General features: G+C 45.0%; 44 protein-coding genes and 2 pseudogenes. 23 read left to right on the top strand and 23 right to left on the bottom strand.

Translation table 11 applies throughout. The annotated features are described in order from the left end of the window. The first annotated feature begins 375 nt into the window (after positions 1–375). The 3 genes from QUB52_RS19085 to QUB52_RS19095 all read left to right on the top strand — a co-directional run bounded on the left by QUB52_RS19085 (position 376) and on the right by QUB52_RS19095 (position 2796). The gene (locus tag QUB52_RS19085) at positions 376–930 is read left to right on the top strand and encodes a hypothetical protein (RefSeq protein ID WP_332975564.1); all 555 of its coding nucleotides are present in this window, start codon (positions 376–378) and stop codon (positions 928–930) included. Positions 931–1083: 153 nt separating this feature from the next. Next, positions 1084–1680, top strand: coding sequence for a lipase family protein (locus QUB52_RS19090; protein WP_332975565.1), 597 nt, complete (start codon positions 1084–1086; stop codon positions 1678–1680). Between the two features lie 186 nt (positions 1681–1866). Beyond that, entirely contained in the window at positions 1867–2796 is a 930-nt protein-coding gene (locus QUB52_RS19095; protein ID WP_332975566.1) for a calcium-binding protein, read from the top strand. 226 nt (positions 2797–3022) lie between these two features. Here the strand turns inward: QUB52_RS19095 and QUB52_RS19100 are convergent, their stop codons facing one another. Further along, entirely contained in the window at positions 3023–3211 is a 189-nt protein-coding gene (locus QUB52_RS19100; protein ID WP_332975567.1) for a hypothetical protein, read from the bottom strand. A 181-nt stretch (positions 3212–3392) separates the two neighbouring features. Between QUB52_RS19100 and QUB52_RS19105 the strand changes: the two genes are divergently transcribed. The 3 genes from QUB52_RS19105 to QUB52_RS19115 all read left to right on the top strand — a co-directional run bounded on the left by QUB52_RS19105 (position 3393) and on the right by QUB52_RS19115 (position 7450). Beyond that, complete coding sequence (locus QUB52_RS19105) at positions 3393–5870, top strand: ATP-dependent Clp protease ATP-binding subunit (protein ID WP_265237439.1); 2478 nt, start codon at positions 3393–3395, stop codon at positions 5868–5870. Between the two features lie 331 nt (positions 5871–6201). Further along, positions 6202–6795, top strand: a complete 594-nt coding sequence (gene lepB / locus QUB52_RS19110; protein WP_265237437.1) for a signal peptidase I — start codon at positions 6202–6204, stop codon at positions 6793–6795. 331 nt (positions 6796–7126) lie between these two features. Beyond that, positions 7127–7450 carry a DUF1825 family protein gene (locus QUB52_RS19115; protein WP_265237435.1) on the top strand — a complete coding sequence of 108 codons (324 nt, stop codon included), beginning with the start codon at positions 7127–7129 and terminating at the stop codon, positions 7448–7450. 201 nt (positions 7451–7651) lie between these two features. On the opposite strand, the gene QUB52_RS19120 is transcribed toward QUB52_RS19115, so the two are convergent. Then, on the bottom strand, positions 7652–9571 hold the full coding sequence (locus QUB52_RS19120; RefSeq protein ID WP_265237434.1) for a transglycosylase domain-containing protein: 1920 nt from the start codon (positions 9569–9571) through the stop codon (positions 7652–7654). A 206-nt stretch (positions 9572–9777) separates the two neighbouring features. Between QUB52_RS19120 and tyrS the strand changes: the two genes are divergently transcribed. The 3 genes from tyrS to QUB52_RS19135 are packed head-to-tail and all read left to right on the top strand — an operon-like array spanning position 9778 to position 12368. Then, positions 9778–10989, top strand: coding sequence for a tyrosine--tRNA ligase (tyrS, locus tag QUB52_RS19125; protein WP_332974629.1), 1212 nt, complete (start codon positions 9778–9780; stop codon positions 10987–10989). Between the two features lie 29 nt (positions 10990–11018). After that, on the top strand, positions 11019–11729 hold the full coding sequence (gene pyrF, locus QUB52_RS19130) for an orotidine-5'-phosphate decarboxylase (protein ID WP_332967447.1): 711 nt from the start codon (positions 11019–11021) through the stop codon (positions 11727–11729). Positions 11730–11765: 36 nt separating this feature from the next. Next, positions 11766–12368 (top strand): hypothetical protein, encoded by a 603-nt coding sequence (locus QUB52_RS19135; protein WP_332974627.1) that lies wholly within the window; start codon positions 11766–11768, stop codon positions 12366–12368. Here the strand turns inward: QUB52_RS19135 and QUB52_RS19140 are convergent. Together QUB52_RS19140 and QUB52_RS19145 are read right to left on the bottom strand one after the other, a co-directional pair. Further along, complete coding sequence (locus tag QUB52_RS19140; protein ID WP_332974626.1) at positions 12365–12730, bottom strand: hypothetical protein; 366 nt, start codon at positions 12728–12730, stop codon at positions 12365–12367. The two genes, QUB52_RS19135 and QUB52_RS19140, sit on opposite strands and share 4 nt — an antisense overlap. Positions 12731–12865: 135 nt before the next feature. After that, positions 12866–13552: a uracil-DNA glycosylase gene (locus QUB52_RS19145; RefSeq protein WP_265237428.1), complete on the bottom strand. Its 687-nt coding sequence runs from the start codon at positions 13550–13552 to the stop codon at positions 12866–12868. A 191-nt stretch (positions 13553–13743) separates the two neighbouring features. On the opposite strand from QUB52_RS19145, the gene QUB52_RS19150 reads away from it, so the two are divergent. Both QUB52_RS19150 and QUB52_RS19155 read left to right on the top strand, forming a co-directional pair. Next, a complete protein-coding gene (locus QUB52_RS19150; RefSeq protein WP_332974625.1) occupies positions 13744–14415 on the top strand; it encodes a phosphoribosyltransferase in 672 nt (223 codons plus the stop codon). Positions 14416–14487: 72 nt separating this feature from the next. Then, the gene (locus QUB52_RS19155) at positions 14488–14748 is read left to right on the top strand and encodes a hypothetical protein (protein ID WP_321161629.1); all 261 of its coding nucleotides are present in this window, start codon (positions 14488–14490) and stop codon (positions 14746–14748) included. A gap of 85 nt (positions 14749–14833) precedes the next feature. Here the strand turns inward: QUB52_RS19155 and QUB52_RS19160 are convergent, their stop codons facing one another. Further along, entirely contained in the window at positions 14834–15217 is a 384-nt protein-coding gene (locus QUB52_RS19160; RefSeq protein ID WP_332974624.1) for a VOC family protein, read from the bottom strand. Between the two features lie 150 nt (positions 15218–15367). On the opposite strand from QUB52_RS19160, the gene QUB52_RS19165 reads away from it, so the two are divergent. Both QUB52_RS19165 and QUB52_RS19170 read left to right on the top strand, forming a co-directional pair. Beyond that, the gene (locus tag QUB52_RS19165) at positions 15368–15841 is read left to right on the top strand and encodes a hypothetical protein (protein ID WP_332974623.1); all 474 of its coding nucleotides are present in this window, start codon (positions 15368–15370) and stop codon (positions 15839–15841) included. 153 nt (positions 15842–15994) lie between these two features. Continuing rightward, positions 15995–16747, top strand: coding sequence for a HEAT repeat domain-containing protein (locus tag QUB52_RS19170; protein ID WP_442923213.1), 753 nt, complete (start codon positions 15995–15997; stop codon positions 16745–16747). A 37-nt stretch (positions 16748–16784) separates the two neighbouring features. Here the strand turns inward: QUB52_RS19170 and QUB52_RS19175 are convergent, their stop codons facing one another. Beyond that, positions 16785–17405 (bottom strand): histidine phosphatase family protein, encoded by a 621-nt coding sequence (locus QUB52_RS19175; RefSeq protein WP_332974620.1) that lies wholly within the window; start codon positions 17403–17405, stop codon positions 16785–16787. 55 nt (positions 17406–17460) lie between these two features. On the opposite strand from QUB52_RS19175, the gene QUB52_RS19180 reads away from it, so the two are divergent. Next, positions 17461–17925: a hypothetical protein gene (locus tag QUB52_RS19180; RefSeq protein ID WP_332974617.1), complete on the top strand. Its 465-nt coding sequence runs from the start codon at positions 17461–17463 to the stop codon at positions 17923–17925. Between the two features lie 319 nt (positions 17926–18244). On the opposite strand, the gene QUB52_RS19185 is transcribed toward QUB52_RS19180, so the two are convergent. Next, positions 18245–18571, bottom strand: a complete 327-nt coding sequence (locus QUB52_RS19185; protein WP_265237420.1) for a hypothetical protein — start codon at positions 18569–18571, stop codon at positions 18245–18247. A 217-nt stretch (positions 18572–18788) separates the two neighbouring features. Between QUB52_RS19185 and QUB52_RS19190 the strand changes: the two genes are divergently transcribed. The 3 genes and pseudogenes from QUB52_RS19190 to QUB52_RS19200 form a co-directional block, all read left to right on the top strand. Next, positions 18789–18980, top strand: a complete 192-nt coding sequence (locus tag QUB52_RS19190; protein WP_332974615.1) for a hypothetical protein — start codon at positions 18789–18791, stop codon at positions 18978–18980. A 117-nt stretch (positions 18981–19097) separates the two neighbouring features. Then, on the top strand, positions 19098–19934 hold the full coding sequence (locus QUB52_RS19195; protein ID WP_332974614.1) for a PHP domain-containing protein: 837 nt from the start codon (positions 19098–19100) through the stop codon (positions 19932–19934). A gap of 290 nt (positions 19935–20224) precedes the next feature. Further along, positions 20225–20380 (top strand): annotated as a pseudogene (locus tag QUB52_RS19200) (CsbD family protein); the annotation flags it as partial. On the opposite strand, the pseudogene QUB52_RS29295 reads toward QUB52_RS19200, so the two are convergent. Then, positions 20365–20445 (bottom strand): annotated as a pseudogene (locus QUB52_RS29295) (hypothetical protein); the annotation flags it as partial. The pseudogenes QUB52_RS19200 and QUB52_RS29295 sit on opposite strands and share 16 nt — an antisense overlap. 134 nt (positions 20446–20579) lie before the next feature. Here QUB52_RS29295 and QUB52_RS19205 point away from each other — a divergent pair. Then, the gene (locus tag QUB52_RS19205) at positions 20580–25127 is read left to right on the top strand and encodes a WD40 repeat domain-containing protein (protein ID WP_332974612.1); all 4548 of its coding nucleotides are present in this window, start codon (positions 20580–20582) and stop codon (positions 25125–25127) included. 397 nt (positions 25128–25524) lie between these two features. Here QUB52_RS19205 and xseB read toward each other — a convergent pair whose 3' ends face one another. Together xseB and xseA are read right to left on the bottom strand one after the other, a co-directional pair. Then, positions 25525–25752, bottom strand: a complete 228-nt coding sequence (gene xseB, locus QUB52_RS19210; protein ID WP_332974610.1) for an exodeoxyribonuclease VII small subunit — start codon at positions 25750–25752, stop codon at positions 25525–25527. 5 nt (positions 25753–25757) lie between these two features. After that, positions 25758–26918 carry an exodeoxyribonuclease VII large subunit gene (xseA, locus tag QUB52_RS19215; protein WP_332974609.1) on the bottom strand — a complete coding sequence of 387 codons (1161 nt, stop codon included), beginning with the start codon at positions 26916–26918 and terminating at the stop codon, positions 25758–25760. 109 nt (positions 26919–27027) lie between these two features. Between xseA and QUB52_RS19220 the strand changes: the two genes are divergently transcribed. Then, the gene (locus QUB52_RS19220; RefSeq protein ID WP_332974608.1) at positions 27028–27756 is read left to right on the top strand and encodes a hypothetical protein; all 729 of its coding nucleotides are present in this window, start codon (positions 27028–27030) and stop codon (positions 27754–27756) included. A 131-nt stretch (positions 27757–27887) separates the two neighbouring features. Here the strand turns inward: QUB52_RS19220 and gmk are convergent, their stop codons facing one another. From gmk to QUB52_RS19250, 6 genes are all read right to left on the bottom strand, one after another. Continuing rightward, positions 27888–28451, bottom strand: coding sequence for a guanylate kinase (gene gmk / locus QUB52_RS19225; protein ID WP_265237404.1), 564 nt, complete (start codon positions 28449–28451; stop codon positions 27888–27890). A gap of 78 nt (positions 28452–28529) precedes the next feature. Further along, positions 28530–28796, bottom strand: a complete 267-nt coding sequence (remA, locus tag QUB52_RS19230) for an extracellular matrix/biofilm regulator RemA (protein WP_265237402.1) — start codon at positions 28794–28796, stop codon at positions 28530–28532. Positions 28797–29398: 602 nt separating this feature from the next. Next, positions 29399–29734 (bottom strand): type II toxin-antitoxin system PemK/MazF family toxin, encoded by a 336-nt coding sequence (locus QUB52_RS19235; RefSeq protein ID WP_265237400.1) that lies wholly within the window; start codon positions 29732–29734, stop codon positions 29399–29401. A gap of 5 nt (positions 29735–29739) precedes the next feature. Then, complete coding sequence (locus QUB52_RS19240; protein ID WP_265237398.1) at positions 29740–29955, bottom strand: hypothetical protein; 216 nt, start codon at positions 29953–29955, stop codon at positions 29740–29742. A 131-nt stretch (positions 29956–30086) separates the two neighbouring features. Next, entirely contained in the window at positions 30087–32189 is a 2103-nt protein-coding gene (locus QUB52_RS19245; RefSeq protein ID WP_265237396.1) for a M3 family metallopeptidase, read from the bottom strand. Positions 32190–32549: 360 nt separating this feature from the next. Beyond that, on the bottom strand, positions 32550–33380 hold the full coding sequence (locus QUB52_RS19250; RefSeq protein ID WP_332967466.1) for a hypothetical protein: 831 nt from the start codon (positions 33378–33380) through the stop codon (positions 32550–32552). 127 nt (positions 33381–33507) lie between these two features. Between QUB52_RS19250 and QUB52_RS19255 the strand changes: the two genes are divergently transcribed. Together QUB52_RS19255 and QUB52_RS19260 are read left to right on the top strand one after the other, a co-directional pair. After that, positions 33508–33711, top strand: a complete 204-nt coding sequence (locus QUB52_RS19255) for a hypothetical protein (RefSeq protein WP_332974606.1) — start codon at positions 33508–33510, stop codon at positions 33709–33711. A 97-nt stretch (positions 33712–33808) separates the two neighbouring features. Further along, entirely contained in the window at positions 33809–33943 is a 135-nt protein-coding gene (locus QUB52_RS19260) for a hypothetical protein (protein ID WP_332967469.1), read from the top strand. Positions 33944–33981: 38 nt separating this feature from the next. Here the strand turns inward: QUB52_RS19260 and QUB52_RS19265 are convergent, their stop codons facing one another. The 5 genes from QUB52_RS19265 to QUB52_RS19285 all read right to left on the bottom strand — a co-directional run bounded on the left by QUB52_RS19265 (position 33982) and on the right by QUB52_RS19285 (position 40779). Beyond that, complete coding sequence (locus QUB52_RS19265; protein ID WP_332974605.1) at positions 33982–34116, bottom strand: hypothetical protein; 135 nt, start codon at positions 34114–34116, stop codon at positions 33982–33984. A 6-nt stretch (positions 34117–34122) separates the two neighbouring features. Next, positions 34123–34416 (bottom strand): TIGR03792 family protein, encoded by a 294-nt coding sequence (locus QUB52_RS19270; protein WP_332967470.1) that lies wholly within the window; start codon positions 34414–34416, stop codon positions 34123–34125. A 136-nt stretch (positions 34417–34552) separates the two neighbouring features. After that, positions 34553–36763, bottom strand: a complete 2211-nt coding sequence (locus tag QUB52_RS19275) for a PAS domain-containing sensor histidine kinase (protein ID WP_332974604.1) — start codon at positions 36761–36763, stop codon at positions 34553–34555. A gap of 336 nt (positions 36764–37099) precedes the next feature. After that, positions 37100–38815, bottom strand: a complete 1716-nt coding sequence (ltrA, locus tag QUB52_RS19280; RefSeq protein ID WP_332974603.1) for a group II intron reverse transcriptase/maturase — start codon at positions 38813–38815, stop codon at positions 37100–37102. 605 nt (positions 38816–39420) lie between these two features. Continuing rightward, positions 39421–40779: an RNA-guided endonuclease InsQ/TnpB family protein gene (locus tag QUB52_RS19285; RefSeq protein WP_332974602.1), complete on the bottom strand. Its 1359-nt coding sequence runs from the start codon at positions 40777–40779 to the stop codon at positions 39421–39423. 67 nt (positions 40780–40846) lie between these two features. Here QUB52_RS19285 and tnpA point away from each other — a divergent pair, with 67 nt between their 5' ends. Continuing rightward, positions 40847–41260 carry an IS200/IS605 family transposase gene (tnpA, locus tag QUB52_RS19290; RefSeq protein ID WP_265238742.1) on the top strand — a complete coding sequence of 138 codons (414 nt, stop codon included), beginning with the start codon at positions 40847–40849 and terminating at the stop codon, positions 41258–41260. A gap of 264 nt (positions 41261–41524) precedes the next feature. Here the strand turns inward: tnpA and QUB52_RS19295 are convergent, their stop codons facing one another. Next, complete coding sequence (locus QUB52_RS19295) at positions 41525–42733, bottom strand: AAA family ATPase (protein ID WP_332967475.1); 1209 nt, start codon at positions 42731–42733, stop codon at positions 41525–41527. 70 nt (positions 42734–42803) lie between these two features. Continuing rightward, entirely contained in the window at positions 42804–43349 is a 546-nt protein-coding gene (locus tag QUB52_RS19300; protein ID WP_332974601.1) for an RNA 2'-phosphotransferase, read from the bottom strand. A 271-nt stretch (positions 43350–43620) separates the two neighbouring features. On the opposite strand from QUB52_RS19300, the gene QUB52_RS19305 reads away from it, so the two are divergent. Then, positions 43621–46437, top strand: coding sequence for a diguanylate cyclase domain-containing protein (locus tag QUB52_RS19305; protein WP_332974600.1), 2817 nt, complete (start codon positions 43621–43623; stop codon positions 46435–46437). The last annotated feature ends 205 nt before the right edge of the window (positions 46438–46642 follow it).

The following is a 46642-nucleotide window of genomic DNA, read 5'->3' on the forward strand; positions in this document are numbered from 1 at the left end:
AAGATATTTGTAGAATCAAATAAGTTATACACTGTCGAAAAATTAAGATTTACCGCAACTTATTGAGCGGATACGCAATTTTACTAGCTTTTTCATTTTAACCCTTTTTTGGCATACTCGCCAAAGTGAGATGCACCCACCCGGTTTCTTCGGTCGGAGTGCGTAATTCCTAGTAAATTTACGGTATCAAATACCGCAAAAAAGCTTTAATTTGTATTTCAAGATGTTGTTTTCGTTAATTGCTGCTACACACGAAAACAAACTGACTGTTATGAGTGAAGCCTTTCAAAGCAGGAATATCTAATGAACATAAAATATGGACTAACCGCTATCCTGGGAACATATTTGATATCCACATTAGGGGGAGCGACCGCTATGGCAGCCACAATAGGAGGCACAATCAAAGTCAACGTCGTCAACGTCAACGATCCCGACTTCGCGGGTCGTGTCTACACCGGTGACTTTTCCTACGACGATACATATCTGACTAAAGTCGGCGAGGAGGTGATGACCATCAACGATCGAATTATACCAGGACTTCTATCTCTGAACTTTAGATTTTTGGACTTTGCTGATGGCTTAACTCCTGTCACCTATACGGCCAGTGATGATTTCAACTTCCCAGATGCTCCTGTTTTGGCTTTTGAGAACGGAATTCCCTCTCAATTTGGTATGCAAGTTATGCCGGCAGATGATGGCGGAGTTTGGGGTGGAAATAACGGATTTATGTTTGTCGATCGCAAGACATTTTTTTTCGTTTTGCGAAATGGAGCTATTAAAGGTGATGCGAGCGTGACCTTAGAAATTAACGAATCTCCTCCTGAACCTACTCCCGTACCGGAGAACGCCTCCCCCCTCGCCTCATTGTTTGCCTTTTTGGGCTTGGGTGCAGCTCACTTGTGGAGAAAGTCGAGAAAAGGAAATAACTAACAAGTAGGTAGGAACAAATAAACTTTGGGATACAACAGATTTAAAGCGATTGTAAACCTTGCGATTACTCCTTTTCACTCGCAATTACATATTTACTGTATTTTCCCACTCATCTACTTAATCTTTACCAACTTAACTTGAGAGGAATGAACGATGACAGTGATAAATACTGCGTTTACGGTAACAGGTGGCGAAACTAACAGACCGCCCAACAATGTCAAAGATCCAAGTGTGCGTTACATAAATATCCGTGCGCCCTTCTCCCTTCCCTCTGCCGATCAATGGAGTGGTGAAAAAGTGTGGCTACTGATTCCTGGTTTCACAGCACCCAGCGATTCTTTTGATACAACTCTGGCGGCAGCCATCAATGATGCTAACCCAAACGATACAGTTTTAGCCCTTGACTGGACTCAAGTGAGCGGTACCCCAACAAACAATGCAACAGCAGGGATCGCTAGAGGAGACCTTTACAGGTCTGGTTCGTGGATTACCCCAGTGGCAACAGCAATCCAAAACAAACTTGTTGAGTGGGGAATGCCAGCCGGAGCACTCAATATTGTCGGTCACAGTCTGGGTGCTCACCTTGCCAGCGAACTTGCCGCCAGTTTCAATACTACCTATGGAAGTCAAGTTGGTTCGGTTACAGCCCTTGACTCAGCATCAAATACTTCAAGATTCCTGAGTCCATACGATACAACTAATGGTTTCGATACTGACCTATCAAATGGATACGTATTAGATAAAAAATGAGGAATTGCAGACCCAATCGAACGCTTAGACTTTGGTGCTACGGCTTCAAGAAGAAGTTTTAATGGCATCAGCAGTGTAGCGGGAAATGAAGCTCAAGCTGGAACTGCCAAGGAATCTTTCCTGTTTGACTTCGGCATTACTGCGAAAGATCAGCATAGCAGTGTCATTACCGCCTACACAAATTTGGTGACAACTGATGAAGATGGTGATTCTCGTTTAGCCACAAATATTCTAGGTCTGGATGACACGCAGGCCAATCATCCATTTCGACCAAACTTCTATAAAGGGGATTCTCCTAACTCTCTTCAAGTGCATGAAGGAGTGATTCCGGTTGATGCTGAAGATAATCCTTTGTTTCTGGTTGCTGCTAAGCTTAATGGCGGACTCAACGATCGCTTCATCTATGGGACTAACGGAGACGACGAATTCAGATTAAGTGCGAATTTTGCGAAATATTACAACAACAACGGGAACCATACTTATAATGTTGGTAACGGCAACGATCTTGTATTTGGTGGCATAGGTAATGACATCATCTTCGGCGGGGCTGGAAATGATACTGCTGATGGCGGAGATGGGAATAATCAGATATATGGTGATGACGGTAATGATATTCTCGGTGCTGGCATAGGTAATGACACCCTCTACGGCGGGGAGGGAATTGACATCATTAATGGCGGAGATGGGACTAATGACATTTATGGCGATCGGGGTAATGATTATCTGACTGGTGGAAACGGCACTAATAGGTTTTTTGGTGGTTCTGGAAACGATGTTCTAGAAGGTGGTACGGGTCTAAACTTACTCAAAGGTACAGACACCAACACGATGTTGAGTGATGAGGTAGATACTTTAATTGGCAACCCTAACGCCAGACAAAACACATTTTATATTGGCGATCGCACAAGAAATTGGTACTCAGCCAATGATGGAAATGATTACGCCTATATTCAGAGGTTTAATCCAGACCGTGACATAATTTTGGGCGGCGTGAACATTGAGGCGCAAAACCTCATCACTCAAACCTTTCTCTGGGCTGGAGGTGAATTGATTGCAAAGATTGACGGTCTCTGGGCTTCGCAATTAGAGTCGCAGTTTCCTACAAGGTTTTTTTAGGCTTGACTTTTCTGCGGTTTTGTAGAGACCGCTGTAAATTTTAAATCCTCAAAGTTGAGGAATGCTACTTGAGAGCTAAGCCAAGCGCGTGACAATTACACCGGACGCACTCTTGACCAAAGAAACCGGGTTTTTCAATTAATTTGATGGCTACAGCGAAGATTTTCTGCAAAAACCTGGTTTTTGACCTCCCCTGCGATCGCGCAATGGATTAACAGTGAAAAGCTCAATCGCGCCCGTAACACATAACTCTCGTGAAGCAACCTCTACACACTTCTCGATGTATGAATTTACGATCGCGCTCGATCGCAAAAAACATTGTGCTAGAATCCATCAATACGTAGTCGTAGGTTGGGCACAGGCCGAGAAGAGCAATCTTCTGGCAGTCTAGGGGAGGTTGTAGGTCAGCCACCATTTGGGTCTTCCCAGTTGAAAGCCACCCTGCAACATGAGCCTGGAATCTGCAACCGCAGCCGAGTGCGGCAGAGCGGTGGGAGTGTCGCGCTAGAATTAGCATCACGAGTTAAAACTCGAACAAAAACGCTCGTTGTGCGAGCGTGACCTCAAAACGGGCATATAGCAGGTGGGAATAAATCATGTTTGAACGCTTCACAGAAAAAGCAATAAAAGTAATCATGCTGGCCCAGGAAGAAGCTCGCCGCCTGGGTCACAACTTCGTAGGGACAGAACAGATCCTCCTGGGTCTGATCGGGGAAGGAACCGGAGTTGCGGCTAAAGTCCTCAAATCAATGGGGGTCAACCTCAAAGATGCTCGGATTGAGGTCGAAAAAATCATCGGGCGCGGTTCGGGCTTCGTAGCAGTCGAAATTCCGTTCACCCCGCGCGCCAAGCGGGTTCTAGAACTGTCCCTCGAAGAAGCTCGCCAACTCGGACACAACTATATCGGCACCGAACACCTGCTGCTCGGCCTGATTCGCGAAGGTGAAGGAGTAGCGGCCAGAGTCCTGGAAAATCTGGGAGTAGACTTGTCGAAAGTCCGCACCCAAGTGATTCGGATGCTGGGAGAAACCGCAGAAGTCGCAGCCACTGGCGGCGGCGCTCGCACCAAAACCCCAACCCTGGACGAATTTGGAGCCAACCTGACTCAAATGGCGGTCGATGGTAAGCTTGACCCCGTAGTCGGTCGGCAAAAAGAAATCGAACGGGTAATTCAAATCCTCGGTCGCCGTACCAAAAATAACCCGGTACTGATCGGCGAACCCGGAGTCGGTAAAACTGCGATCGCCGAAGGCCTGGCCCAGCGCATCGCTAACAACGACATCCCAGACATCCTCGAAGACAAGCGCGTCGTCACCCTCGACATCGGCCTGCTCGTCGCTGGTACGAAATACCGGGGCGAATTTGAAGAGCGCCTGAAAAAAATCATGGACGAAATCCGCACGGCGGGTAACGTGATTTTGGTGATTGACGAAGTGCACACTTTGATCGGTGCTGGGGCGGCGGAAGGCGCGATCGACGCAGCCAACATTCTCAAGCCAGCTTTGGCTAGAGGCGAACTCCAGTGTATCGGTGCTACAACCCTTGATGAGTACCGCAAGCACATCGAGCGCGATGCCGCCCTAGAGCGACGCTTCCAGCCCGTGATGGTCGGCGAACCCACCGTTGATGAGACGATCGAGATTCTGTTCGGTCTGCGGGAACGCTACGAACAGCACCACAAGCTGAAAATCTTGGATACGGCCTTGGAAGCCGCAGCCAAACTCTCTCACCGCTACATCTCCGATCGCTTCCTCCCAGACAAAGCTATTGACTTGGTAGATGAAGCTGGTTCCAGAGTCCGCTTGATCAACTCCCAACTTCCCCCCGCAGCCAAAGAACTTGATAAAGAACTCCGCAAAGTCCTCAAAGATAAAGACGAAGCGGTGCGTTCTCAAGACTTTGACAAAGCAGGCGAATTGCGCGATCGAGAAATGACGATCAAAGCCGAAATTCGCGCGATTTCCCAAGCAAAAAAAACCGACTCGGCGGCCCGTGGCGACACCGATCCATCGCCAGTAGTTACCGAAGAAGATATCGCTCAAATCGTCGCAAGCTGGACGGGCGTACCGGTTAACAAATTAACTGAATCTGAGTCCGAAAAACTGCTGCACATGGAAGATACCTTGCACCAGCGTTTGATCGGCCAAGAAGAAGCAGTGAAAGCCGTTTCCCGTGCCATTCGTCGCGCTCGCGTTGGGTTGAAAAATCCCAATCGCCCGATCGCCAGTTTCATCTTCTCCGGGCCCACCGGTGTCGGTAAAACCGAATTGACCAAAGCCCTAGCCGGCTACTTCTTCGGTTCCGAAGACGCGATGATTCGACTGGATATGTCCGAATACATGGAACGTCACACCGTCTCCAAACTAATCGGTTCCCCTCCAGGCTACGTCGGCTACAACGAAGGCGGACAACTCACAGAAGCAGTCCGCCGCCGTCCTTACACCGTCGTATTGTTCGACGAAATCGAAAAAGCCCACCCCGATGTCTTCAATATGCTCCTGCAAATATTGGAAGACGGCCGCTTAACCGATGCCAAAGGTCGCACCGTAGATTTCAAAAATACGCTGCTGATTATGACTTCCAACATCGGTTCTAAGGTGATTGAAAAAGGTGGCGGTGGCCTCGGCTTCGAGTTCAGCGACAACCAAGCCGATGCTACTTACAACCGCATTCGCTCTTTGGTTAACGAAGAACTCAAGAACTACTTCCGCCCCGAATTCCTCAACCGACTTGACGAAATTATCGTCTTCCGTCAGTTGAACAAGGAAGAAGTCAAGGAAATTGCCGTCATCATGCTCAAAGAAGTGTTCGGCCGCTTGACAGAACAGGGAATCACGATGGAAGTGACCGAGAAATTCAAAGAAAGGCTGGTAGAAGAAGGCTACAACCCCAGCTACGGAGCTCGACCCCTGCGCCGCGCTATCATGCGGTTGTTGGAAGACAGTTTGGCTGAGGAAATCCTTTCTGGCCGCATCAAAGACGGTGACACCGCTGTTGTGGATGTGGATGAAGCCGGTGTTGTGAAGGTGCTGCAAGGTCAAAAGCGGGAATTGCTGCCCCAAGGTGCTGAGTAAGGTTGAGTGGCGTGCGATCGCATCGGGAGTAAAGTTGTGAAATAACTAATCTCGCGATCGCAAATAACTCACAATCCTTACATAAAAAAAGGTAGAGAATTTTAATTCTCTACCTTTTTTATGAGTTAATATTAACAGAATGCACTCAACTTTTCTAAGTATTTTCGTCTCAAAAAAACCTAAGACAGATCAACTCGGTTTCTGTAGGGTAGCATCCCCGTCTCTTCCCTGACGGGTTTCTGAATAGCCAAACAAAGTTTTACGTTTAATTAGAGCGACTTACTTCAATGGCAATTAGATAATTAGTGGCAACTATATAGCGAGGACTTTCATGACATCTGAAAAAAAGAATTTGGGTACAGAAGTAGTAGAAATTCCGGCTGAAACCTGGTGGATGAAAGCCTGGAAGTCGCAGCGAGAAAATATTCAGATAGTAATTATTGCTTTGGGTTTAGCAATAGTGATTCGAGCGTTGGTGGCAGAACCGCGTTTCATACCCTCAGATTCTATGATACCAACTTTGCGCGTGGGCGATCGCGTCGTAGTCGAAAAAATCTCCTACTACCTCGAAACCCCAAAAACTGGCGATATCGTAGTATTCGCCCCGCCGGAACAGTTGCAAGAACAAGGCTTTACCGCCGACCAAGCATTTATCAAACGGGTAATTGGCTTGCCTGGTCAAACCGTTGCTGTTAAAAAAGGTCTAGTCTACCTCAACGACAAACCCATCGTCGAAAAATATATTGCCGAACCTCCTAAATATCAGTGGGGGCCTTATGTCGTCCCGGAAAATCAATACTTCGTGATGGGAGACAACCGCAACAATAGCAACGACTCCAGCAGGTGGGGATTTTTACCTAAGAAAAATATCATCGGCCGTGCTGTAGTCAGGTTTTGGCCACTAGAACGTATTGGGCAAGTTTGAAGTCATTAGTCATTAGTCATTAGTCATTAGTCATTAGTCATTAGTCATTAGTCATTAGTCATTAGTCATTTACAAAGCTCGCGACGGATACAAAGTTCCTGAGCAGGGACGCTCCCACTGTCAAAAAATGCTTTTTGCAAAAATGAGATGCTCCATCTCCCCATCTCCCATTCTCCGCCTCTCCGACTATCCTGTACGGAAATTTCTACTGATTCTTGCGCCTTGAGGGGTAGGGACTTCCTCCGGCAAATGATAAAATACTACCAAAGGCAGCGGGATTGCCGGCCTAGATCAAAATCAATTCAATATTAAAAAATTAGGTAGGAAAGTTATGGGATTTTTTGATTCAGAAATTGTTCAGCAAGAAGCCAAGCTGTTGTTTGAAGACTATCAATCTCTCGTCACACTAGGCGGCAATTACGGCAAATTCGATCGCGAAGGCAAGAAAATGTTCATCGCTCAGATGGAATCCATGATGGACCGCTACCGGATTTTTATGAAGCGCTTTGAGCTGTCTGAGGACTTCATGGCTCAGATGACTGTAGAGCAGTTAAAAACACAGCTCAATCAATTTGGCATCACGCCCCAGCAGATGTTTGAGCAAATGAACTCAACGCTGGAACGGATGAAATCCGAACTGGAAAAACAATCATAGGAAGAAGGAAGAAGGAAGAAGGAAGAAGGAAGAAGGAAGAAGGAAGAAGGAAGAAGGAAGAAGGAAGAAGGAAGAATGCTTATAGACCTAGTTTTTGAGTCATTAGTCAACAGTCAAAATTCAACTAATGACTAATGACCAATGACCAATGACTCATGACTCATGACTCATGACTAATGACTAATGACTAATGACTAATAATTAAGGCCGCTCAAAAGCTGACGCAGGTTTAAAACTTTCTACGGGAACGCCCTCCAAAGCTTGGCTCATAAAATCTCGCCAAACAGGGGCAACAATCCCACCGCCGGTAGCACCGTAGCTCATCGGTGCGTAATTGTCGTTGCCCATCCAGACAGCAACCGACAACTGCGGCACGTAACCGACAAACCAAATATCGCGTTCTGAGGAAGTTGTACCTGTTTTCCCAGCAGCCGGCCGGCCGAGTTGGGCCGCCCTTGCCGTTCCGTTGTTAACTACCCCTTGCAGGGCGCTGTTGACGGATGCTGCGGCCCAGGCGTTGAGAACTGGTTTTGGTTTGGGCGTATTGTCGAGCAAGACGTTGCCGCTGCTGTCGGTGACTTGGACGATAAACGTGGTGTCAGAATGCCAGCCGTTGTTGGCGAAGGTAGCAAAAGCTCCGGCCATTTCTAAAGGTGTCAAGTCAACGGCACCTAATGGCAAAGAAATCACGGGTTCCATCGGACTTCTGATGCCGAGTGTCCGGCAAATTTCAATGACTTTATTCAATCCGACTTCTTGGCCGAGTTTGACGGCGGGAACGTTGAGGGATGATTCCAAGGCTCTGCGGATGCTGACAGCGCCGGAGAATCCGCCGCCGTAGTTTTGAGGGTAGTAGTAGCCGTCGCCGTCGCGGTAGCCGACTGGGGAGTCGTAGACAATTGAGTCGGGGGTGTATTTGCCGCTAGCAAAGGCAGCGTAGTAGACAAAAGGTTTAAAAGAAGATCCGGGCTGGCGGCGTGCTTGAATGGCACGGTTGAATTCACTCTTTTGGTAATCGACTCCGCCAACCATTGCTTTGACGAAGTGGGTGCGGGGATCGACGGCTGCTAGGGCAATTTGTCCTTGGTCGCGATCGTAAAAAAGTCCTTGGTTGTAAAGTCGATTGTGCCACGTTTTGACGGTTTCTTCGGCTATGCGCTGCATTTTAAGGTCGATCGTCGTTTGAACGCGCATTCCTCCCTTGAGTACGGCATCTCGCCCAAAACGCCGTGTCAGTTCCTGGACTACGGCTTGTGTGACGTAAGGAACTTGGGAGCCACCAAAAGAGGTGATTTTGCCAAGCTTAATTTTTTGCGATCGGGCGGTATCCGCTTCCGCCGGCGTAATCCATTTGAGATCCTTCATCCGGGTTAAAACAGTTTCCTGCCGCTCTTTTGCCAATTTGTAATTGACAAAAGGACTGTATTCTTCGGGGGCGGAAATTAAGCCGGCGAGCATGGCTGCTTCCGCAAGGCTCAAACTATCTGCTGACTTGTTGAAATAGCTTCGAGAGGCTGTCTCTACGCCGTACAAGTTGTGCCCTAAGTAGATTTGATTCAGGTACAGTTGCAGAATTTGGTCTTTGTTGAGAATTTGCTCCAAGCGGATAGACATTACCGCTTCAGCTATCTTGCGACTAAATTTTGACTGGGGAGATAGAAACAGGTTCTTGACTAGCTGCATTGTCATAGTCGAGCCGCCTTCAACGGTTCTACCTTTCTCTAGGTTGACTATGAGAGCTCTGGCTATCCCGCCGGGGTTGATGCCTTTGTGGGTGAAGAAGTTGCTATCTTCGATCGCCATTACGGCCCGTTTCAGGTTCGGGGAGATTTTGTCAAGAGGTACGACATCCCGGTTAGCTTCATCGTGGATACTGGCTAGGGGCTTGCCGTTGATGTCGTAAATGTGAGTAGTTTCGGTGGGAGAGTAGGTTTGCAAGATGCGAACATCTGGCAAATTGCGGAAGCTGATCGCTAAGCCAACCAATCCGCCGGCGACTACGGAACTGGCAAGCATTGTCATGCTGAGTATGGTTCCGGCTGTCACTTTGCTGACTGACTGAACAAACTCGAATACAGGGGCTGAGTTTTCCGTATTTTTGCGAACTGCGTTGGTTGACACGTGGATTTCACTTCCTCACTCGATTTGGGGTTTAAGACTTTTAATTTTAGATGGAAACTCTGGAGGCTTTCAGCGAATGAAAGCCGGTCAGCTTTGGGATTATGGTAGCTTGATAGTTGTGTGTTTATGTGTCAATCAGTGAGTTTAACTAATTCCGCTGCACTTTGGCAAAATATTAGAGTTTTATGGTTTCCGATCGCTCCCCTATGATAACTCCTAACCTTTCAGCGCTTTACCGTGGCATCAGCGAGATTTTTCCCGATCGACCTGATTCTAGCAACCCTGACGAAAATCTGGCCCAACTGCTGGCAAAAGTCGATCGTCCGTTGCGAGTCAAACTGGGAATTGATCCCACAGGGACTGACATTCACTTGGGACATAGCATTTGTTTCCGCAAGCTCAGAGCTTTTCAGGATGCCGGTCACACGGCGGTACTGGTCATCGGAGATTTTACCGCAAGAATTGGCGATCCGACAGGAAAATCGGAGACGCGCAGCCAGTTGACAGCCGAACAAGTGGCAGAAAATGCCAAGACTTATTTAAACCAAGTGCGTCCGATTGTAGATTTTGACACACCCGGACGTTTGGAAATTCGCTATAACTCCGAGTGGTTGTCAAAATTGGACTTGGCGAAGATTTTGGAACTGCTAGGCACGATGACAGTGCAGCAGATGCTCGCTAAAGAGGGATTTGACAACAGGATGCAGCAGGAAAATGCGATTTACCTGCACGAGTTTTTGTATCCGCTAATGCAAGGTTACGATTCCGTGGCCTTGGAGACCGATGTGGAGTTGGGCGGAACTGACCAAAAGTTTAATATTGCGGTGGGCAGAGATTTGCAGAGGCATTTTGGGATGAAACCGCAGTTTGGTTTGCTGATGCCGATTTTGATCGGGACTGACGGCGTGCAGAAGATGTCGAAGTCCTTGAATAATTATGTAGCTTTGTCTGAAGATCCGCTGACGATGTATTCTAAGTTGGAGAAAATTGCCGATCGCTCGATCGCCCAGTATTTTGAACTATTGACAAATTTGCCCCTTGATGATTTGCCAGAAAATCCGCGCGAAAAGCAGAAACTTTTAGCTGTGGATGTGGTAAGTCAGTATTGGGGGAAAGCAGCGGGCGATCGGGCGCAACAAGATGCGATCGCGCTAATCAAAGGTGCGGCGGGACAGGCTGATGCTGTGGCGGAGTTTTCTTTGGCAAACGTGCAGTTTCCGGCTAAGTTGTTTTATATTCTGAGTGCTAGCGGGCTTTGTAAGAGCAGCGGTGATGCACGGAAGTTGATGCAGGGCGGTGGGGTGAAGTTGGAGGGCGACAAAGTTTCTGATGTTAATCTTACGTTTGAATCACCTGCTGATTTATGCGGTAAGGTTTTGCAAGTGGGCAAAAATAAGTTTGTGCGATTGGTGTCTTGAATATCTTTTTTAACCGCAGATGAACGCTGATGAACGCTGATAATCGAATTATTGTGGCTTTGGATGTTTCGAGTCAAGAAGAGGCGATCGCACTTCTTGACAAACTCCCGCAAGTATCTTTCTGGAAAGTGGGTTTGGAACTGTTTGTGAGTTCCGGGCCGGGGATTTTGGAAATTTTAAAACAGCGGGAAAAGCGGATTTTTCTCGATTTGAAATTTCACGATATCCCCAATACTGTGGCTGGTGCTTGTCGTGCTGCGGCTAAGTACAACGTGGATTTATTGACTATCCATTCTACTTGTGGTAAAGATGCTCTGAAAGCGGCACAGTTAGCTTTGGTAGAAGGGGCGGTGGCGGTTGATAAACCGACTCCTAAATTGATTGCAATTACGCTGTTAACGAGTTTGAATTCGCGACAGTTAGCTTTTGAGTTGAAAATACCTTTGGAGTTGCCAGAATATGCTTTGCACATGGCATTGTTGGCTAAGGAAAGTGGTTTAGCTGGTGCTGTTTGTTCTCCGCAAGAAGTGGAACAGTTAAGAATGAGTTGCGGGGATGATTTTGTGTTGGTTTGTCCCGGTGTGCGTCCGAAATGGGCCGAGGGGGGCGATCAAAAACGATCGATGACTCCAAAAGCGGCATTTAAAGCAGGTGCAGATTATCTGGTAATTGGGCGGCCGATTACAGCTTCCGACGATCCGGTGGCGGCTTTTGCGCGCATTTGTGAAGAGTTGGGATAACAATTTGAATGTTTGTTAAACCGCAGGTAAACACGGATGAATACAGGTAAACTTCCATCGGCGTACATCTGTGTTTATCTGCTAATATCTGCGGTTGCAAGTCCGACTCTGGCTGTTAATGTTGTCACAAATGCCGATCGCAGTATAAACGCAAGTCGGTATGGTTTGTTAGCCCGATCGCCCTGTCCGGCAGATTTGGAAGCTTTAGTCGATCGGCTGTTGCAAGATTTGCCGAGTTATGCTAACCGTGTAATTGCGCGATCGGGCTTTGCTCCTAACAATTCTAGAGCGATCGATTACGTGCAGCGTCAAATAATTTTAGCAGGTCGCCCGGAGTTTGAACCGCTACCTTTAAATTTTGAAGAAGCACTTCCTGAAAATGCCAGTCAAGTTTTTATTACTACATTAGAACGGCAGTATCGCGAGGGGAAACGAGTTGAAATTCAGCAATATCACTGGCTGTTTTTAGCTAAAACGGAGAAGGGCTGGGAATTAGTAAAAATTGTTTCTCGGTTTGGTACAGTGGCGGATGTTCGTGCGTTGTCGCCGCCAGAAAGTGAGAAAAGCGCAATTGCTAAGGCGATTCGTTTGTGGTTGCGAGATTGTCGTGCACAAGGAGAAAATAAGACGGCGCTTTAACTACTGAATTTTCTAGCCAAGTTCTGTTTGATTTCCAAATATGCTGCTTCTTCGAGTTCTAGTCGTTCTCGAATTAGGCGAATAATCCACGCCTCAACATCTGTTTCTTGATGCAATCCCGCTAAAAAAGCTGCTTTGATCGCAAGTTCAGAGGGAATGGATAAAGAAGTCGGTGGTTTTTGAACAATAATGGGAGTTTCCCATGCTGAGTCATTGTTAGCTTCGATTTCAACTATTAAATCAATTTCTGGTTCAGAGAGTGTTTCTTGGGTTGTGGGATTGATTGAGTTCATATTGGTCATCCGGTAATAAATTGTTGGTTTGAGCCTGATATTGTTGGTGAATACTTCTCTAGTATTCACTGTTTTATATCAAGAATTCTGTCGCGTGGGTGGGGGCGGGTTTATCAGATTATTCGTTTCAGCCTGAGATTGTTGGTGAACCCGCGCCTACAAGTGTTGCGGTTCACCAGCAATGATATCAGGCGTAATTACTGATTAACTTGCCGTTTTAAATTCATCCAATTTAGCTTTGATTACCTGCATATCTTGCCACATAAACCATTTTGGTGTCTCCGGTTCGCGGGAGGGATTTCGCAATAAGTATGATGGGTGAAAAATTGGCATACACAAACGTCCTTCCCATTCTATCCATTGACCTCGGATTTTACTAATTGGCCGCTTGTCGCTTAACAATCCTTTGAGGGCTGTTGCACCGGTTAATAAAATAATTTTGGGGTCTAAAATGCGAATTTGTTCGAGCAAGTATGGTTTGCAAGCTTCGATTTCTTTGGCTGTGGGAGGGCGGTTTTTGGGTGGGCGACATTTGATGACGTTGGCGATGAATACGTCGGTTTCTGCACTCAATTCTACGGATTCTAAAATCTTATCTAACAGTTTGCCCGATCGCCCGACGAAGGGTAATCCGGTTTCATCTTCGTTTTGTCCGGGCGCTTCTCCCACAATCAAAATTGAGGCTTGAGGATTGCCGCGCCCGATGACGGCGTGGGTGCGGGTGTTACCCAATTCGCAGCGGTGACAGCGGTTGCAGTGATCGCCGATTTGTTCCATATTTTGATAAGTGCCGGCGGGAATGGGAATTTTGGCATTTGCTGGGATTGAGTCGTTTTGGAAGGCGGCACTTTGATTGCTGTCAAACAGGCTAAGTTGCAAGTCGCTGGACATATATTTTACAATTAGAGAGATTTTGTTTAGTCTAGAGTTTATAGTTTAGATGGCGCTGGGCGATCTGAGATTTACTGGATGCTTCTATGCGCTGCTGTGGATTCGCTACGGGATAGCTACGCTTTACGCACAATCCCAAATTAACACTCGCAAATCTCCAATTGTTTGGTTGAGCTCGTACAGGCAGGAATATGTTGTCTAACCCGTTTTTTGACGATCGCGCCGATGCAGGCGAAAAACTGGCCGAGGCAGTTGAAGACGAGCTCGGTCAGTTGAATTTAAGCGCACAGGAAGCTATTAAACCGATTGTTTATGCCTTACCACGCGGGGGTTTGCCGGTTGCTGTGCCGATCGCGCGCCGCTTGGGTTGTGCTTTGGATGTGGTTGTCGCCAAGAAAATTACTCGCCCAGATAATTTGGAATTCGCGATCGGGGCTGCAACTGCTGATGGCCAGGTGATCTGGCAAAAGCAAAAGCAGCACAATTTACGCTTGCAAAAATCAGCACTCCAGCAGGCTGAAAATAGCGCTCAATCTCTGTTAGCGGATTTGGCTTCGGGGCGACCAAATGTCAGCGCGGCGGGGGCTTTGGCGATTTTGGTGGACGATGGGATTGCGACGGGGATGACGGTGGCTGTGGCGGCGAAGGCTTTGCTGTCGCAGCAACCGGTGGCTTTGTGGATTTGCGCGCCTGTGGCACCGCTAGATTTGATGGATTTTTTGGCGGAAATAGCCGATAAGTCGATTATTCTGGAGACTCCTCACCCTTTTTACAGTGTCAGTCGCTTTTACGCGCAGTTTCCCCAGGTGGAGACGGCGGAGGCTTTGGCGTGTTTGCTGCAACAAACTGAATGGCGATCGTAGGTTAAGCTGGAAGGCTAAATCCAAAAGCTCGATCACTAACACATGAGACCTTGGGAATATTGGTTGAACACTGTGATTTTGTCTACTCAGCAAAATCCGCCTCGCTTTGTTGAGTTGGTGATGTTGATTTTGGCGATGATTTTGTTGGGGCTGTGGAGTGTAACATGGCAGTGGCAGTATTTAACTCTGTCTTTGAGTTATATAATTGGTTCGTCTTTTTCAATTTTGGTGCGAGAATATATCGGGCCTCGCCCTCAATTTCAGTGGACTCATTTCACTGCTTTGCTATTATTAATTATCAGTTTTTATAGCTTTGCTGAATTGATTAGATAGTTGAGGGGATTTTGAAGGAACCGCGAAGACGCTAAGGACGCGAAGGAAGAGGAGAGAAGATCGAGAGTTCACTAATTATTCGCGATTATCCTATATTGTAATAGGATTGATGCAAAATTATGCGGTTGCCGGCGGGATCGAAGGCATAGATTTCTAAGCCGTGTGAGGCTTTGATAATTTCTCCGGCTGGCGGATAACCTAATGCCCAAATTCGGGCGATCGCAGTTTCGATATCGCTGACTTCTAAACACAAACTCATGCCTGTTTTTGCTCGATTTGCAAATTCCGATTTGTGGGAATCTTTAGGTTTGAATATACCTAGTCGTAAGCCGGGGAGGTGAAATTCGGCATAACTATTGGGAATGTAAGGATTGGGTTCTAGGTCGAGAAATTTGGTGTAAAATTTAACTAAAACTTCTTTATCAAGGTCTGCTAAAGTTACTAGGGCGGCGCTGTATTGGAAACTCATATAATAAATTGGGAATTGGGAATTGGGAACTGGTAATATTATACAACATTCACTGCAATATCAAAACTTCGGAGCTAAAAGGGGAGTGACTGCGTAAGTCTTGGTATAATCAATTGCTCGCCCTGCAATCCCTTTACTATTCAAAGTGAGATGAATCCAAAAGGAAATCAAGAGAACAAGAATCTTAGAAGACTCAGCGTCACTGCAACAACCCCAGATGCTAGATTGATTGAGAATCCAGCATCTAGCTTTCCGCGTGCAGTTGCTATGGCGATAGATGATGCTCAAGATGTTATAAACGAGCTCTATCGGGAAGAGGCAGAGTACGGAGATGGAAGTTGTGCTTTTATGGTGATGAAGGAACAATTTGAAGGTGGAGTGGACAAGCCGCCAATGTCCCTAAAAAAAGGCACTCTCCACGATACAAAGTGCAGTGAATATATTTTAGCATTACAAAAACAACTGCAAATTTTGCCTTCTGAGCCTAATGAGCCTAGAGAAAGGATTGCTAGAGAAATTCAAAAAATGCAAGAGGCGCTACAATGGGTTGAAGACTACCGCAACGGCAACAATCCGGTGATTCCTCGATGGGCAAAGTCTTGGAAAGATCAGTTAGGAAAATAATCAATGGATATTATTAATCTACAGAGCACTTACAAAACACCGTATCAGGGCAGGAACTGGCGGGATACAAAGCATGAGCTTCCTATTAAGCCAAAGGACACTCTGAGTTTCTGTGACTTAAGAAATTGCAGTCTAGAAGGACGCGACTTATCAATGGTAGAGTTCTTTGGTTGCCGTTTAAATAGTACCTTATTTAAAGGTGCAAATTTGGATAAAGCGCGATTTATTGGCTGTTTTTCTTCCGATGATTATCCGCCAACGGATTTTAGTGGTGCTATTGGCGATGTGTCTGTAGTACATTCTCACCTTCACTACAAAGGCGAATTTATAGGAGATTCTGTTTATATTGACGATAATTTTTGGATGGGAGACAGTCTAGAGTCCAAGTGGTCTGATGTTGTGGCTGCTGCTGCTACCGAAACACTTTCCGATCGCAATGATGTCAGATATAATGCTGCGGCCAAATTAGGAGATTTAAATAATCCTGTTGTTGCTCCCATACTGGCTTGTCTCCTCGCTGACGATGAGTGGGATGTGCGATCGATTGCCCTCGAAACATTAGGAAATCTAAGGCATCAGGAATTCCCGCAGGGTGACAATATTTTATTGCAGTGGATGTTCTTACGTCTCGGAGATCGACATTCGATTGTACGGCAGAAAGCGAGAAACCTTGTTGAGATTCTATCACCACCAAACGATGTATTGCTTGCTTCTATTAACCGGATGAGGTCGTCGGAGTCTGAGGAAAGAATTTCGGGCGTACTTGCTGCTATTGAGTTGTGCAGGCTAGACGAACAATATTCGAGTTTACTGGAGCCCCAAATTATTGAGATTCTCTTGTTGGATGAAGCACCTGCTGTTCGGCAAAAATCTTCCTATCTTCGAGAAATTTTAGAGGATTGTTAGAAACTTTAACCGCAATCTGCTGTAAATTTATACCTCCTTAAAATCCTCCAATGCGTCCGACTATTTGAATTTTACCTCGTGCATCGCCTTTGAGAATCACAGCTTCGCCACTTTGGGGAAAAATATCTGTAATCGCTGTAATATTGACTTGATGCGTTACCATAATAATAGCGCCTTTTGTGTTGCGGTTGTCAACAATTAATTTGCGAATTGTTGCTGTTTGTCTGGCTTCTTGGCTGCTGTCCCTAAAGAATGAGTTGAGGGCTGGTAATGGCTCGACTTTGCCTAAATTTATCAGTTTTGCTGTTTCCAAACACCGGCACCACTGACTCGATACAACTCTCACAACTTTGATGTTGCGGTTGCGAAATTCGGCTCCGATTTGCTGGGCTTGGGTTCTTCCCTGGGCTGATAAATTGCGCTGGGTGGAACAGTCGCCTAACTTAAAGTTAGCAGGATCTCCGGTGCCTGGGGCGATCGCGTGTCGCATTGCTACCACCAACCCTGTCTCATCCCGCTGCAACAATTGCCACCCTGCTTGAGTTTGCGCCTTGGTTGCTGCGTCCGAACTTGTAGTTGCAGTAATTATGCCGATCGACAATACTAAAGCTAGGGAACCGAAAAACCATTGACCGTTGAGGTAAATCTGTGCTGCCATTGTTCCAGAACTTAGAAATTATCTTATCATATTGTAATACAACAAATATTTCTCTATGGAACTCACAAATTTTATTGCTCTGTCTGTCATTGTTGTGGCTGCGCTGGGGATTGGCATCGGAACAATGACTTGGGCTTACTTCGGTAAGGGCAGCATTTCTGTACTGTTTAAAGAACCAATTTTAAACTCGCCAGAATTTCCAGATACTGACGTCGGTAGCAAAGCTGCGGTTTATTTTCAAGCAGGAATTGAGGCTTATCAATCGGAAAATTACCGCCAAGCTGAAGAGAAATTTACTAGCGCCATACAACAGGTGGCAACGGCAGAAGCTTACCACAATCGCGGCTTGATTTTTGCGAATTTGCGATCGGATGGCGAGGCGGTGGCAGATTTGATCCGTGCTAGCGAATTATATCAACAGCAGGGGAATGGAAGTGCGATCGACACGATTAAACAAAATCTTGCAGCTTTGAAGCAGCGCAAATTAGAACGAGAAAAACAAAAAGCTGTAGCGACATAAATTGCGGGAATTACGCAGAAACCGGGTTTTTTACGAAAATATTCAATTGTGCTTTGCTCGTTACTAGGCAGAGTCTGGTAACGAGTAACAAAATATTCGATTGTGGCTTTAACTCTGGGTGAAAAATCCGGTTTATTCGGTATTGACGCGCAAGTTTTAAATTAGTAGGTTGAGCCATTCCAACGAAACAAAACCTATATTTTTTGCCTGAAAAACCCGGTTTCACGATGTATCGCGTTCGATCCAAAATATTGAGGAGAAACCGAGTTTGACAGAATTCTTAAATTCTAACATCAAGATGTAACATTCTCGCGAAAGGCTAAATTTTTCTGGTATCTTCGATTTTGTCGATTTTAGAAACCAGCATTTCTCGGCTAGATGCCACAACTCGGTAATTAGTAATTGGATCGTAAGCTTCCCACTCTTGAGTGACTTCGCTGTCTTGCCACAAAAACCATTCCCGGTAAATTTCGCCGTCGTCAATGTCGCCGCACAAATTAAGCCAATCATCTCCTCCCAAACTGTCAAAATCTCCTCCTACTAAGTCAATCCAAGCGGCTACGATACAAGATTCAATAGCACTATTATCAAAAGTATCTACCTGAGATTGAACAGAGGTTTCGGGAAAGCAAAGTGTGGATTTCATACGCTGTACCTGAATGTTATGTTATTAATTTATAAAAAAATCATCAACGCTAGGGATCGCACAATGCCACTATCCGAACCTCCACAGTTTCTACCTCAAAAAATCTCGATCGCCAAAACGCTCAAATCTTGATGGTGTATAACTTTATGGCGCTTGGGGTGAAGCGGCTGGAGAGGCTGATTTGAGCCAATTTGCTAACTAGCACAGCACAAAGCCCATGAAGCGAAGCTATCCCGTGGGGAATCGCCCGAAGATTTCTGGCAAAGGCGATCGCACTTTCAGCAGCGAAGACAGCGCGACTGGCAATTATATACTTGGTACGCTGGCGAGTTTCCGTACAGTTTTTGTGATAGCATTTATAGGAACAGAGGTTGCAGATAGACAAGACAGTCGAACAAAAAAAGTTTGAGTCATGCCAATTCTGCTGAATCTCGCAAGTATTGAAATATCGCTGGTGCTTCCCAAATTGCGAGAAGGTGCGATTAATAGAGTTCGCAAAGTAGATAAATAGTTAATCAGAAAAACAATGCTAGAACTCCACTGTCACACAACTTATTCCGACGGTACTCTCACCCCAGCCGAACTCGTAGCCGCCGCCGCATCTTCGGGGGTTCGCGCCTTGGCCGTCACCGATCACGATACGATGTCTGGTTGGGATGAAGCCTTTGCCGCCGCTGCTTTGCACGGGATCGAAATAGTCCCCGGACTCGAACTTAGTACAGTGCACAACGGTCGATCGCTGCACATTCTAGGTTTTTATCCCGATGCAAATAAGTTGCGCGTTCCTTTGAACGATCGCATAGAAGGAAGATTGAGGCGATCGCAAGAAATGGTAGATAAACTAGCAGCGTTGGGATTCGCGATCGAACTGCCAACAACATCCCCAGGAATGGCACCGGGAAGGCCTCACATTGCCTCTGCCCTTGTAAAAGCTGGTCACGCAAAATCATCGCGGGAAGCCTTTGATCGCTGGCTGGGAGAGGACGGCCCCGCCTACGTGCATTACGACAAATTCTCGATCGCCGAAGGCATAGATTTACTCAAGAGTTGCGGCGCAGTACCAGTATGGGCGCACCCTTATTTATTTCGCGGCGGCGCTGTTGAGGAAGTTTTAAAAGAATTAGTAGATGCAGGTTTAATGGGAGTCGAAGTATACCATCCCACCCACAGTTCCAGCCAAATTAAAAAGTTGAAAGATTTGTGTCTTGAATACGGTTTGCTGGTAACTGGTGGCAGCGATTATCACGGCCCCGATCCTGAAAGGAATGAAAGGAAAGGTGTTGAAAGTACCCAATTGAATATGCTGCATATACCGTTGGAATTGCTCGAACCGATTAAGGTTGCTGCGGCGAGTTTGAAGTAATAAATGTAGGGTGCGTCAGCTTTTATCGGAGTAAATGGGAACAATTAAGCCATGCTGACGCACCCTACAAAACATCGCGATAGCTCAAAAATTATCTGAAAATTATCTGCGTGCATCTGTGTGTATCTGCCATCATCTGCGGTTGCAGGATAGATCGAATATTGTGCAAAAGTTATACTAAAAACCACTCGCAATCAAACCAAACATAAATTAATGTGAAGTTAGCGAGGAATTGCTGTTGAGCTAATGTTAGGATAGCAGTAAATTTCAACTACTCGGCGGAGCTTATTATGAGTGTAGAAGACAGAGCAAAGGCGATCGGCAAAAACGTAGAAGGCAAGGCTCAGGAAATTTTCGGAAACATCACGGGGAACAAAAAAGACCAAGCTGAAGGCCAAGCAAAACAAGCGGAATCGGCCGCGCGCCACGCAGCAGAAGATGCTAAAGATGCTGTGAAAAATATCGCAGATAAGGCTAAAAAGGCGATCGACAAATTGTAGAAACTGGACATAAAACCGCGAATTCTCGTAGGGGCGGGTTCACCAACAATTTATGACTCAAATCAATAATTTCGTAAACCCGCCCCCACCCAACCCTGATATCTCGTTGTAATTTGGACTCTGGGATGGCGACGCACAGCCAACAATGATAGATAATGTTGTTGAGTGCGATCGCCGAAAAAATCAGAAATTTAATAATTGGGAGAAAAATAAAATGTCTAAAGGAATTGAAGAAGTTAAGAAGCAGTTATCTAGTCAAAATGAGCAAGAAAGACTCGCTGCTTTATCAAAAACTCTCAATTATGGTCAACCAGGCTTAGAACTATTGATTGAACAATCAATCCAAGATAAATCCGATCGAGTTAAACAATTTGCCTACAGCGTTTTTCGTGGTGAAAACTATTCTGTGAATGGCAATACACCAGAAAGCTTAACACCTTGCCCAACAGATGTTATTACTTCTCTGGCAATAAGTCCAGATAATACTATTTTAGTAGGAGGGAGTTGGAAAAAGATTTGGGTATGGAATTTCCAAACAGGGGAAATAATTCGTAGTATTGAAGGACTTTCGCACTGGGTTTTGTCTGTGGCTATTAGTCCTGATGGAAATACTTTGGTTAGCGGAAGTGCAGATAAAACTATTAAGGTATGGAATTTAAAAACAGGGTCGGCTATTCGCACGCTCAATGGTCATTCTAGTTGGATTACTGCTGTTGCTATCCCTGCTGATGGAAAAAAAATTGTTAGCGGCAGCACAGATAAAACCATCAAAATATGGGATTTAAATACAGGTAAGCTAAGTAAAACCATAAAAAATGAAAAGGAACTATCTTGTGTTTTGAGCTTAGGTATTAGCCATGATGGAAAAGTGATCGGTTGTGGAAGCACTAATAATAAAATCACTTTATGTAATTTAGATAGCGGTCAACTCATACGCAGTATTGAAGGACATTCAGCTTGGATTCAATCTTTAAGTATTACTTCAGGCAACACTACATTAATTAGTGGAAGTCGTGATGGGGTTATCAAATTTTGGCAATCCAAAACTAAAGCAGAGTCTTCAACTGAATTAGGTTCAGTTTGGGGTCAAGGCTTAGTAGATGTAGCAGCTACTGTAGCAGGAGTTTTATTAGGATGGCCTATAGCTGTAGGGGCTTGGGTTTTAGGTAGAAGTATTGTTGCCGCAGCAGATAATGGAGATGTTTCTGCACTAGCTATTCAAAATTTAGAATGCACCAATACTTACTCTCATGATCAATCAATTAATTCTCTAGCTGATAGTGCCGATCAAAATATACTTGTAGTAGGTTTTTCCAAAGAAATCAAAATTTTTGATTTAAAAGATCAGAGAATTATTTACACTCTACCCGAACAGCCGGGTTTTATTAGCTCTATAGTAGTTAGTTCTAATGGAAAAACTATTGTCATTGCTGGGAAAGATTGGGTAACATTGTTAGAAGCAAAAACACGAAAGGCACTTCATGCTATTAAGGGTTGTTCTTACCCAAAATTAAGCAAGATTGTTATTATTGTAGAACCTCCCCTAGAACTTCTCTATGGTCAATCGAAACGTTTTACTGTTAAAGGTTATGACCAGAATAATATAGAGATGAACCTTAACAATAAAGATGTTAAATGGGAAAGTGTCGGCGGTGAAAAAGAACAGGATTTATTTACAGCAGGTCAAATAGAAGGAACATTTGAAGTTAAAGCAAAAATAGGCATTTTTGAGAATTCTGTCACAATTACTGTTATTCAGCCTCCTAGAATCACTGAGATTTCTGTTACTCCTTCTAGCATTACTTTAGAATTTAAGAAGCGTCAACAATTTACAGCACAAGTTTTAGATCAACGACGAAATCAGATGCAGGAAACTGTATTATGGGAAGTCAGCGGAGGGGGGAAAATTGACCAAAATGGCAATTTTATAGCTGGAAGCAAGCCAGGTAAATTTGAAATCCTAGCTTCAGCCAGTTCTATTCGTCGAGTTATTCCAATTACGATTATTGAACCTCCGAGGCTAACAGAACTAATTATTATATCTTTAATGCCTCAATTAGAGTTTGGTCAGATCTTTCAATTTCAAGTTAAGGGCTTAGATCAGTATGATAACAACATACAAACTGGGAAAATTACTTGGTCAGCAAGTAGCGAAGGTGGAACGATTAACCAAAATGGCAATTTTATAGCTGGAAGCAAGCAAGGAAATTTTGAAATTATCGCTTCAGTCCGTTCTATTCGTCGAGTTATCCCAATTACGATTATTGCCCCTCCGAAGCTAGCAGAACTAATTATTACACCCTCAATTGATCAATTAGAGTTTAACCAGAGCTTTCAGTTTGAAGTTAAAGGCTTAGATCAGTATGGTGACAACATACAAACTGGAAAAGTTACTTGGTCAGCAATTAGTGGAAACATTGACAATCGGGGCATATTTTATGCTGGAGAACGAGAAGACACTGTTATTATTACAGCAAGTGTAGGGACAATTAACACTTACACCGAAATTAAAGTTTACGAACCTTCTCGGTTAACATTCCTAGAAATTTTACCTTCATCTGTTGTTTTAGAGCCAGGAGAACGCCAAACATTTAATGTGGTTGCTTTCAATCAACGAGGTGAAGAAATATCTGTCAGTGATATAGAATGGAATGCAACAGGTGGCTTAATTGATGAGAATGGAAATTTTTGTAGTGGAGAACAGCAAAAAGGTGATTGTCAAGTAACCGTCAATGTAGGACATTTAAGCGCTAACGCTGAAGTTACTGTTACTCCTGTTCTGAGAGGGCTAAAAATATCTCCTGAACAGGTAGAACTTCAACCAGAAGAAGAATTTACTTTTACTGTAACTGGATTAGATCAGGTTGGCGATCCTTTAGAAATAACGAATTTTAGATGGATCAGTACAACTGGTGGATTAATTACCGATAAAGGAGCTTTTAAAGGCGATTATAAAAAGCGCGAAGTTACTGTCACCGCAAATTTAGGAAAATTTAGCGATACAGCTAAAGTTATTCTCCTGCCTGTTTTAAGACGTTTAGAAGTTCAACCTGGTTTTGTTTATCTTAAATCAAGCGAACAGCAAACATTTGTTGCTAAAGGATTCGATCAATTCGGCTCTCCAATCGTGGCAGGTGAGGTTTATTGGGAAACAACCGGAGGTGAAATTGCTCAAGATGGTACATTAACTTTTACTCAGAATGAGCAAGGTTATTTTCAAGTAACTGCAACATCTAAATTAGCTCCCAAGTATACACAAGAGATAAGAAAACTATTTTTATATACTGGAATTTCTAGCAGAATAATATCTTACTTGATTTCTTATCAACCGCTGCTCCAAGAGATGTTTGCTTTAGATTCAGGTTCAACAGAGTCCGAAGAACACTTAGATGATTTAAGATTAGATTCAGTTTCAACAGATACCGATGAACACTTGGATGATTCAATAGTGGATGAGACACAATTAGAGATAAGTACACAGGCAACCCAAGAGACGGATACTATACTAGAAGCTGACGAACAACTAGATATAGAGGTTGCTCGACCAACAGATATTGATACAATTGTAGATACAAATGTATTAGATTTTGATACAGCTTTAGAAGGGTGGTTGTTTAAAAAGCTGCGAAAGCTAGTAGCTAGGATATTCTTCTCTATCAGTCGTTTCTGTTTGAGTGAAGCGAGTGCAAACTTAAGCGCTTCTGCGGATGTCTTTGTTTTGGCTGTAGAAGACAATCCCTATAAATATTTTGAATGTCTTAATGTTCTTGATGGTCATTCGGGATGTGTTCGTTCTTTGGCCATTACACCAGATGGACAAAAACTCATTAGTGGTAGTTGGTACCATCCTATAAAAATCTGGAATTTACAGACAGGATATCTACTTAATACGCTAGAACCCCATACAAGCGATGTTGAATGTTTTGCTATTACTCCAGACGGGCAAACGCTTGTTATTGCAGATTGGGATAACACCATTAAAATTTGGGATTTAAAGACCAACGAGTTACGACACTCTCTACCTTGTTCAAATCAAGTTTATTTCGTGGCAATTACACCCGATGGGCGAAAGTTAATTAGTGTAGAAGACTCCAACATTATTCAAATATGGGATTTAAACAACCAAGATTTTTTAAAAAATCTGGGAACTAATTCATTACACTCTCGGCACCTTGATGGGTGGAATCGTAACTCTATTGTTATTTCTCCCGACCAAAAAAGAATAATTGTGGGAAGGGAAATTATCAAATCCTATGATTTAATAACCGGAAAATTGGTAACTATCATAGGAAGGAAGTTAGGATATATTTATGCTTTGGCTATTACACCAGATGGTAAAACACTCATTAGCAGCCATGAAAAAAAAATAAAAATTTGGGATTTAACGGCGAAGAAATATCCAGATGTTCGGCTGACTTTAAAGAGTTCTGCTGAAGTAATCCAAGCTCTTACACTTACACCAGATGGTCAAAGAATTGTATCGGCTGGTCGTAAAAGAATAAATGATGATTATGAGTCGTTTATTGAGATATGGGACTTAAATACTGGAGAAAAACTTCACTCGATAAAAGAGTATTTCACAAGCCATAGTTACGCTTATTGCCTTGCTATTACCCCAGATGGAAAAAAAATTATTAGCGGTTACAGTGATGGAACTATTCGGATATGGGGAATACCAGAGTTGAGTATGTAAGAATAGATCGTTAAAAGCACATTTGTTATAATATACCGTCCGGGGATGAGTAGACCCGACACCCACCCACAAACCATGCAGCCGATCCAAATTACCACATTCCAAGCTTTGCGGCGCAGCTTGGGCCTAATAATCTAAGCCGCACCAATAGAACTTTTGCTGATTTGATTTATTGGTCGGGGTTCATTTGTCAGGGTTTGCATTGAGTTGGTGGGTGGGGATAAGAAACCGGGTTTTTTCGGAGTTTTTGGGTTGGTTGCGAGGATTGTGGAAAAAACCCGGTTTCTGGGTTGGTTGTGGGGGATAAGAAACCGGGTTTTTTCGGAGTTTTTGGGTTGTAGCGAGGGTTGTGGAAAAAACCCGGTTTCTGGGTTAGTTGCGATTAAAATTAGAAGGATTAAAAATCCGGTGTCGCGGCCAAAAGCCCGATCGCCAGATCCATCTGATCCTTCCCCCGCGCCAGAAAACCTTCGCACTCCTGCAAACACTCCACAGCCACCGCAAACTGCTCAAAAACCTCATCTAGAGGCAACTCTCCCGACTCCACCCGATCGATAATCGCTTCAATTCGATCGACCGTTTCCTCATAATTCCAGTCAGACTGGCGCAACTTCGACTTAACCATAGCATTTATTCTGCATCCAAAACTTCCACAATCTTAACCTTCAGCACGCCCCGACTCAACCTCACAGTCAACTCGTCTCCCAATTCTAAACCGTCAGTTTGGCGGACAATCCTACCGTCAGCATGCATTACCGCCGCATAACCCCTTTCCAAAACCGCCGCCGGATTTAGGGCGGCTAACTTTTCTTGCAATATTTCCAGTTTACCAGTTGCTTGCCGCAAAGTTCGCGATGTCGCAGGCAACCTTTTCAAGCGATTTTTTAACAGTTGCAAATGCTCTGATTCCGTCTGAAATCTGGCTTGTACAACACTTGCTAAATTCAGCATTCTTTGCTTGTGTTCCGAGTAAATCTCTGCTAAAATTGGTACGGCTTGGGCCGCTGCCGCTGTCGGAGTGTGGGCTCGTTGATCTGCTACTAAATCGGCGAGAGATTCGTCTCTTTCGTGTCCGATTCCTGTAATAATTGGAATTGCACAATTGGCGATCGCCCTGACGACTCTTTCATCATTAAAACAAGCCAAATCTTCCGCAGAACCGCCGCCCCGCCCTAAAATTATCACATCAGCCCTACCGTCCAATTCTACCAGGGCGATCGCCCTAGCAATCGCAGCCGGAGCCAAATCTCCCTGCACCAAAGTCGGCGACAGCAACACCCGCAAACCCGGATATCTCTGGGCTAACGTGCGCTGAATATCCCCCCACGCAGCACCAGTATCCGATGTGACTACCGCCACAATTTGCGGGTGTGCGGGAATCGGGCGCTTTCTGGCGGGATCGAAGAAACCCTCAGCTTCCAAGCGCGATCGCAATTGCTGCAACCGCAAAGCCTCCAATCCTTCCCCAGCCGGTAGCGATTGCACAACTGTCAACTGGTACTCGCCGCGATTTTTGTAAACCCGGATGCTTCCGAAAACCAGCAATTGCTCACCTTTTACGGGCATTTGCACCAATTTTTGCCGCTGAGAATTCCACACCACGCAGCGAATCGCAGCGCTTTTGTCGGGATCGCAGAGAGTGAAAAAGCAGCCGCTGGCGTGTTGGGAAACGTTGGACACCTCGCCGATTAGCCAAACCGATCGCAGTTGGCGATCGCCCTCCAGCAACTCTTGCAGGTATGATGTTAGTCCGCCCACCGACAACGTTGTCTCAGGAAAAATTGCATTCATTGATATTTCTAATTCCAGAAACCTAGGTTACTATATTTAAGGTAATTTATTTGTAGGTCGAGCGAGCGATCGTATATTAACTGCAAACAAACTAATGATATCAGATACAATGACTTCAATCAATATGCTGCGCCAAGAGGCTGCGGCGATCGGCATTACTGATGCCGAAGCCAGAAAATATGGCGATCTTCGGCATAAAAGAACTTGGTCTTTGGCGATCGAACATCATCTCTCGATGCAAGATTTTGCTGATAACATAGAATCATCCTTTACAACTTCAGATCCCGATTCTAACAGCGCACTCAACCACTCTCAGACTACGGAACCCAAAGACTATGGTATTCAGCTAACGGCGAATCTGGGCGAATCTGGAGTCAAAATTGAGAACAAAACAGCATCTCATGCTTCGCCCCAACCGCCAGGAAGTGCGATCGGGCAGCCCAACAATTCCTACCACCGCAGCAACCACAACCAAAGTTTTAAACAAGTAGTTCAAAACCATATTAAAGCCTTAACAATTGCATCAGCATCCCGCACAAATCAACTCAATTTACAACTCAGCAATTGGGTTTGTCCTGAGTGCGGATCAGATGGCCAATTGGGTTGTCACCTTTGCGCCGGATCAGGCTATGTAGGAGACATTGCAGCTATTGGATGGACGCTAGCTTATATGGAAATGTTGGGCTGTCCTGCTCGCGAAATCGAACCGTTGAGGAAAACTTTCCCCGCGTCGGAGACTCTGGAATTGAATTTAAAAGCTTGTGTTGCTATTAAAAAAAGTACCGAGGTTTTAGCCAGAACCGAGAAATGGTTGATTCAGTTGACAGTTGACAGTTGACAGCACTTGACTTGGAATTAAGAGGATTGGATTAATGAATAGTCTTTTTTTAATTTCTCCCTAAAATGGTTCCGGCTTTCAACCAATTCTTTCTGGTAATTAGTAGTTGGTAATGTCAAATTGTCAGCACCTCATTTTCCACAACTAACAAACAATACCGATTCTAGTCCTTTCAAAGCAACTTCCAAATCATCATTAACAACTTGGAAATCAAATTCGCCCGCAGCTTCAATTTCCTGTTTAGCCCGCAGTAACCGACGGGCGATCGCACTTTCGGAATCTTGACCCCTACTCCGCAGCCTGCGCTCCAATTCTTCCCAAGATGGAGGTAAAATAAACAGTCGCAAAGCCTCTGGAAACTTATTTCTAATTTGCCTTGCTCCTTCGAGTTCAATTTCTAGGATTACCCATTTTCCCTCACCGATGCCCTGTTTGAGAGCAAAATATGGAGTACCGTAAAGATTGCCGGCAAACTCGGCCCATTCTGCTAACTCGTCAGCCTCAACCATTTGTTCAAAACGGCTGCGGCTGACAAAATAGTAGTGTTGTCCCTCAATTTCTCCCTCGCGGGGTTCACGAGTTGTCACCGATACCGAAATATCCAATTCGGGATGGCGGTTGAGGAGCGATCGCACTAGGGTGCCTTTCCCCACACCGCTAGGCCCAGTCAGAACAATTAATTTACCGGATTTCATTTTTAGAAGAGAAACGTGTCAGAATTTAAGTTTTCGCTTACTCTAGACTGTAAGTGCTCAAATTGCAACTGACAAACCTCAATCATCCCGACTTTGACCGTCTTTGTTGATGACAAAACGATTAGCCACCGTTTCCGGCTGAATCGCCGAGAGGATGACATGACTCGAATCTGTAATAATTACCGCTCTCGTGCGGCGGCCGTAGGTAGCATCAACCAGTTGTCCCCGCTCCCGCGCATCAGTAATTATACGCTTAATTGGCGCTGACTCAGGACTGACAATGGCAATCACTCGGTTAGCCGACACAATATTACCAAAACCGATATTAATTAATTGAATATCCATGAAAATTTTAAATTTTGGGTGAACGAGTAACTATCAATCCTTACTTATTATCATATATATCAAGGTTTTTTGACAAATTGAAAATTATTCATAACTCAATTTTTTGGTTTTTACTATCTTTTTTTCTATTTTTTGAGTTCTATTCCGCCAGTCTTTATCAAAACTTTAAAAAAGTAGCGCTGTTGACCGCTGATATTAAAGATTCGGTAAAGTCCGGGATTTTTAGTTGCCAATAAAAGCCTTAACTGTATCGAAAAAACAGCCCATAAATGTTGCAAAATATAAAGTTAATTCCTGGTTGAGTGAAAGTTAAGTATAATCACTGATAAATTACATAAATATTTGCAAAGGGCAGTTTATACTGACAGTATTAACACTGATGCTGCTTTGATGAGCCTTCAACCTAAGCTACAACCGGCGGGCGATCGCCTACGGGATAGCTACGCCGCGCGTACATCATCCCCAATTTTGCACAAAAAGATTGGGGATTATGTGTAAAACTACAGATGTTTCTTGCATGATGTTCTACAATTAGTCCATCCTGTTACTTGATGGCGGAATCCTTGAGGCAATTCACGCTACCGAAAAAACGGTGAATCAGGCTAATTCAACTCTGCAAAAGCTAGTTTTACGCACGCACAAATATCTTTCCAATCACGATCTGATAGATGCCCAATCCGAACCAAGTTAGCAGACGGCGGTAGAGTGACGATGAAGCTGCGGAAAACGGATGCAACCCGTAAACCTGCTGCGGCCCAATCCTGAATAGTACAGTCTGTAGCCCCTAGATCCATCGTTTGAGTGGTTATAAGTCCGACTATGACATCGGGACGAGTTGCTTGATAAGTTGCTGACGAGAGAACCACAGCAGGACGGCGTTTAATACCCGTCACACCGGGAAAATCTACTGTGACGACTTCACCGGGATTGAATGTCACGCTTGTTAATCCTGGCTTTCAGGGAAAAGCATAGCTGCGTACTGTAAAGAGAAGCTTGTTATATCGGTTCGATCGTCCTCAGTCCAAGTATCGCTTCGATCGATAACCGACACATTTTTCTCAACTAAATCGTTGAGTATAAGATTCGCTAAGCGCAAACGTTCCGTCAGCGACAGATTGCGGACAACTTCAGTATAAATTTCTTGAGCAGTCGTTGGCATAGTACAACCTCCTGTCCCTTATCTTAACCTGAATCAGCCGTTTTGTGCAGCGAGGCGAAGTAAATTCAGCTAAAAACAGGGATTAATGCAGATAAATTAACCCGCATTAATCCCGATTTTTACACAATTAATTAAGCCGCAACTAAACCGCTGTGTCTCAACAAAGCTTTAGTGCTCGGTTCGCGTCCCCGGAAAGTTTTAAACACTTCCATCGGGTGCAAACTGCCGCCCAATCCTAACACTGTATCTCGGAAGCGTTTACCTGTAGAGGCGATCGCACTTTCATCTTCCAAACCCGCCTCCTCAAACGCCCCAAAAGCATCAGCACTCAGGACTTCCGCCCATTTATAACTGTAATAGCCCGCCGCATAACCGCCCGCAAAAATGTGTCCAAAAGCGCACAAAAATGCGTCTCCTTCCAGAGGAGGCAAAACAGTCGTAGTTTTAGCGATGCGCTTGCGAACATCCGCCACAGTTTCGCTGCCGCCCGATCGATAGCGGTGGTGCAATTCGATGTCAACACTGCTAAGATGTACTTGCCTGAGCATGGCGCTACCGCTCATGTAGTGGCGCGCTGCTAGCAGTTTTTGGTAATAGTGTTCCGGCAAAGTTTCCCCAGTTTGGTAATGCTTTGCCATCCCGAACAAAGTCGCGCGGTCATAACACCAATTCTCCATAAATTGACTGGGCAATTCCACTGCATCCCATTCAACATTATTGATGCCAGAAGCTCCCGGATAGTCTACCGTTGTCAGCATATGCTGCAAACCGTGACCGAATTCGTGAAATAAAGTTTCTACTTCCAAGAAAGTCATTAAACTCGGTTTGTCGTCAACCGGAGGACTTTGGTTGCACACCAAATAAGCCACCGGCAACCGCGTTGTTGTCTTTCCCGCTTCCACAAATTTAGCGCGTACTACACACTCATTCATCCAAGCACCGCCGCGCTTTTCTTCCGGGCGGCTGTAGGGGTCTAAATAAAAATTGGCGATCGCATTTCCGGCTTCATCATCTATTCTGAAATAGCGCACACTTTCGTGCCAGACAGGAGCTTGACCGTCCGCCGCCGTTACTCTCACACCGAACAACCGCTTTACCAATCCAAATAATCCGTCCAATACCTGCGGCAAAGCAAAATAAGGACGCAATTCTTCGGCACTAAAAGCAAACTTTTCCTCCCGCTGCCTTTCCGACCAAAAACCAATATCCCAGTGCTTCAAATCCCCAGCTTCCGCAGCGCCTTTGGCGGCAGCAAAAGCTTTCAATTCTTCTAAATCTTTGACAGCAGCATTGTAACTAGCTAAGCGCAATTCTTCTAACAAAGCTTCCACTGCTGCAACATCGGGAGCCATTTTGCTCGCCAAGCTCAATTCGGCATAACTGCTAAATCCCAGTAAAGCTGCTTTTTCGTGGCGCAGTGCTAAAATGCGATCGGTCAAAGGCCAGTTATTCAATTCTCCGCTACTTGCTCTGCCAATCAAAGCTTTGTACAACTTTTCGCGCAACTCCCGACGGGTACTGTGCTGCATGAAAGGGCCGTAACTCGGAAAGTCTAAAGTAATCCGCCAAGGGCCGTTTTCAGCATCCGCATTTTCTGCACCCGCAGCGCGAGCGGCTTGAGCTGCTAAACTCAACAAACTCGGCGGTAAACCATCAATTTCATCTTTGTTTGTGAGGGTGATGCTGAAAGCTTTGGTAGCGTCGAGGACGTGATTGGAAAATTGGGTAGTAATTTCGGCCATTTCTAATTGAATGGCATTGAAACGCTCTTTTTGTTCGCCTTCTAAACCAACGCCGGAAAGTTCAGCATCTCGAAGGGCAGCTTCGACAATTCGCTGTTGAGCTGAGTCTAAGCTGTTCCAGTTTTTGTTAGCCCGTAGCGCTTTAAAAGCTTCATAAAGCGGTTTGCTTTGACTGAGCTTGCTCCAAAATTTTACTACTTCCGGCTGCACTGTTTCGTGTGCCGATCGCAATTCCGGGCTATTTTTCACACCCATCAAATGTCCGACAATGCTCCAAGTCCAATTTAAGCGCTCTCCGAGCAGTTGCAGCGGTTCTACTAAGCCGCTCCAAGTCGGCTCAACAGACGCTTCTAAGCTAGCTAGCGAGGCTTCTAGTTCGGTCAGCAGTTGGGTAACGGCGGGGACTACGTGTGAGGATGCGATCGCGTCAAACGGTGGCAATCCTTTGCCAATTAGTAATGGGTTATCAGTAACAGTTACGGTTGCGGTCATTTAATTTTCTTGTAACAGGTTGAAAACAGGTGAACTAGACAGATTACCTTTTCAATTTGTAACACAGTTGTCCAAGAAATTGGACTCCAGCCGGGAGAGGGGGAGAAGGGGAGAAGGGGAGAGGGGGAGAAGGGGAGAAGGGGAGAGGGGGAGAAGGGGAGAGGGGGAGAAGGGGAGAGGGGGAGAAGGAGAAAATATTCCTTCTGATTGATGACTAATGACTAATGACTAATGACCAATGACTAATGACCAATGACCAATGACCAATGACTAATGACAACTGCCAACTATCAACTATCAACTGCCAACTATCAACTATCAACTGCCAACTATCAACTATCAACTATCAACTGCCAACTGTCAACTATCTTGTGTGTGCTGCAACTCCTTGACAACCGAGATTAAGCGCTTGAGATGAGGTTTAACAACTTCTTGCTGCTCGTGTTCCAAACGATGAATTTGAGCTTGAACTACAGACAAATCTGGAGTCGATTGGTGCGCCGGAGCTTGCACTTGACTTTGCAGATTAGCCATGACTTTCTGGATTTCCAAAAATCGAGTATTTACTAATTCCCAGTCGTCTCTGGTGAGTGCAGTTTCTGTCAAGCATTGTGTCGCGCTTTGCAGTTGTTCTATCGCCTGTTCCACAGCTTCGAGATTTGTTGGTTTGCCCACCGATAAATCTTGCAGTTGTTCGCTCACTTGCTGGCGGACATCGAGGACAGCAGATGCCACGATTTCTTGCAAAGAAGCTACCGACTCTCCCAAACTCAGCAACTGCCGCTCGATGTCGATAGACTCCTCAAAACCTTCATTCCTGGGAAGTGCAGCCATTTGCTGGCGCAGCGCTGCAATATCTCCAGACAACTGCTTTCGCAATTTAACAATTACCGTCACCGCCGTTTTTTCGACCTTATTTACAGACTTTTGGACTTGGGCAATTTCCGAAGTTTGATGAACTCGTACTTGTTGCTCGAACCGATACCGATTAGCCACATTCAGCGACAAAGCCAAGGTGAGGGGAGCCACCCCATAAAAAGCTTGACCAGACACTGCTACCGCCAGGGAACCTAAACCAGAGGCCGCCAGAGAGGCGTACTCTGCCACCTCCAGCCAGTGTCTTTGAGGAAAACTTTGCCTCAAGTGGTTTCTAACAGAGGGGTTTGGCTTCCGCACGACTCTTTGGGTCATAGTATTTTCTCGTTGATAAGGTTGCGAGACAGGGTGGAGCATCGATTTATATCCTGGTTTCAGTTATATGTTTTAAATTATTTCCGCGCACTCTTCTATTTTTACCTGATTGCTAAGTAAGTTAAGGATGACTGACACATTATTATGTATTTGGGAGCTGTCTTGCTGTCGCCCACAATTCCCGCTGTTAAAAGCTGAACCCCAAGCCGCTCTCTATTTTACATCACGCTGGCGCGATCGACTTCGGGCGATCGACAGTAGCTACGACGGCGAACCATCTCTCATCCGATTTTATTTTTTATATTTTAGATTTAAAAATGCGACTTCCTGACGGATACTACGGTTTGGAGCTTATGGGAGTTGCATTTTTGTTCGCGCACTGCTATAATCTACGTCTTCTCAAGTTTATTACAAAAATTGTTCAACCAATGAAGTCAGAAAAACCCGAAAATGCCGATCGGCTAAAGTCTATTTTCAGTATCACAATCTTTATCATTCTCGCCCTAGCAGTAGGCTTTTTAAGCGTGAATTTTATTTATGCTCTCTATGCAAAATTTGCTTAAAATAACTGAATTAGTCATTAGTCATTGGTCATTAGTCATCAGTCATTAGTCATTAGTTCATCCGTTACATCCCGTACATTGCTTGTTGCCGAACTTCCCTCTTCCCTCTTCCTTCTTCCCTCTTCCCTCTTCCTTCTTCCCTCTTCCCTCTTCCTTCTTCCTTCTTCCTTCAAAAAGAACTAATGCAAAAACTTGCGAACTTGATATTCGCGACTTTCGGTGATAGGCATTTGCAAATCACCCATTTTGGCATCCAACTCATCTATAATATTTTGAGGGACAGACTTCCACAACTCCCTAGTTTCCCAACGAATAAACATCACCACCTCATTTTCCACTGAATCCACCCAAACTTTTTTACCCAAAAAACCGGGGAAACTTCTTAATCCAGTAGTCCAAACTTCTTCATCTCGCAGAATAAACTGTTCCCATTTTTCGGGAGGTACTTTAAATCTCAGCCACTCAATTACCATCTTAGTTTTTTCTGTTATAACTCAATTGATTTGACATTTTAGATATTGTACAGTGCGTCAGGTGAAAATCATTAGTCTGTGATCGTCACATTCAGTCCTGACGCACCCTACTGCGAACAGTTTTGGCTGAGATCAATTAATCATTACCGATCGCAATTTTAACTATCAACTCAGTTCCCTGTCCCGGACGAGAAACACAGTGCAACTCACCGCCGTGCTTTTCTACTACCAAATGCTGGGAGATTGCCAATCCCAAACCTGTGCTCGTCTCCGGACATTTAGTGGTAAATAAAGGGTCAAAGATGCAGCCGAGAACTTCTTCCGTCATCCCCGGGCCGTTGTCGCTAATGGCGATCGCAACTTCGCTTGAACTTACCAAAAACGTCCTAATCCGAATTTCGGGATTGAATATTTCAGTTTCCGAGCCGCCCGCAGACAACAAAGACTGACTTTGGATTTTACCACACCTTTGGGGATTTCTCCCTCCTTCCTCCAAAGCGTCGATCGCATTTGTCAACAAGTGCATGAACACTTGATTTAACTGTCCCGGATAGCAGCGGACTCGCGGCAAATCCCCGTATTCCTTAACTAGAGAAATCCCTGGGCGTCCCCCTTTAGCTTGCAGGCGATTTTGCAAGATCAGCACAGTGCTGTCCAAACCTTCGTGGATATCCGCAGGCTTCATTTGGGCTGCGTCGGTACGCGAGAACAAGCGGAGCGATCGCACAACATCCCGAATCCTTTGGGAACCTACTTTCATTGAATTTAGCAGTTTTGGCAAGTCTTTTTTGATGAAATCTAAGTCTAAGTCTTCCATCCAATCTTGAATTTCTGCCACCGGATCGGGATAATGCTTTTGGTAAAGCTCGATTGACTTCAAAAGTTCTTGAATGTAGCCCGTGGCGTGGCTGACATTCCCGGAAATAAAACTAACTGGATTGTTAATTTCGTGTGCTATTCCTGCTACCAACTGCCCCAAACTAGACATTTTTTCAGTTTGGATAAGTTGAGTTTGAGTTCGCTGCAAAACCAACAAAGTTTGTTCTAATTTTGCCGCTTGCTGTCGCAGGCGTTCTTCCGATTCTTGCAAAGCCAAAAGAGACTGTTTGCTTTCTGTAATGTCCAATCCCACAAAGACTGCCGCCGTGCTTTTTTGATATTTTTGAGCTACAATTAAATAAGTTTTATTTTCTCCTCTGATGCTCGCTGTTACTTCTTGAGATGTCTTCTTTTGAGCGCTGGCAAAAAAATCGTAGACTAAATCGTTAAATTTAGGGCTTGTATCTAAAAAACCAACTTTCTGACCAGAAAATATTTCGGCCGGCATTTGGTAAGCATTAGCTAAATGTCGGTTTACTCCCAAGTAGCGCAAATCGGAACTTACCCAAGAAACTAATCCGGGTACGGCATCCAAGACGGCTTGAAGTTGCTCTTTTGCTTCTAAAAGTGCTGATTCGGCAGCGACACGAGCGGAAATGTCTCGGGCGATCGCGCAGCAGTATTCACAGCCGCCGTATTCTAAATAATTGACTTTAACTTCGACGGGAAAACAGGCACCGTTTCGGGTTTTGTAAGTTGTTTTAAAAGTGAAGTTGCTTTGCTGTTTTAGTTTCTCCCAGCGTTCCTGCCAATTCGATACTGACAACTGCGAATCGATGTCGCTAACTGTCAGGTTGAGCAGTTCCGATTCTGAGTAACCAAACACATTACAAGCAGCTTTATTTGCATAGCAAATTTTACCGTCGGCACTGGTAAAAAAAACTGTATCCGCAGCATTGTCGAGGGCAATTGGAGTTAGTTGCCGTTTGATTTCTAACTGCGGGCTTTTGAGATTTGAGATAAATTTATTGTAGCAATTTGTTTGGGCGAGTTCCTCAGCTATCTTTTCGGTAAACAGGATCAAACCGCCGATCGCACCTTCACTATTTTTCCACGGCAAAAATACCCATTTTACCCGCCCGCTGCCACAGCCTTCGATTTGTTCTGCTTCACATACGGGCGATCGCCCTACCACCACAAACTCGCTGTATTCCAAAACTCCCGCCAAAATGGCGCGAGCATTTTCCTGCCAATATTCCGGGAGATTCGGGAACAGTTCCCCATGATACCCGCCTCTTGCCTGGCCACCACCGAGTCCGCAATCGATTTCCCAGCGATGGGAAACCGACAGATAGCGCATTTCACAATCTACCATTGCCACGGCGTCGGCGGAGCGCTCCACCAATCGCCGCAATCGGTCTTTACTCTCGGACACGGCTGCCTCTGGGGGGTGTTGGTGGGCGATCGGGATTGTCCCGTCGGCGTACCTCCCCAGTCGAATTTCTTGTTTAACTGGCTTAGTTTGCACGGTTTGGGATTTCCTCCATAGCTGTCAAGTTTGAAAAAATTTGTTTCACACCAAAAATGCTCTTCCCCTGATTCGCTGTTTAGGGTTACACCCTTAGAGGGTCTCACCCATCAGTAATATCATTTTTCACGGGATGTGTCCATAGGTAGTGACATACTCCTACATTAAACCGAGTACGGTTATAATGTAGGCTTCTTTGCAGCCCGATGAAGGGTATGGTTAGAGTCGATTAGGGAGTTGCCCCCCTAACCTCTCCTTCAGAACGGAACGTGATACTTTCGCATCATTCCGCTCCTCAATAATCCCACCTTTGTTACAGGTACGATTCAAGAAGAGCTATCGGGTTTTGACATCTTCTTTAGAATGTATTGACCCGTCTGTTGCTGTCTTTGCGTCGTGGCAGTGTTTATGCAAAAGTTGTAAGTTGTCGTAGGTATCTTTTCCACCTAACGATGTTGGTTTAATATGGTCAACTTCTACAATGTCTGTACTTGTGAAATACAAACCACAGTGAGAACAAATACCCTTTTGTCGTTTGATTAATGATGCAACTCTGTGAGGAGTTTCTGGGTACTCGCCTCTTCGCTTGCTCCAGTAAATCCAGTCTCCATTGTACGGACTAGCCTCACCTTTGACCTTTGTATGCCTTACGATTGGCGTACTTGCATGGGTGAGAAGTTCTAATCCATCCTCTGTACTGAAACACCAATTTCGGTCGCCTACCATTCGCCAGTATTTGTCTTTATTGATGTCCCCTTTCCCTCTCTTTCTTGCCCAGGCTCTTAACTTGTCATAAGTTAAGTAGTCAACCTTATTAAAGGTTTCTTTACTAACAACTGCTGAGTAATAGTTTGACCAGCCCCTAATTATTGGGTTCAGCTTGCTAATTAAAGCAGCTTGAGGGGCGGTTTTATGGGTATCTATTACTTCGGCAATCTTGGCTAGATGAGTCTTGATTTTGGCTTTTGAGGGTGTGATTAGTGTCGTAAAACCTAGTGGCGTCCCCTGTGATGTATTTGAGCTACGGTAGTTCCCTACTTTATGCTGTTGTACATGGAATCCTAAGAACTCAAACCCAACATTACCATCAATCTTAATAAGGGTGTGGGTTAATTTTGTTTTACTTGGCTTTAACTCCAATCCCATTTCACTTAACCAATTAGCAATTATCTCCTGACATTTCTTGACTACGTTCACATCCTTGTAGATGATTACGAAGTCATCAGCATAGCGGATTAGGTTGAGGGATTGACGACTCATCGCTTTTCCCCCTTTTAGTGTTTCCGCATACTGTTTAATTCTCTTCTCCATACCATGTAGGGCAATGTTCGCAAGTAACGGAGAAATTACCCCGCCTTGTGGTGTACCATCATTAGTAGGGAATAATTCACCCTGGTCACAATACCCTGCCTTGAGCCATGCTTTAATTTGACGGTTTAAGGTGGGGTATGTACTTATTTTGGAGATTAACGCTTTATGGTCTATACGGTCAAAGCATTTAGCAATATCAGCATCAAGCACATATTTGGCTTTTTTACTAATACTATTAAATATTGCTTCAATCGCATCGTGACATGAGCGTCCTGGTCGAAAACCGTATGAGTTTGGCTCGAATTTAGCCTCCCACTCAGGTTCTAACGCTAGTTTAACTAACGATTGTAAAGCACGGTCGTTTATTGTGGGTATTCCTAATGGTCTTGTTTCCGTTGTTCCGGGCTTGGGAATATTAACCCTACGAGTGGGTTTTGCCTTCCCGGTTAGCTTCAACTTGCCTACCAGATTGATACGTTGCTTTGGGGTTAGAGTTTTAACTCCATCCACACCAGCCGTATTCTTGCCTTGGTTATCTTGTGTTACCCGACGTACCGCTATACACTTTGCAGACCAAGACCTAATCAGGGTCTTCTGAAGTTTGCGAACTGCTTTAACATCACCACGTTCACTCGCTTGGAATATGCGCTTTTGCAACTTAAAAGTCATCCGTTCTAGCTGGCGCCAGTTGATGTCTTTCCACTCCACCGTCTGATTGTTCAGCGTATTAGATATATTCATTGCTACTTGTTTTACTCCTTTGGAATTATCGTGTATCTGTCAGCATATCCACACCATTACAGTGAGGCATTCGCTTCTGATACAATCCCTCTCTCTTACACCATTCGTTAGCTACTTACTGAGTATCGACCAACCCAGAGGTTTTAAGAGAGTTACTTCGTTCCGATTACACATTTGTTTGAGTCTTTAGCTGTGATGCTCTCCACCGGGTTTATGAGCGGTGCTTATAAGTCGAATTTTGACTCGCTTATGCCCTATCCTTGCCTTTTGGCTTGGTGTTAATCCGTCTTTACCGTATTTCTCAACGGATTTATCCATGATTCAGCCATTTACACCATTGAAGGTCACGATGGTTCAAACACATCTTTGCTTTCGCTACGCATGGACTCTTGCTCGACAGTTACCGGATTTGGCTTCTAGTAGTTCTGCCTTTTAACCCCGCTTTAGCTTAATGGTTGCTACCCATCCAACTAGGGGTTATGCTTTCACCTCTGCACTTGAGGGGAAGGACTTACCGCACGGCGGTTCACCTCCAGATGTAATCAGTTATCACCAGTCTTATCAACTGGGCTAACCGTCCCATAAGCCTTTCAGCTTATTTTAGGTTAAACGAATCGCACCATAATTTCCTTCGTGGTACTTTCATCCATAGTTCCTACTACAGAAATTTTCCCACTACGGCGTTTTATACTGGGAAAAATGTCCAATCCCAGTCTTTTTAGGTTAATCGCGGCGTTAAGATCACGGTCAACCATCAAAGATTCCTGTTCATCCCAATAGTCTCTGATACTACAATCGGTGAAAATTATTTCATCTCGATAACACAGAACCATTGAAGTATAAGCAGGATTTTTAGAAATAACAACTGCCCCAGCTTTTAAGGCTATGTAGTTCAGTGTCGTAAAAAAGTTGCCAAATGCAGCGTCAGACCAAGACTTATTTAATCCGGATTTTGCCGATTGACCGTTCGGAAGAAAAGTCCCATCATCAGACTGTTGAGGCTTGTTTCGCGCCTTCAAGCCTTTCAGGTTCAAGTCCTCATGAAAGAAGACTTTTTTTCCAGTTCTCACTAGCTTATGAGCGGTTTTGTAGTGAAAATCTTTTCTTGACCTAGCAATGCGTTGATGTTGCCTAGCTTCACGTTTTGCTAGTTTGCGACGAGACTTAGAGCCACGTTTCCGTTTATTCCGCTTAGTTGAAATCCGGTCTAGAGAGGCTTGATTCTTACGAAGCGGCTTGAAGGATGACAGTTTCTCGCCATCTGATGTTGCGAGATAAACATCTTTATGTAAAACAGCATCTAATCCCAACGAATTGTCCCAAGTTGGAACAATTATATCCTGACATTGGATTGGTACATTCACGTCTTCTAGGACAAATTGAATGAACCAACTATCAGCCTTTTTGGTGACACAGACTTGTTTGACAATAAATCCGTCTGGGATAGGGCGGTGCATTCTGACCTTAACAACTCCCAATTTTGGAAGTCGCAAATATAGCCAGTTCTTGCGAGTTAGTTTAATCCAGCTATTATTGGCAGTAGCAAAAGTCATAGTTCTGAAGCTAGCTTCAGACTTAAATCGTGGTCTACCCGACTTACAACCATTGCTGTCGCCCATAACAAAGCACTCAAATGCCTTGTCAACACGCTTTGATACGTCTTGTAGAATTGTCGAGTCCACCCCTAAAAAGTCCAACAATTCACCACTGTGGAATACTTTTACCAAGTCTTTTTTAATAATTGGTAGTTGTTTCTTTTGGGTATAATAGTTGGGCTTTTCTCGGACAGGAGCAATGCTACTAACTAGCGGACAAGCATTTATGCTTGCTCTGTTCATCGACCACCAGTCAAATCTGTCTCCCAACTGGCGATTATACCAATAACGGCAAATCCTTAGCCACTCATTTAACGAGAGCCTCTGCTTAGTGTCGGGATACATTTTGTACTGGTACGTCGTTTGCACTATCGTTTTGGGATATTAGCCTAACTTGGTGTTAGCATATCATCAATGCCTATTCAGTGTCAATGTCGTGAACAAAGATTTTATCCGCAAGGCAAGGGGAGTCTCAGCACTCAAATGCCATTTGGTGTTAACTACAAAGTATCGAAGGAAAGTCCTGACAGACTTAATGCTGACAAGGCTTGAGTCGATATTTAGGGATTTAATGGAAAAATGGGAAGGAAAGTTGATAGAATTTAACGGAGAGAGCGACCACGTTCATTTGCTGTTGCAGTACAACCCGCAGACAGAACCAAGTAAATTGATCAACAACTTAAAAACTGTTTCTAGTCGGTACTTGAGAAAAGAGTTTGCCGCTGAAATTAACCAAGTATATTGGAAAGAAGTATTTTGGACAAATGGTTATTTCATCGCTTCTTGTGGTGGCGTGACTGTTGAACAATTGAAAAAATACATCAATGAGCAAGATCGACCCACAGAATAAAGAGTTCGCTCGTCTCGTCATCCACCCGCTCACTGCTCAACGCTTACACCGTGTGAGATTGCTCTTCGGGTGGAATCCTCATCTCACCGCGTTTTTCATCCCACACTAACCTTTGATCGGTATAGTGTGGGGATTCCCACCTGTTTAGCTAAATAAATTGTTCCCGAAAGTTTGATATTCAGGAAACTTCCTAATAATTATTCAATATTTGAGGTGGTGCAGTCCGTGCGATAGCCTAGATTGCTTGAGACTCTAAGATCTCACTCAAACAAATTTGTGCGTAAATTCACTGGTAAAATCCACTCTCCCCTTCCGTAACATTGCAGGATCTAATCTTTCAATCGTGTTGCAAGTTAATAAAACTACGAGTTTTTGCTGAAATTGAATCCCGTGTTCGTCCATGACGCTTTGATACAGAGTTCCATCCAGCAAACTCAAAATATGTTCAGTTTTGTTAGTGCGTTGGGCCACTGCGGTCGATCGATCTTGAGCCAAATTATCTGCCTCATTTATAATAATGCAAATCCGCTCCAAATAACTCGGCGGCACAAAATTTTCCACAGCATCATGATCCAAGATAAAAATCACATAACCCAGCGGCACTAAAATCTCCTTTGCTACCGCTTGAGTCCAAGCAGTTTTGCCAGTCCCCGGTTCACCACTAACCAAAACAGCCAACTGATTTTGGTCGAGAATTGCCTGCTGAACAGTATCCGTAAAACTTTGAACTTCCGCAGAAAAAGTCCGAATAGGGAACTGACTGTGAACCTGTCCAACGCGGCTTTTGTACCCGCTGAGAATCACCGCTAAATTGTAAGTAGCCTTGCTAACCAGCGGCGCAATATCTTTGCAAATCAGAGTGTAGCAGCGCCGCCCCCTGTCGTAACTGTCAATTTGCAGCCAACAGCCACATTGAGTCCAATAAGCATAAACAGTACCCAAAACTTCCAAGCGTTCCCAGCTAACAAATCGTTCCGGCGGATAAGAAAAATGTCGTTCCATAAAAGACTGAGTAATCGCATCCGGTTTCCCCAGCAAATCTAGAACTTTAAAAACAGTAATCTCTTGGAGTTTATTCAGAACGTAGTCGATGGGAATACTAGCGCGACTCACCAATTGAACAACAGGCGTTTCGGTAACTAAAACATCTTTGTAGCGGTAATCCGGGTAAACAGGCTGCGGAGTAATGTAATCCCAAAACTCGTCTATTTCGTAGCGAGTATTTTCCGAGAATACATTTAAGATATTCGCCCACCAGGTATATTGATGTCGTCCCATTGCATCGGCAATATCGCTAGCTGCATCTAAACTTTTTTGAGCAAGTTCTACGGGGTCGCTAGACGCTAAGTGCAGCAGGTGTTCCCAATCAAATTGACGGTAGAGAGGTCGCCAGCCTGAGCCAAGCAGCCCTCGATTTTGAGGATTGTTTTGATTGAAATTGTTGTCGCGACCGCCCATATTTTCCGCACTCATATTGTCAAATTCCTACTTACTTTTGTTTTGAATATTTCGCGTATTTTTTTTCACAAGAATACTGAATTGATCAACTTATTTTTAGATAATTGGGTGGCACAAAATCTACCAGCCAAACTTTGTTATCCGAGCAGTAAAATGTATGGCTGTCACGCTGCATTGCTGCGGCATCTACGGTAAAGACTGCCGGGATGCCGTGTCTTGCACCTACTTTACGAGCTGTCTGAATGTCTGCCGACAAATGAACGTGATGCCGTGACATTTTGTTAATTCCTTGACTGAGAATAGACTCGACGGCAGTGCTACCTGTTCCGTGATACAAAATATCTGGGGGGACAGCGGGTTCTAACTGCAAATCAACATCTACGCTGTGTCCTTGGTTGGCACGAATTAGAGTGCCTGTCGAATCGAAGGAAAAGCGCTGTTTGTCGTTTTGCGCGACTACTTGTTTGAGTTCTGCAAGCTGAACAGGGAAGTTATTTTTTTGGCAGGCATTGAGGAGTTCGTTAACAGAAACCCAGCCCCCCGGCGCGAGTTGAATGTTGATGCGTGAGGGCGCATGGCGCAGGTGTTTGCTGAGATATCTGCTGATTTTGATTGATCGTGAATCGTTCATAATTTTACTTGATTGAGTGCCTTAATAATTCGGCTGCTCTCTTATTATATGGCATAATACATTTATATTACAAGATATTTACAGCGGTGTCAAGATGTAGAATAAAAGAATTTAACAGAAGGTGCGATCGATCGCAAGAGCGCGACTGTATGAGTCTAAACTAGCAAATTATTTGGGAAGTATGCAGAATTTTTTGAATCTTGATTCAAAAATTAAAAATCACAAATGGTATGACTTCAGAAAGGGTACAGCGCGCGGAATTTAGATTAAAATGAAGAACTATAAAATGTGGCACAAGCCGATGCAGGTAAAAAAAACAGCGATAATGAATCAGGATGCAAGTAGATTAGCTGTCAGCCGTCAGGGGAAAATAGAAGCAATGGAAATCCAACAGTGGAGTAATAATCGGGTCGATCGCCAGCCACCAAACCCGCCCGATCGCCCAAACCAAATTTCTACCACAAAAGAAGTAGATTCGTCCCTGCAAGAAGGTTTAGATTTTAAAGGAGCGATCGACCGATCGACACTGGCGCTGAGAACAGATGCGCGAGGAATTATCAATTACGTCAGCGATCGACTTTGCAGCATCTCTAACTATTCGCGTACTGAGTTAATCGGTCACCATTTTGGCATCCTCCATTCGGAATATAAGTCTTCGGAATTAATCGAAAATCTGCTGTCAAGTGTTGCCAAAAATGAAGTTTGGCAAGGAGAAATTAAGAATCAAGCCAAGAATGGTAGCGATTATTGGGTGTATGCATCAGTAGTTCCGCTGTTGGACTTGCAGGGAAAACCCTGTCAGTATTTGGCGATCGGATTCGACATCACCGATCGCAAAGCCGTAGAAGCAGCCCAAGCCGCAGCCAACCGGGCAAAAGACGAATTTTTGGCGATCGCGTCCCACGAAATGCGATCGCCCCTGAGCGTGATTTTGGGATGGGTGCAGCTAGCTCGATCGCGCAAGTTAAACGAAGCCACCACCAACCGCGCTTTAGAAATCATCGAGCGCAACGCCAAATTGCAAAATCGGCAAATAGACAATCTCCTGGATCTCTCGCGGCTGCTGCGGGGGAAAGTCCGCCTGAATATCGGCCGAGTTCACCTCCCGTCTGTCATCGAATCGGCGATCGAGACTCTCCGCCCCGCCGCCGAGGCCAAAAACCTCCGCGTAGAAACACACTTCTACCCAGGCGTCAGCTACGTTATGGCAGATGTAGACCGATTGCAGCAAATAGTCGGGAACCTCCTAACCAACGCGATCAAATTCACCCCAGAATCGACACCAGACCCGGTTCAAGTGCGGATCGAGCCTACTCCGTCGGGCGCGCTGATTCGGATCAGCGACAGCGGTTGCGGGATTGACCCCAAATTTCTGCCCCACATCTTTGACTACTTCCGCCCCGGAGATAGCTTCCAGGCCAAGGAACAAAACCGGCTAGGTCTGGGACTATCTATTGTGCGGCAGTTGGTGGAACTGCACGGGGGAACTGTTTGGGCTGCGAGTCCCGGCTTGGCTCAGGGGGCGACCTTTGGGGTGCAGCTACCGATGGCTCAAAGCAACAATTCGCGCGATCACACTCCTGCGATCGCCCAAATGGAAAGCAGACCCGAATCGGTTTCCCAACCCCTAGCGGGAAAGCAAGTGCTGGTGGTGGACAGCAGCGCCGAGAGCCGGGAATTTTTCAAAACTGGCCTGGAAGCATTTGGAGCCAAGGTAACAGCGGTGGGTAGCGCCGCCGAAGCGATGGTCGAGTTGGAACAGTCGTGGCCAGACGTGTTGGTGAGTGATCTGGCTGTGCCGGAAACAGACGGCTGCGATTTGATCCGCCGTGTCAGAGCTATGGAAATGTCCGAGCACAGGGCACTGCTGCCGGCGGTGGCGCTGACGGGAGGCGTCCGTGAGGAGGATTGCGCCTCGGCCCTCTCTGCGGGGTTTCAGAGGCATTTGTCGAAGCCGGTGTCCGCGAATCAGTTGGTAAGTGCAATCGTCCAATTGGCCGGACTGACTGAATACGGCGCGGGAGATGTCGGGGCGATCGCACCCACAGCGGGGCTGTCGGACTCTCACTGCTTTGACGACACCAATAATCATGGCGAAGAATCAACAACAGACAGCCAAGAATTACCGCTGTTGCTGGTAGTTGAAGACAATAATTTTCTGCTGGCTTACCTCCAAATTTTATTGAATCCTTACTATCGAGTCGCCGTGGCGATGGACGGGGTTGAAGGTTTAGAAAAGGCAAAAATTTTGCTGCCAAATTTGATATTGAGTGACCAAATCATGCCGAGACAAAACGGACTGGATTTGCTCAAGGAGATTCGGAACACGCCAGAATTGAGTTCAACTCCGGTAATCTTTTTGACAGCGCGATCTGGGATGGAAGCTCGGATTGAAGGTTTGGATGCGGGTGCTGACGATTATATTTCCAAGCCTTTTGACGAGAGGGAACTGTTGGCGAGGGTAAGAAACTTGCTCAGAACCCACGCAGCCGAACAGCAGTTGACAGTCCTCAACCGTCAGTTGCAGCAGCAGAAAGGACAGTTAGAAAAGGTGAATCTAGCGTTGCAGTATTTGGCAACTTATGATAGTTTGACTGAGGTAAGAAATCGCCGCTCTTTTACTGAACATATAGATACGGAATGGCGGCGCTTGGCAAGGGAAGAAGCACCGTTGTCTTTGATTATGTGCGATATTGATTATTTCAAATTTTACAATGATACTTACGGCCACCAAGCGGGGGATGAGTGTTTGCGGCAAGTGGCGCAGGTTCTCCAGAAATCGCTAAAGCGATCGGCTGATTTAGTAGCGCGTTATGGTGGAGAAGAATTTGCGATAGTTTTGCCGAATACGGATATTCAAGGTGCGGCTTCCGTAGCTGAAATTATCTGCCAACAGGTGCGGGGTTTGCAGATACTTCACGCGAAGTCTGCTGTCAGCGAATACGTGACGCTGAGTTTGGGTGTGGCTTGCTGCATTCCGGCACCGATGTCGCAGCCGGCGGGGTTAATTACGATCGCCGATGAGGCGCTTTATCGGGCAAAAACAGCAGGGCGCGATCGGGTTTCTATAGCCGCATTTGAAGCATAATATTGCTTAGTCCTTAGTCCTTATTCCTTAGTCCTTAGTCGTGAGTTTTTAGTTTTTAGTTTTCACTCAATCGAAATTATATTGTAGTGCGATCGGGACGATCGCCCTTGACGCTCCTGTATTACCAATGGTAAGGATTCAGGTAAAAAATAGTTGATTGAGAGCCGAAAAATATGGTAATGTAGTCAGATGAGCGAAAAGCCAG

It is taken from the genome of Microcoleus sp. A6-C6, assembly GCF_036705955.1.
Lineage (GTDB): Bacteria > Cyanobacteriota > Cyanobacteriia > Cyanobacteriales > Microcoleaceae > Microcoleus.

Coding starts and splice junctions, on each gene's coding strand:
- QUB52_RS19165 (WP_332974623.1), top strand. CDS start 15,368: ATGAATCCAAAAGGAAATCAAGAGAACAAGAATCTTAGAAGACTCAGC.
- QUB52_RS19135 (WP_332974627.1), top strand. CDS start 11,766: ATGAATACAGGTAAACTTCCATCGGCGTACATCTGTGTTTATCTGCTA.
- QUB52_RS19170 (WP_442923213.1), top strand. CDS start 15,995: ATGGTAGAGTTCTTTGGTTGCCGTTTAAATAGTACCTTATTTAAAGGT.
- QUB52_RS19250 (WP_332967466.1), bottom strand. CDS start 33,380: ATGACCCAAAGAGTCGTGCGGAAGCCAAACCCCTCTGTTAGAAACCAC.
- QUB52_RS19190 (WP_332974615.1), top strand. CDS start 18,789: ATGAAGCGAAGCTATCCCGTGGGGAATCGCCCGAAGATTTCTGGCAAA.
- QUB52_RS19105 (WP_265237439.1), top strand. CDS start 3,393: ATGTTTGAACGCTTCACAGAAAAAGCAATAAAAGTAATCATGCTGGCC.
- QUB52_RS19270 (WP_332967470.1), bottom strand. CDS start 34,416: ATGGTAATTGAGTGGCTGAGATTTAAAGTACCTCCCGAAAAATGGGAA.
- QUB52_RS19240 (WP_265237398.1), bottom strand. CDS start 29,955: ATGCCAACGACTGCTCAAGAAATTTATACTGAAGTTGTCCGCAATCTG.
- QUB52_RS19305 (WP_332974600.1), top strand. CDS start 43,621: ATGAAGAACTATAAAATGTGGCACAAGCCGATGCAGGTAAAAAAAACA.
- ltrA (WP_332974603.1), bottom strand. CDS start 38,815: ATGAATATATCTAATACGCTGAACAATCAGACGGTGGAGTGGAAAGAC.
- QUB52_RS19300 (WP_332974601.1), bottom strand. CDS start 43,349: ATGAACGATTCACGATCAATCAAAATCAGCAGATATCTCAGCAAACAC.
- QUB52_RS19185 (WP_265237420.1), bottom strand. CDS start 18,571: ATGAAATCCACACTTTGCTTTCCCGAAACCTCTGTTCAATCTCAGGTA.
- QUB52_RS19100 (WP_332975567.1), bottom strand. CDS start 3,211: ATGGTGGCTGACCTACAACCTCCCCTAGACTGCCAGAAGATTGCTCTT.
- QUB52_RS19195 (WP_332974614.1), top strand. CDS start 19,098: ATGCTAGAACTCCACTGTCACACAACTTATTCCGACGGTACTCTCACC.
- QUB52_RS19175 (WP_332974620.1), bottom strand. CDS start 17,405: ATGGCAGCACAGATTTACCTCAACGGTCAATGGTTTTTCGGTTCCCTA.
- QUB52_RS19145 (WP_265237428.1), bottom strand. CDS start 13,552: ATGTCCAGCGACTTGCAACTTAGCCTGTTTGACAGCAATCAAAGTGCC.
- QUB52_RS19090 (WP_332975565.1), top strand. CDS start 1,084: ATGACAGTGATAAATACTGCGTTTACGGTAACAGGTGGCGAAACTAAC.
- xseB (WP_332974610.1), bottom strand. CDS start 25,752: ATGGTTAAGTCGAAGTTGCGCCAGTCTGACTGGAATTATGAGGAAACG.
- QUB52_RS19085 (WP_332975564.1), top strand. CDS start 376: ATGGCAGCCACAATAGGAGGCACAATCAAAGTCAACGTCGTCAACGTC.
- QUB52_RS19245 (WP_265237396.1), bottom strand. CDS start 32,189: ATGACCGCAACCGTAACTGTTACTGATAACCCATTACTAATTGGCAAA.
- QUB52_RS19295 (WP_332967475.1), bottom strand. CDS start 42,733: ATGAGTGCGGAAAATATGGGCGGTCGCGACAACAATTTCAATCAAAAC.
- QUB52_RS19255 (WP_332974606.1), top strand. CDS start 33,508: ATGACTGACACATTATTATGTATTTGGGAGCTGTCTTGCTGTCGCCCA.
- lepB (WP_265237437.1), top strand. CDS start 6,202: ATGACATCTGAAAAAAAGAATTTGGGTACAGAAGTAGTAGAAATTCCG.
- QUB52_RS19260 (WP_332967469.1), top strand. CDS start 33,809: ATGAAGTCAGAAAAACCCGAAAATGCCGATCGGCTAAAGTCTATTTTC.
- xseA (WP_332974609.1), bottom strand. CDS start 26,918: ATGAATGCAATTTTTCCTGAGACAACGTTGTCGGTGGGCGGACTAACA.
- QUB52_RS19115 (WP_265237435.1), top strand. CDS start 7,127: ATGGGATTTTTTGATTCAGAAATTGTTCAGCAAGAAGCCAAGCTGTTG.
- tyrS (WP_332974629.1), top strand. CDS start 9,778: ATGATAACTCCTAACCTTTCAGCGCTTTACCGTGGCATCAGCGAGATT.
- pyrF (WP_332967447.1), top strand. CDS start 11,019: ATGAACGCTGATAATCGAATTATTGTGGCTTTGGATGTTTCGAGTCAA.
- QUB52_RS19160 (WP_332974624.1), bottom strand. CDS start 15,217: ATGAGTTTCCAATACAGCGCCGCCCTAGTAACTTTAGCAGACCTTGAT.
- QUB52_RS19220 (WP_332974608.1), top strand. CDS start 27,028: ATGACTTCAATCAATATGCTGCGCCAAGAGGCTGCGGCGATCGGCATT.
- gmk (WP_265237404.1), bottom strand. CDS start 28,451: ATGAAATCCGGTAAATTAATTGTTCTGACTGGGCCTAGCGGTGTGGGG.
- QUB52_RS19180 (WP_332974617.1), top strand. CDS start 17,461: ATGGAACTCACAAATTTTATTGCTCTGTCTGTCATTGTTGTGGCTGCG.
- QUB52_RS19205 (WP_332974612.1), top strand. CDS start 20,580: ATGATAGATAATGTTGTTGAGTGCGATCGCCGAAAAAATCAGAAATTT.
- remA (WP_265237402.1), bottom strand. CDS start 28,796: ATGGATATTCAATTAATTAATATCGGTTTTGGTAATATTGTGTCGGCT.
- QUB52_RS19150 (WP_332974625.1), top strand. CDS start 13,744: ATGTTGTCTAACCCGTTTTTTGACGATCGCGCCGATGCAGGCGAAAAA.